The organism is Spirochaeta cellobiosiphila DSM 17781 (genome assembly GCF_000426705.1).
Lineage (GTDB): Bacteria > Spirochaetota > Spirochaetia > DSM-17781 > DSM-17781 > Spirochaeta_E > Spirochaeta_E cellobiosiphila.
This window is the reverse complement of sequence record NZ_KE384556.1, coordinates 1-56,775: the sequence shown is the minus strand read 5'-3', so window position 1 is coordinate 56,775 and position 56,775 is coordinate 1. Positions and strand designations below refer to the sequence as shown.

The following is a 56,775-nucleotide window of genomic DNA, read 5'->3' as shown; positions in this document are numbered from 1 at the left end:
CGAAGAGTTAGATGATACCGAAGAGTTAGATGATGTCAATAAAAATACTGAACTTCAATTATCTTTGGAGCCAGAGCTTTTGGAGAAGTTCGATGCCAATAGGAAGGGTGAAGAATTAGATACATATTATAACAGTAATGAGGATGCGTTTGGAATCCTTGAAGAAATTCCCCAAATAACACCTTATCCTGCTATTCCTAAAGAAGATCTTATGGAATTACCTATAGTAGAAATAGATGGCGAGGCCTATTTAGAGGGAATGACGGGCGTACATAACAGTATTATTGTAAATAATATCGAAGAACCAAATTATGATCTAATAAAAGGGTATGAAGATAGAAGTATCACTACTTATGATAGTGAATTAGATAATCCCATAGTTTTCGAAGGTCGTTACATTGAATTTACTATAGCAAATCAGAATACAGATAGAACTGCGAAAGATGCAGTTATTATGGTCGATGGTGTCTTTCAGTTAAGTGATAATCTATCAGAAAAGAAAAGCAGCAATCATCAATTGAAAGAATTAGTAGATACTGTTTTAGACACAAAACATAATACTAATGATGAGGATATCTGGCCTGACATTTTTGAAGATACTGAAAATATTGAAGATCTTCTCAATAATTATTGGAATGATCATTTTTTTGATGTCGATACATATATGCAGCAGGACCCAAAAGTTAATAATTTGAAACAGGGAATGGTTCAGCTCTCAAAGTATTTCAGAGGATTTTGTGGTGGGATTCTTGAATTTAACAAAGAACTGACTTGCGTTGCTTCTCTTGGCTTAAGTCAGACTACTGTTGAGCGATTACATGAGAATTCAAAAAGTGATATGTATCAGTACTTATTTAATCTTAAAAATAGTTTGCTTTTGCCTGACATAGAAGAGTTCCCCAATATTCAAAATAGTTATTTTGACAAAAATGATATTCACTATATGAATTCTCTTTTGGTTATGCCTATACGGGTTAATCAAAATAAGGGAATTTTTATCTTATTTTATAAAACAACCGTAGATAGCCCCTCTCAGATTGCTACAAATGCCGTCAATATTGAATCCTTGACTTTTTCTTATTAGGGTATATAATGCAAACTACTTAGAAATTAAACAAAGTAAGTAAGGGGAGAATATGCGCACTTGGATTTTGATAGCTATTTGCCTCCCCACGGGTATAGGATTAGGCTGGTTAGCTAGGTGGATATACGCTAAGTATCAGCTTTCCTCTTTAGAACAAAGAGCGAAACGACTGAAACAAGATGCAATAAAAGAGGCTGAGGCCAAGAAGAAAGAAATTCTTCTTGAAGGTAAAGATCAACTTTTAAGAGATAGACATGCTCAGGAAAGGGAATATCGAGAAAGAAGGAATGAACTGCAGAAGTTCGAGCGACGGCTTTTACAAAAGGAAGATAATCTTGATAACAAGCTTACCGCGATTGAACGGCAGCAAAAAGAGTTAGCTACCCGTGATAAGGCAATAGATGAGAAAAGACTAGAATTAGATAAGCAAGAAGATAATTGGCGAGTTAAACTCGAAGAGATTAGTAGTTTAACTCAAGATGAAGCTAAGAAACTTATTATTCAGAGCATGGAAAATGAAGCTCGTCATGATGCTCAAGGATTAATAAACAAAATTGAACAAGAGGCAAATCTCACCGCTGAAAAGAAAGCAAGGGATATATTAGTTACAACGATACAACGTATTGCGACTGATGTAAGCTCTGAGATAACCGTTACGAGTGTTAGTCTCCCTTCTGATGAAATGAAAGGTAGAATAATTGGTCGTGAGGGAAGAAACATTAGAACCCTTGAGACCCTTACAGGTGTAGACATTATTATTGATGATACTCCTGAAGCAGTCGTTATTTCCTGTTATGATCCGATTAGAAAGGTAATTGCAAAGACTTCATTAGAAAGATTGATTTCCGATGGTCGAATACACCCTGCCAGAATTGAAGAAGTTGTACAGAAAGTTACCAAGGAAATAAGTCAAATCATCTTTGAAGAAGGTGAGAAGATACTATTTGATTTAGGTATACATAATATTCATCAAGAAGGTATTAGAGCATTAGGCCGATTACACTTTAGAACCTCATATGGACAGAATGTATTGACTCACTCAAAAGAAGTAGCTGTCTTGGCTGGTATGATTGCTGCCGAAGTTGGTGCTGACCGGGAAATAGCTAAAAGAGGTGCTTTACTTCATGATATCGGTAAAGGTATGGAGACTGATGGTGTTGCGACTCATGTAGAAGTAGGAATTGATCTTGCTAAAAAGTGGGGTGAAGATGAGAGGGTAATTAATGCTATTGCATCTCATCATGGTGATGTAGATCCAACATGTGTGGAAGCTATTGTAGTTCAGTTAGCAGATGCTATAAGTGCATCTCGACCGGGTGCTAGAAGAGAGACTCTTGATAACTATATAAAGCGTTTAGAAAATCTAGAGAGAATTGCTGAAAGTTATCAAGGAGTTGAAAAAGCCTTTGCTATACAGGCAGGTCGTGAACTTAGAATCATGGTTAATCAAGATACAGTAGATGATACAGAATCAAAATCACTTGCCAAAAATATTGCAAAACAAATTGAGGATGAATTAAGATATCCAGGAAGAATTAAGGTAACTATTATTCGTGAGACTCGAATAATTGAATACGCAAGATAAGGATTATTGTTCAAATGAGTGAAATACGAGCCCTTATCCTTGGTGATGTCATTGGACAACCAGGGTGTAGGGCCCTTTTTATAGGATTACAAAATTTAAAAAAAGAACATGCACCTGACATAATTATTGTAAATGGTGAAAATGCTGCTGATGGATATGGAATAACACCGGAGATTGCAGATAAATTTATGGCACAAGGTGTTGATGTTATAACCACTGGTAACCATGTCTGGCAAAAAAGAGAGATCTTAGACTATATGGATAAACACCCCCAGGTTCTACGTCCGGAAAATTATCCAGGGAAACCTCAGGGCCACGGGTACTACATTACTGAAATAAAAGGTCATTCTTTGGCTGTTGTCAATCTACAGGGAAGAGAACAGATGGGAAATGTAGACTGCCCATTTAGAAAGGCAAGTGAATTGACCCGTAAACAACTCTCGGGAATAAAGAACATATTGATAGACTTTCATGGTGAAATACCAATGGAAAAAGAAGCCTTTGCAAAACACCTGGATGGTAAAGTAACTATGGTTTGGGGTACTCATACCCATATTCAAACCAATGATGAGAGAATATTACCTAATGGTACTGGATATATAACTGATATAGGATCAACAGGTGTCAAAGATTCTGTTATTGGATTTGACCCAAAGATAGCTATAGAAAGAAGTTTGTCTCAAATGCCTCTAAGGCAGGAAGTTTTAGATGGTAATGCGACAATACATGGTATATTAGTAAAAATAGATCCTGATAATGGGCGTACCTTAGAAATCACCAAAGTTCAAGAGACTTCTTCTTTATGAAGAAGTCGATCCTCTTGGATCTACTGGTAGAGCAATATCCCGAATACACCCGTGAAAAGTTATTGGCCTATGTCCTTTGTGGGAACGTATATTGGGAGGACGAAAGATGCCCCAATCCTAAAGTGAAGTTTCCAGTAGATGCTATTTTTCATATTAGAGTTAAAAAGTTCGTATCTAGAGGTGGATACAAATTAGATAAAGCCATAGACATATTAAATATTGATATCAAAGACAAAGTTATGTTAGATGCTGGTGCTTCAACCGGTGGTTTTACAGATTGTCTATTAAAGAGATCTGCTAAATATGTTCATGCAGTAGATGTGGGATACAATCAATTAGCGTTTACATTGAGAAACGACGATAGAGTTAATAACCTTGAAAAAACTAATGTGTTATCCCTGAGCCTTAATACCCTCGATCCTTCTCCCCAAGGTGCTGTTGCAGATTTAAGTTTTCGTTCTCTAACAAATATTGTTGAGCATATTTTATCCTTAACAACAGAAGGTTGGATGCTTGCACTTGTCAAACCTCAATTTGAGTACGAAGAAGAAGATGATAGTTTTACTGGTGTGTTAAAGGATCCCCACGCGATCAGAACCACCTTATTACAGGTAATAGATAAGATATTCCAACAAGGATTCGGAATCCAGGAGCTTGTCCCTTCTCCTATTAGAGGAAGGAAAGGTAACCAGGAATTCATATTTTATATCACTAAAGCACCATCTCAAGAAAACAAGGAATATTTAATTAATAAGGTAGACTTACTGCTCAAAGACTTCTCGGCCTAAGGGGTCCATAATATATAATCCTTCTGCACCCAAATAGGGAACTTTCCTTCCTTCAATCAAAAACTGAACCTTATTCACTGTACTGAATTCTGTAGCTGTGTATACTATTTGTTTTAACTGTGCGTCGTATCCTTCAATTCCAATCTGATTAAATTGAAAATCCTCACTAAAATTAACTACGGCGATCCCATCTGCAACACTTATTCCCAATAACTTACTATCATGCGGAATCAAGCTTATGAGACCATCGTTAGCTTCTTCTGGTGTTGTTCCTGCTAATAAAATATGAAGTGTAGATGTTAAAGGCGATTCACTGTAAGGAATCTGTCTCTCTGAACTCCTTAAAAGAATTTTACCATCATTATTAACCTTTAGGAAATATAAGGTACTAATTCTCGTTCGATCTTGTGAATCTTCCTTTTCTTCTCTTGAATCAGAATCCACAGGTAGAGATTGATTCGAGTCTTCTACTTGATTTTCAACGACAGTATTCGTAGCTTCATTAGCTATTTCCTTCTCTTCTTCAGATAGATCAGGATTATAAGTAGAGTCGTCGAGATAAGTGGGATGTAATTCTGGTTCTTTGATTTCCCAGTTTTCTTGAACAATATCAACAAAGCCAGTGACTTCCAGTACATGTTCAATTGTCTTTCGGTTAAGTAAAAACACTACTAGTACAAATAAAACTAAGGCTATCCAAACAAGAACACTGGTGGGAATTTGACGCTTTTTCATGTTGTAATATTAACCATGCAATATTAAATTGTCCAGTGAATAGGTCTAGTTTGACATAGTACAAAAAGTTTCGTATAGTTTTCTATGATGAAACGATATACCGGTATTTCTGCTTCTAAAGGCATTTCAATCGGTAAAGCTTTTCTATATCAGGATGATGAGGCTTCTATTCCTAAGTTTTCCATCAAACATGACGATATCACACAGGAGATGAATCGTTTTGAGGAAGCGGTAGGGAAAGCCGTTGCAGAGATTGAGGATATAAAAAAGAAGACCGACTTCTCAAGTTTCGAAGGGAGTTCACATATCTTGGACGCCCACATACTCATGTTGCGTGATCCGGACCTTTCTCTCCAAATTCAAAAGATGATGACCGAAATTCTACTAAATGTTGAATGGGTACTCCAAAAAGTCATGGATAATTTGATTCAGAAAATGAATTCCTTTCAGGACTCATATTTAAGAGAGAGAAGTTTAGATTTTAATGACATTAGTAGGAGAGTTCTGAATCATTTAATGGATCGGGACCTTTTGGATTTATCTAATCTTAAAGAAGACATAATTCTTGTAGCTCATAATTTAATGCCCTCAGATGCTGTTGCAATGAGGAAAGAACATGTCAAAGGGATGGCCCTTGATGTTGGGAGTAAAACCAGTCACACAGCTATACTTGCTCGTAGTTTTGAAATTCCGGCAGTCTTGGGGTTAGGAAGTATTTCAGAAGAAATTCAGAATAGAGATCTCCTCATAATTGACGGCAATAATGGGATTGTCATCGTAGATCCTGATCAAGCCACCTTAGATTTTTATCAGAGTCATCTTCAAGAATGGCAGAGGAAAGAAAGTCAGCTCCTCTATATGAATGAGTTATCTGCTGAAACCAAAGATGGCAAGTTAATTTATTTAAAGGGTAATATTGAAGTTCCGGAAGAAGTGGATTCCATTTTTGCACATGGTGCAGACGGTGTCGGGTTATATCGTTCTGAGTTTCTATTCCTGAGTAAACATACCATGCCATCAGAGGAAGAACAGTATAAAGCGTATACCTCTGTGTTAAAAGGCGTAGGAGGTAAAGCTGTTACCATAAGAACTTTGGATGTTGGTGGGGACAAAATACTAAAGAACATAAATATAAAAAATGAAAATAATCCTATATTAGGCTGGCGTGCTATACGCTTTTGTCTGAGTGAACCTGATATATTTAAAACTCAACTTAGAGCTCTTCTTAGGGCTAGTATTTCAGGTAATTTGCAAATCATGTTTCCCATGATCTCGGGGATTGAAGAGTTGGAGCGTGCTTTAGCTATCCTTGAAGAAGTAAAATATCAACTTAAAAGAGAAGGGATTCCTTATCGTGATAACATTCCTATTGGAAGTATGATAGAAGTCCCCTCAGCAGCTATGACCACTGAAATCATAGCAAAAAAGGTAGATTTTCTATCAATTGGAACAAATGACCTCATTCAATATACTTTAGCGGTTGACCGTGGCAATGAAAAAGTGGCATATCTCTATGAACCGTTTCATCCGGGAGTATTAAGATTATTAAAAATCATAATAGAAGGTGCTCATTCCCAAGGTATCACTGCGGGGATGTGTGGCGAGATGGCAGGAGATCCCTTAGCCACTGTTATTTTACTAGGTTTAGGCCTAGATGAATTCAGTATGAGTGCCTATATGATACCTAAAATAAAAGGCATCATTCGATCCACCAGTCTTCTAGAAGCTGAAGAGCTTGTTGGTAATGTAATGTTAATGCGATCCTCCCGTGAAATTGATAAGCATGTAAGAAGATGGATGGAGGAGCGTTTTGACATCACCTAGAGAAGCTGGTTTGCCAAGAATTGCTATTGCTGGAAGACCCAATGTAGGTAAATCTACATTATTTAATCGATTGATAAAAAAAAGAAAAGCTATTACTGATCCCACACCAGGAGTTACTCGAGATCCCATTGAAGGATCTTATAACATATCCGGTATCCCCATGAGACTAGTGGATACTGGAGGATATAAGCTGGAAAATGAAGGTTTTGACGAATTAGTATCCCAAAAAAGTCTCTTGACTGCATCGGAAGCTGATCTCATTCTTTTAGTATTGGATGTTACAGAAGTAACTCCTGAAGATGAAAGCTTTATGAAGATGTTGCGGCCGTACACAGAAAAGGTCATGTTAGTGATTAACAAGATTGATTCTGAAGAGCGGGAGAACTTAGTTTGGAATTATTATTCCTATGGTTTTGAAAAAGTTATTGGTATTTCTGCTACTCATGGAAGGGGAATAGCCCAGCTGGAAGAAGAAATACTGAACTATCTTGAGACAAAGAATTTTGATTATACTGAAGTGAGTGATCCTATTGATATAAGACTTGCCATATTAGGTAAGCCAAATGCTGGAAAGTCTACACTAACAAATGCTCTTGTAGGAGAGGATAGATCTATTGTCTCTGATATCCCGGGTACCACTCGTGATGTGATTGAAGGGTCTTTTCACTACAAAGGTAAAAATATTCAAGTATTGGATACAGCGGGAATAAGAAAAAAGAAGAAAGTTGCGGAAAATGTAGAATACTATTCTGTCAATAGAGCCATTAGCACTATTGATGATTCAGATGTTGTCCTGTTGATGATTGATTCCATTGAGGGCTTAACAGATCAAGACAAGAAGATCGCCGATCATGTTGTTAAACATGGAAAAGGTATCTTATTAGTCTTGAACAAATGGGATTTAAAACCTGATATCGAGAATTTGGAAGATGCTGAAAAGGATAAGATTAGATATTTTTTCCCAATCCTTGATTTTGCTCCCATTCTAACTATTTCTGCCAAAGAAAAGACAGGATTGAAAGAACTCCTGAACAAGGTAATTCAAGTACAGACACAACGCTTAAATCGGATTGATACAGGGCGATTAAATCAAGCATTGGCTGATTGGGTTGATCAAAATCCAGCACCGAATGTAAAAGGTAAGTCACGTAAGATCCGCTATATAACTCAAGTGAGTGCAAATCCTGTAAGTTTTGTCTACTTTGTTAATAGGAAAGTCGGTTTCCCTGCCGCATATATTGAATATATTACTAATAGGATCCGAAGAGATTTTGGATTCCATCATATTCCTATTCTTGTGGAAGTACGGGAGTCTAAATAATCATGAAGATTAGGGCATTAATAATAACTATGGTGCTGGTTAGCTGGCCTCAAATCATTAATGCCCAAAGTAGTTTTCCTGAGAACTTCGAGATCAGGCAAAAATACAATAAAATAATGACGGCTCCTATCGCCGATATACTAGATGAGACGGCCTTTGTTTATGAACAGATTGGAAGTCCACATAGGGTAAAGTTCGACTTAAAGCAACAGGCGGGGAGTGTTTATTTTTTATTTCTAAATGAAATGGATTATAAATTCCCTGTATACAGCAGAGGTTCCTATGTTGTTAAAAGAGATGAAAAAACTGGAGAATTTCTTCAAGTTAAGATTTTTCTCCAAAGCGATGAAGGGACTTTCCTAAGAATATATCCCAGTCATGAAAGGACTTTTATGGATATATATTTGAGAGGCAAAATGCTATATGAAGGAATTAATTTATCCCTATCCTTTCAAGATGTATTAAAATACCCTTTTTATAGTCTGCAATTAAATTCTGATTCCTTGATAGATTGGAATAATCTAGTTCCCCAGCCAGGTAGATTCCCAGAACGATTACAAAATGTCATTAGCTCTATTGCAAAAGCTTTGCCTTCCTTAGGAGATGCTGAGGATGGGGCTATGGATGAAAACGGCCAATTTGTATTTATTGAATCTTTATCAGATCAAGATGAAGGTCCTGGCTTTAATTGTTCTGGTTTTGCCAAATGGATTGCCGATGGTTTTTATAAGCCCATATGGGGGCGGCTAATGAATATAGAAGGTCTGAAAACAAAGCACTTGGAGTCCAGAGGGAATACCTGGAGCAGAACACGTGAAAACCGCGATCCCTATTTTGGTTTAGATTGGACTCGTAATATCGCTTTAACCTTAGGTTCCTTAACTGGCAAACCTGATTTTGAGAATCCAGAAAAATATGATGTTCGAGATATACCTTTTATTAACTATGTAGAAGATGTGGGATATTCCATTGATGATTTGGATTTTGCTCTATATATACAAGCTATTAAAGATCCAGGTAATATTTATTGGGGATCGGTTAATAAAGAATTTGGAACAGCTCCTGTATTAAGACAACATATTCATGTTGCTATCTTCATTCCCTGGTTTGATGAAGATGGTAATTATCATGTGGAAGTATTTGAACGAAATCACAAAACAAGTATTAAATCACTCAAAAGTCGATATGAAGGCGCCTTTGTCCATTTAACCTATAGTAAAGTTCCTGCAGACTTTTCTCTTCCTATCGTTGAATAATCCTCTAGGCTGATGTATTTTTTATCATATGAAACAAGTCATAATATTTCTGTTTATATCGTGCGTCCTAACAGTATCAGCTTTTAGTCAGGATGGAATTCTTTTCCGTCAGGCAGAAGAGCATTTTCAAGCAGGTCGAATCCAACTGGCGTTAAACCAGTATGAACAAATTATTAAGAAATACCCCCTGTCACGGTATCTAAAGGATTCCTATTATGGAGAAGCCTTGGCAACTATGAGATTGGGGCAAGATGAAGAAGCCAAGAATCTGTGGCTTAATTATTTAAATCAGTATCCAGAAGGCATGGATGATGCCTCCTTTTGGTTAGGAGCTTCTTATTTTAAACTGGGTCAATGGCAAGATGCTTTAGATTATCTATCTAAGACATCGAATGATTCTGCATATTCTGAAGAAGCAGATCGCTTATCAAGTATTTCATTAGCGAAGCTTAACAAAAATAAAGAGGCCGCTGAAGTATTTCAACAATTTTATCAGGAACAAAAGTCGTATAGCAAATATAAAGATGAATTAGTCATTTATTTTTCCGTTCTTCTCAAATTACAGGAATATGATAAATTGATTGAAATATATGAAAAACTAGCTTTACAAGATACCCATGTCTATCACCAATTAAGTTTATACGCTTCAGAAGCATACGACTCTAAAGGGGATGACACTAAATCAAGTGCTATTACCAGAAGTTTGTTAGGAGCCGAACAAGATATAGCAGCCGTTGCCTATCAACGTTATTTTCTCATAGCCCAGTCAAATGGGGATGATATGGAAGCTTTTGTTAGGCAGGCCGAAAGAGACTTAGCAGGAATGCCTGGTATCCTAAAAGAATTTTGGCTTCGTGTAGGCATTGATTATTATCAGAAAAATAACTACGACAAGGCTGAAATCTATTTGTGGAGAGTTTGGGATCTCAAAGATAGCCAAAATATATCAGGAACCGTTCCTTTGTATTTAAGCTCAATTATGGAGCAAAAAGGTGATATCCCGGGAGCGATCCAAGTGATTCAGAGTTTCACCGATATATCTCAAGATAAAAGATCCAATCTACTATTCAAATGGGGCTCCCTACTCATAAAGCAATCTCAATGGGAACAGTCTTTTATGACAATGGATACTCTCATAAAAGAGTATCCTCAATTTGAGTTTATAGGAGAAGCAAGGTATCTTGGTTCTTTTGCTCTCTATAAACAAAAAAAATATCAAAAGGCTTATGAATATATTACTCCCCTTGCCACAGTTGCATTGAATGATTCATTAAATGAGAAATACTTACGACTCAAGGGACAATTGGAAGTGAAGCTTAATAAGGATGGTATTACAACATATGAGCGTTATATCCTTGTTAATCCTAAGGATTCGATTGCCTTAATTGAACTTGCCAACCTTTATTATCAAAAAGGGGAATATTCCAAAGTTCTCAATTTAAAAGATCCAAATAATACTCCTCAATTGGCCTATCTAAAAGGTTTATGTTCCTTGAATAACAAAGACTATGATGGTGTTCTTCGCTATCTTATGCCTATCACAAGAACATTAAAGGGTGATAATAGTAACTATTCATTGAAAGCATATGCATTATTTTATGCCGGCTGGGCTAACTATCGCCTACCCAACTATCCAGAAGCTGTTCGCTTATTTACTCAATTGTATAAGGAATTCCCTGCTCATGAATTTGCTGAGGAGAGTCGGTATATGGCTGGTTGGTGTTCTTTTACTATGGAGGATTTTCCAACAGCAGAATCAGTGTTTAGATCTTTAAGTAATGACAGAAGTATAAGTACAGAGAGATCTCTTAAAAGCCTTCAGCTACTAGGTATCACCCTGGTTAACGAAGACAAAGATAACGATGCTTTACTAGTGTTTGAAGACTATCTGAATAAGGATAGTAAATCCACCAGAGCTCAGGAAGTGGCAATGAGTTCAGCACGAATACTTACTACTTTAAAAGGTGTCGATAGTGGGATTGCCATGTATAAAAAGGCACAGAATATCAATCCTTCAACTTCCATAGGCCAGGAAGCAGCGTATAGCATCGCAGAGACATACTCTCAGGCAGGTGAATATAGTAAAGCTAAAGAGTCTTTCTATCAGTATAGACAGGATTATCCTAAAGGAGAGTACTATGATGATGCTCTTTATTGGGGCGGTATCGCAGCTCAGAATATAGATGAAAAATTTGGAGCATTACTTCTTTGGGAAGAACTACTGGATATCGCTAACAGTCCTTACAGATCCGATGCCCTATATCGTTCTGCAGAAATCTATGCTAGCGAAGGGAACTATCGTAAAGCACTTAATTTATATGGTGAGTTAATATCTTCTTATCCTGCTGCTGCTAATTCTCTACAGGCAGAGACCAGGTCAGAGCAGTTACGATTGCAACTTTTGGGTTTAAGTGATCAAGAAGCAGAATTATCTGTAATCATTGGTAAAGAAGGTGGTTCTAAGTCAGCAAAAGGAAGGGAAGCCCTCGTCTCATTAAGTAGACTTTATATATATGAGAGTCGAGGAAAACAAGGGTTAGCTATTAAAATGTTGGAAGATGTTATAAGCAAATACGATGAAGATCCTTACTGGGCAGCTAGAGCTCAATTTCTATTAGGAGAATATTACGCGAGAGAGAATGATCCTCTTGAAGCAGGAAAAGAATATTTGAAAGCCGCCACTATGAATCCCTCAGATAGAGATCTGATGGCTATGAGTTTATATCGGGCTATGGATATGAGTCTTCAAGCCAATAAACATAAAGATGCTGAGGCTTTATTCCAAAGACTCAAGTCCTATTTCAGTGATACCCCCTGGGTGACAAAGGGCCAAGAATTACTGGAGGCTCACAAATGAGAAAGTTATTAATATTAGGTATATTCACAATTATTTCTACCTCCTTGGTCTTTGGGCAGGAAGCTCCAGAAGAACCGGGGATCGTCCTTCCCCGTTTAATGCTCGAAGTGCAGGATATAGATTTGGATGATATACAAACAATATTACCTTCTCAGGAGGAGTTAGGTTCTCCTGATATTGAGCTACCTCTACCTCAGCCAGAGGATTTACAAGTAGACATGAGCTCCATTGTCCTTAATGACTCTATAGAAATAACACCGGAGACCACAGGTAACAGAGTAATCCCTTATTATGCTTCAGGGGCTATAGGGGCAGGTTCTATGAATTACCTGATGGGGCAAATTGAGCTTTCTATGCCAAATAGCAATCCCGATTTTGATCTCAAGTTTTCTCATGAGGCTATGGATGGTTATTGGTCTGGTGATTCTTATCAGAGTGCCGGAAGCGGTAGTTACAATAGACAGGAAATCTTTCATGGCGACTTAAGTATTCAAAAAGATCTTTTGACCTTTGGTGGTAATTTAGACTTCAAAGAAAGAGAAGATGGTCTTCAAAACGGTGGTGGCCTGAATGAATATGAATCACAACGCACCAGGAATATTGATGCTAATGGTAATGTGACCTGGAATATAAAACCACACTGGAATGTTTTAGGTTATGGGGAGTATAGCGGCTTCTTTAGTGTGTTAACCGGAACGAATCCCTATGATACCAATGAGAATCGTGTGAAGGCTTCTGGTGGTATTCAGTGGTTCTCTGATGATGTTTCCATAAAGGCTGCCCCTTATGGACAGTATTGGTCAGTAGAAAAAGGATCAAAAAGTATGGCTGGTGTTGAGATGAATAGTGAAGGGGCAAAGGGAACCTTTAGATATTCTATAGACAGTCAGTTAGGATGGGGATTCAATGATGCCCTATGGTCACCTTTTCATTTAACATTATCCTATCGTCCTAACTACCAGTTGGGTTTTGAAGTCTATGGGGGAAGAATACAAGAGTATTACTCTACCTCCCTCATTAATGATTTATATCTTTTGCCCACTCTTGATTTAAAAGAGAATCTTGGTTGGACTGGGGGAATATCAGCATCCTATACATGGTCATCCTTTAATCTCTCATTCAATGTCCCCTATTCCTATTATGAGTCCCGACAGGTCATTACCAAGGATTTGGAAGCACAATCGGGTCTTTTTGTAACAGAAAAAGATGATGGCCCCCAATTAAGACCAAAATCTACTATTGGTTACGAAAATAATGGATTTTATACCAATGGGGGACTAGAGTTGACTCTATTCGAAGACTCTTGGTATGAGGATTATACCAAAGTAACCTGGGATTTCGGTTATGAATCTGTCTCTCAATGGGGTATTAGATGGACCAATTGGTATATTTTACGTAATTCTGGTTCAGATTCCATGCCACAATCCAATATTGAGGGCTATTATAAAGTGAATCAGGGCTTAGTTATTGCTTTGGAAGGACAAGACCTGTTAAGTCCCTTTATCTCAGAGGGACGGGAACTCTATGGTACTTATCTAGAACCAGGGTTCCTTGTTAATTTACAAGCTCGAATATCATTTTAATAATCTGTGAAGGAGAAGTTATGTTAGCAATATTAGAATACGGGGGAGTAGTAATGGCTTTGATTCTACTGCTCTCTTTAGTTGCCACAGTTATCATAGTGGAACGTCTATTATATTTTAGAAAAATTAAAGTCGATGAAGAACAGATACTAAATCGTTTAAAGAATGCTTTAGAAAAAGAGCATTATGATGAAGCCTTAAGTATATGTGAAAGCAATCCTTGTCCTGTATCAAACTTGATGAAAGTAGGCATAGAATATCGTAATTACAGTCCTCAAGTAATAAAGGACACCGTATTAGATGCGGCTAATTTGGAAATTCCTTCTATGGAAAGATTTTTATCCTCTTTAGGTACAATAGCCAACATCAGTCCTCTTTTAGGGTTATTAGGAACTGTTGTCGGTAATATTCAAGCTTTTGATGTCCTGAATGGTCTTGGCGGTGCTGGAGATCCCAGTGCGTTAGCTGGAGGTATCTCAAAAGCTCTTATCACGACTGCTGCAGGTATTATTGTATCCATACCTTCTACTATATTTTATAATTACTTGGTGACAAAGGTTAATCATACCATCATTAGACTTGAGAATAGAGTTAGTGAATTAGTAGCCCTATTGAAGAAGGAAAAGGTATGAGATTCAGAAGAAATCTGACACCCAATGCCAAAGTCGATCTTGTTCCTATGATTGATGTTGTGTTTCAGCTGGTTGTCTTCTTCATGGTATCCAGTACTTTTAATTTAACTCCGGCTATAAGCCTAATCTTACCAGGTTCTACTACTGCTGATGTGGTACAGGTGACACAGTTAACTGTAACAGTTATAGATAGTGATCAGATATATTTGAATAAAGAATCTTATTCAATGGATCAGCTTGGAGCGGCTTTAGCTAAGTATTCCCAGGAGGATAGAGCTCAATTTGATAGTATTATACTTCAGGGAGATGCTACAACTTCTTATGCTACTATCATAGAAGTGATGGATGTATTACGCCTCAATGGTTTTAAAGGTATACAACTTAAAACGAGGGAGGTCCAAGACTAGTGACCTATCAGGAAAAAGAACGTCTTAGCATTAGTATTATAGCCGCATTGATTCTTCACTTGCTGATATGGTTTGTTATGACCTTCTTTGACTGGCATTATGAACCAACCAAGGAAGTGCTTGGTCCTTTATATGTCGATATATCCCCATTACCAGGCTCTGCTGTAAAAACAGTACCCAACATTGAAGTAAAAGAGGATAGTACAAGGGAAAAGCCAAAGGCAGAGGAAACTAATCAAGATATAGAATCTCCCAGCACTTCTACACCTTCTCCGAATCCTCAAAATGATAAGCCCACACAAATAGCTCAAGGCTTGGCCACTGACCAAGCTCAAAAAACAGAAGTGTCAGAAGGAGAAGTTGTTCCCAACAATGATAATCCTTCTACTGTTGTTCAAGGTGAAAAAAATGAACCACAACAAGAGACGCAGACAGATGTTGATGTGACTTCAAAAACGAGTGAACCTGTTCAGGAAGCAGAAGAGCCTAGTCCATGGTTCCAGGATTTTAATCTTGATGATTCTCTGAAGGTCAGTGAAAACTCAAAAGGCACTGTTCAGGATAATGGTTCAGGGGAATCAAGTCCTACTGAAAATGTTTCTGGAATAGAGTGGGATGATCCCACGAAGGGAAGAGAACTTATCTATGGTCCTCCCATCAAATTACCTTCTGGTTTTAATGAACAAATTTCTTTTGAGATCGAGTTCGAGATAACAGAAGCAGGGAATTTAGTCCCCTTGAAAGTTATTCCCAAAATAGTTTATGGTGACGTCAGAAAAGATATATTTGATCAACTTCGTAAATGGCGATTCAAACCGGCACCAAGTCAGAATGGAAAAGACAATGTTGTTCGAGGACGAATCCCCATAGATACAGTAATTAAGAGGTAATAGTGAAGATTGAAGCGGTGGCCTTTGATATCGATGGTACTTTATATCCCAATAGTGAAATGTACCTGAAATCGATTCCCTTTGTAATGGGACATCTTAGAGAACTAAAAACTTTTTCAAAGGTTAGAAAAGATATCCGTGACCATAAACAGTTTGTTGATTTTCACCAACAGCAGGCCATCATGATGGGGGAGGCCTTGGGCATATCTCCCGAACGGGCTAAGGCGTTAATCAATAGAGTATTTTATACCAGATGGTTTAAGGTTTTTAATCATTTAAAACCATTTCCCCATGTAAAAGAAGTATTAGAATCTTTTAAAAGTAAAGGCCTTAAATTAGCAGCATTAAGCGACTTTCCTCTTCAAGACCGTTTAAATAAACTTGGTTTGGATGAGTATTTTCCTGTAAAATTAAGTTCAGAAGATGTGGGACGTTTGAAACCCAATGTAGAACCCTTTGTTGAGCTACAAAAGAGATTGGAAATCCCTGCAGAAAATATACTCTATGTAGGTAATTCTTATCAGTATGATGTGGAAGGATCCCATAAAGCCAATATGAAGGCTGCTCATCTTGTAAAACGACCCAAAAAACAAAGTGAAGCCGAGTTCTCCTTTTACAACTATCATGAGTTGGAAAAATGGGTGTTAGGCCAATTACAATAGCTATGGTAAAATAGCATCTAATAAATAAACTGGGAGCTATTTATATGGTATTCACAACAGGCAATATTATAACTCTGCTTATTGTAGTATTGATATTGTTTTTATATAGACAACTTGATAAAGGGAATCGCTCACTAGAGAAAGTAAAGAGATATTCTGATAAGATAAGAGATGACCTTGAGAAATTTGTGGATGAACGTACAACAGAAATAAAGGATATCGCTGTTGAACTAGAAGTTCATCAAAAATCTGGCCGTGAGGTCCTTAACCGTATTCAATCTATTGAAGATGAGATAGCCAGCCGGGCTGATGTATTGGATAAGGTCAATGATCGTATACTTGGATATGATGGATCCCTATCGGAACTGGAAGAATTAACAAAGGCTGTACAGGAAAATGTAAACCGGATTCGTAAAGAATCGGAATTTGTTGATACCATTGGTAAGCGGTTAAAGGATTCCAGTCAGCGAATTGCCCTAATTGAAAAGCAGATTCCTGAAATCAACCAGTACTTCACAGAAGAAAACCAGAATCGTTTTAATGAATTAAAAGACATTATCCTTGGTGAGTCCCGTGAAAGTTATCAAGCCTTAGAGCTTCTTGTAAAGGGTGAGTCAGATCGTATACAGGAACTGGCGGATTATGTTAACCAATTAGAGGACAGAAAAGAGCTTTTTGAAAAACGTCTTACTGAAAATGCCCAGAACCTAATGAATGAATCCCTTAAGACGGCAGAAGATAAAGGCAGCCAGATTAAAAATGAACTCATTCAAACATGGGAACAAGCGGTATCCTCCTATAGAACACAATTCAATCAGGCACAGGATGAGGCTAGTAAAAACTACACTGCCTTGATTAAGGATTATCAACAGAAAATTGATAATGCGAGAGAAAAGGGCATCAATCTCGAATCTGAAGTATTTGAACAGTTAAAGGCCAATATTTCCTCCCATGTAAATTCTTTAAATGACAATTGGGCCCATGAAATAGAACAAATTAATAATCAGTTACAGCAACAAATCCAGGAACTTGATCAAACATCACAGGATGATCTTGGGAATATACAAAGAAGTGTGACTGATAGAATTGAATCACAACAGCAGGTTTTGGATGACCGTATACAGGAAATAGATGATTCCTACAGATCCAGAATGACAACATTACAGGATCAGCTGGATCAAAATCTAAGCGATATGAATGATCAATTAAGCCGTTTTGATAGGGATCTGCAACAGACTTTATCAGAACAGGATGACAGGCTTCAAGATTTTAGTCCCAAAATCGATCAGCTTGCCCAGGATTTTGATTCTAGATTCAATAACTTAACAAATGAAGTCGTGGAAAGGCAAAACAACATAAGTAATGATCTTAAAGTAAGCCAGGATTCTTTGAGTCAGGATCTTGAGAATAGATTAGCTATCCTTTCCCAGGATCAACAATCTCTTTTAGCCAATTCGATAAGTGATATGGAACAGCGTAATGCGGCCCGTATAAAAGAAGCGGAATCTCAACTTCTCAGTCAGGGAGAAGAGCTGTCAAAGGATATTATTGCCCAGGAACAATCCTTATCAAAGGTAATTGAGGATTTAGAATCAGACATTCAACGTCGATATACAGATGCCCTTCAAAAATTGGATCTCAATCAACAGGATTTCACTGAATCAACAGAGGCCGCTAAAAGTAAAATTGACAATTTCCAGCAACAATATCAATCACTTGCTGATAATCTGAATCAAAAGATTATTCATCATAAAGAAAGTCAGGATCGTGCTTTTGAAGATATGAATCAAGAATTAAAGGATCAGATTCAGAATCTGGAAGATCAGATGATAAGGGTGCAGACTCTAAGTGATGAGATCGAAAGTCTGGCTGGAGAAACAAGGGCCTTAGCTCATAAACAAAAAGAAGAATTCTATCAAGAACTGGAAGACTCCCAAACAACTCTAATTGCTACTTTAAAGGATAGTCACAAAGGTGTGGAAAATACAGTCTTCCAGAGTCTGGATAATAGACTTACCAGCTATGAAGAAGGTATCTCAGGACGTTTGGATAAGCTGGAAGCTCTATCAAATGATATAGAAAATCTAGATGAAAATTTAAGACAGCTTATGAAAACTTTTATGGTCAAGGCAGAAGATAACTTACATAAGTTTGAAGAACGGCTGGAAGATGATAAAAACAATGCTGCTGTACGTCTCAATCAGGATATCCTAAGTCTTGATGATGAAATGAAGCGCTTAGAAACAGAGTTGAATGGTCTAAAGGAAAGGGCCTATGATAATGTTAGTTCTAAACTAAAGATCTTCGAAGATGATTTCTTTGAGGACTTAAAAACTCGTTCTGGACAAATGGAAGCCGCCCTGGATGAATGGTCTGCTAACTTCAACAACAACTTGTCTGAGACAAAAGAAACCCAACGAATACAACAGGAAGACCTCAGTAATCGTTTGTCTCAAATGCTTCGTAATGAACTAAATGAACTGGAAAAGAATTCCATGAATCAGATTACGAATTTGGAAGATCAGTTAAAGAATTTCCAAAACGAATTAACTACCCAATTGGCTAAGGGAAGTGACGATATTCAGTCCCAAGAACAGGAGTTAAATAAACAACTAAAACAAATGGAGCTAGCCAGTCAGGAACGTTTTGATCAGGAAATCCGTAATCAGGAAAGCCTCTTTGGGGATAAGTTAGTCAGATATGAGAATGAACTACAGGGAAGGCTGAATCTTACTACCGATGCTATTGAAACAAGTCGTTTAGAGAATCAACAATTATTAGAAGCTGCCAGAGATGATGTAACACGTTGGCAAAGTAAAATACTACAGGATATTAAAACTACCGAAGGAGACTTCAGTCTTAAGCTAGATGACTGGAGACGGGGCCTGGAATCCCAAATGGGGCAAATCAAAGACGAGTTCCTTGCTCAGCGTGAAGATATAATACTTTCTTCTCAAGAAGAACGTATTAAATTGAAGAAAGAATTACAAGAAATGTCAGATCAAATGTCAGATCTTCAAGGTGATTTAAAAGAAAGAACCATCAAGGCTATCGAAGGTTTGGAAAGGGAAAAAGAAGTCTTTATCCTTGATTTTCAAAAGAAGACCAGAGAGATTGTCAGTGAGTCTGACGACAAACAAAGGGAGATCTTCCAAAGCTTACAAGATGCTCGAAATACCATCGAAACTCATCAACAGAACTTCACTGATAAGATTGATCAGAGTTATCAATTGATAACTACTAATTTGGAAGCCTTAGAAAGGCGTCAGCAAGAGTTTGTAGCCCAGACGAAGATCTTTGATCGCGCTGATAGTCTTAAGTTAGAATTAGAATCTAAAATTGGAGATCTTAAGAGTGATATTACTCGTGTTGAAAAAGACCGGGAAGAACTGGTCACTCTATCACAGGAAATTCTTAAGATCCGTGATTTGACCAATGATGTCTCTGATAAATTATCAGATTTCTATGATCAAAGAAACAAAATCGAAGCTATGGAAAATGACTTTCAGAAGGTTGTCTCCATATCTAATTCTATTGATACAAAGCTGGTTTCTGTCACCGAAAGTCATGATAGACTTCAGGATATACAAGTAAAACTAAGACGACTTGAAGAAAATGAAAAGGGCATCGCCCAAATCTACCAGCGACTGGAGCAAAAGCAGGACTTACTCAGTGAAACGATAGATGGTGTAGATAAAAGTTTTGATCAACTTAAATCCATCGAAGAACGTATATTTACTATAAGAACACAATTAGATAATTTACCAGAACAGGTTGATTCTATTCGTGAATTACTTGATCAAGTTCAAACAGATAAATCTCAGGTAGATCATGCGATACAGCAATTAACTAACCTGGATGAAAGCGTAGAATATCTAGAAACTCGTATCAATGAAATGAATAAAGCTAGAGAGTGGCTCGCTAAAACAGAAACTCGTTTAGAAGAAATCTCCAAGCAGGCTCAAGAACAAGTTCGGTTATTGGGTACTTTAGCTAAGGATGAACCTGCCAGTAGACGGACTAAGGGAGCTCCTAATATGGATATTAGGGAATCTGTTATCAAATTAGCACGACAGAATTGGAAGATCGAGGAGATCGCACGGGCAACAAAGCTTAGTCGCGGTGAGGTTGAGTTGATCTTGGAGATGGGTGTTAAGGGATAATAGAGATTATAAAACAAGATTTGTAAGAAATATAGATATTTTATTTAAACAGAGGCTATTTTAAAATAGCCTCTTCTCTTAATAAGCAAACTTCTTATCCAACCAATCATAAGCGGCATCTTGTTGTTCTTTATAGAAAACATGACCATAAGGCCAGAATCGCGTTTCCAGATTATTCCCAGCCCCTGAAGCATTCCATATCTTATGCATTTTATCAAAAGCTTCCTTTGCACTAGATGGGGGAAAAAGGCCATCCTCTTCTCCTGCATAGAATAACATAGGTTTAGGTGCTGCAAGACCAGCAACATCTGGATAATCCAGATATTTGCCAATGAAAGGATGAAGCATGGTATAAGCGGATGATCCTTTGAGCTGATTACTACCTGGGACCATTAAGCCTTTCATTGTGGCCATCCAGTTCTCTACAATACCTGCTTTAATATCTGGTGATAAGGAAGCCACTTGCCAAGCTCTAAAAGCTCCCATGGAAAAACCAACAGCAGCTACTTTCTCTTTGTTAACTTGTTTTAAACTTGCTAGAAATTGGGCAGCGCGACAATCCTCTAAAGCTATCCATCCAGCATAGGACACACCCATATTGAACATATTAGAGGCTAAGGATTGCTGGGCCTCGGTGTTCCAACCTTCAACGCTACGATCTCCCCAGCCAAGAGCATCACAGCTTAAAACAACATAACCACGTTTGGCCAACTCATCACCTGGGAATGTTCCTGTAAAGTATTTTTGACTCCAAGCTTTAGAGGAGGCTTGTTTGACTGGATCCTTCCAGGTCTCTACCATCTTTTCTTTGCCAATATCGTATTTGGCACCATGATCATGGAGCATAAGGGCTGCTGGGAAAGGTGCACTTCCTTTAGGAATGAGTAAAAGAGCCATAACCCGACTTTCTTCTGTTAGATTGAATACCACCTTTTGAGCCATATAGGCTCCTCTATCGATTTGATCGATCACTTCCATTTCAAAAGGCGTATTGTCATCCCAGGGAAGAATTAACTCTTCTGCTTTTTGTAATCCCTCTGTTTTCCACTGATTAAATTCTTGTCCCTCACCAGTCCATGTCATCGTAAAGGGTATTTTTGCTTTTAGCGATTCATAAAACACCGGTAAGGTATTATCCGATCCTGTGAGAGCTTCCTTTTCATAATCCTGTGTATACATGGAAGGGATTATAACAAGGAGGCATAAAAAAGTCATTATTTTGCTGTAGATTGGATTTTCTCCTAAGCAAAATGAAATCAGATCACAAGAGCTTGATGATAGTCTTTTCCAGCTTATGAAGCAGCTGTGAACAACCTAACCACTTATCTTTAGATATTCCTATTCTAAGTCTCATAGGAGGTAGGAGAACTTGACTGTAGCCTCCGCCATAGGGATTCACTTCCAGAATAAGTTTGTCCTTGTTTTGGGTAATGACAAAGTCCTCCAGATCACATAGTTTCAAAGCTTTACCAAAAGAAGGGGTCTGTATTAGTTTTGTTCTTATTTTCATCAATAGAGGTGATATCCCTTTATGCTTTAATTTACCCAATCTATTAAGTTGAATCCTTTCTTCTTTCTCATTAGCTTGTTCTATCGGTAACTCTGTTCGGAGAGATAGGATGTAATTGGAACTAATGAGGCTTTTCTTCTGTACTAATGTTAGGTAGGTAGGATGAGAACAGGAGGGAAAAAAGATTTTCCCTTCCTGTATATCGGTACAACTTCCTAACCGTGAACTCAGTTCAGCAGCTCGTTCCCTTAGAAGCATATCTCCCTGTACCTTTATCATTTACACAGCTCCCACTTCAGCAGTTTCTGATTGTTCGCCCCATTCTTTGAGGGCGTCCTCTAAGGTTATGGTCTTAAATAGCTTTTCTTTCATCTTTAGTTTGATCCACAGGACAGAATAGATGACAGAGGCTACCAGAAATACACCTGAATATAGAAATATAGTTTTAGCCATTTCCGGATCGGGGAATATATTCAGAAAAGCAAATACCATTCCCACAATACCCAGAACTTGTGGAATAGGGTAAAAGGGTGCTTTATAAGGTCTTTTCGCATTAGGGTATCGATACCGGAGTACGATAACATCAATATGAGCCACGATATAAGCTAGTAGCCAGGAAGATACGGCCGCCATAAGGTAGATAGTAATATTAGAGGCATTCGCGATACCAGCAAAAAAGAATGCTCCGATTAAAGCTGACATTCCAAAGATTCCAGCCCATGGTGTTCGGAATCTGGGGTGAAGCTTACCAAAAATAGCGGGTAATTCCCGATCCGCGGCCATTCCGTAGAGCATGCGAGGGACAACAGCGACGATTGTATTTACCGTACTTGCTGATGCGAAGACAGCCACAATGGACATAATAAAGAGTCCTGGTTTTCCTAGAATAGCTTCAGCCACAAGAATATGAGGACTAATGGATTCCGCCAGGATACCAGGGGATACATATTTAAGAGAAGCAAATCCATATAGGAGATTCACAATAAAGATAATCAACAGCCCTACAGTCATAGCTTTGGGAATGTGTTTCTCTGGGTTTTTAACTTCCTGAGCCATAGGAGTGACAAATTCAATTCCAATGTATAACCAAATGGCTAGTGCCGTTAAACCAAAGACTCCCCATCCCATGGGGTTGAAGCTTTCCAGACCACTAAGCGTCTGGATGGGGTCATTGGCAATTCCTGTTAAACCAATGAGCCCTAATACGGTGATAGACACCATCATGATTGTTGTAAAGAGGATCTGTGTCTTGGCAAAAACATCGACACCTAAAAGGTTAAACACAATGAATAAACCAAAGAGCAAACCACCAAACACCAGCGGATTTACGCTTGGGGCAAATGTTGCTGATAGAACAGAACCTGCAATAGTTAACTCTGCAGGAGCTGCAAATATATTTGGTATAACATACCCTGCTATTGTGGCCACCATAGCCACTAATGTACCTAAAGCTACTTTTGTATAAGACCCTAGCCCTCCCGCATAGGGCATCATACAAGAGAGCTCTCCAAATGATTGAGCAGAAAAATGTTGAAGCAACCAGGCCGCAATCATAGCAAAGATAAATCCTGCTCCGGCTATTCCCATTCCCTGTCCTAAGGTGACTAATGTACTAGAGGCCACAACCAATCCCATACTTACAGATAGGCATGACCAAAATCCCAAGGTCCTTTTTAGATTCGGCATTACTAACTCCTTTAATGATCTTACTCTCTTGATAGCATGGGTTATTTCTAGTGGTATTGGAAAAAACGGAACTATTAATAATAGATGTCTTAATTACGTAACTATTTGTATAATAAAAATTTATTAAATTTTATTTTCCAGATTGATATGATCAAAGAGGTTTTTAACATATTCCGATTTGGGTTGGTGTGCATAAGGAAAATTCTTTGAATTCTTTAATAAAATGAGCTTGATCGTAGTAGCCTGCTTCCTGTGCCATCTCCGTATAATCAAAGGAAAGTTGGTTGCGTATAAGGCTAAAACATTTTTGAAAACGAACAATCCTTATGAAGAGTTTAGGGGCGATTCCGACATGAGTTTTGAAGACATTATTAATATGTCTTGCAGAAAAACCTGTGTCATCAGCTAATTCCTGTATACGGATTTCCCCTCGGGTGTTGTTAATACGTTCAAGCATGTAATTTACAAGCCACATTTGTTTTTGTGGTGATTGGTGAACAGTGTTATATGACTCAAACAAGTTTATACGTTCTTCAAAACTTTTTGCCATATTGATGGAATCAATCAAAGAACTTGTCTTTTTATGAACATCTTCTAAAAGAACTTCCTGATCTGTAAAATGGGACAAAGGACAATCAAGTAGTTCTTCAGCTCCTCCTGGAAGGAAACGTACACCAAAATACTCTATTCCATTCTTAAAACATATTTCCTTCCCTTTTTTAACAGAGCCACAAATATAAGCTTTAGGTTTGGAGGGAGAACAATGGAATATTATGTCTACTGTTCCATCAGGAACAGCCACTATTGGTTTTGCTGCTTTTTGGGGCAATGAAAAGCTATAGTACTGGGTTAAGTGCCCGGACTGTGTTCTAAATGTAGATTTGAACTCTTTGGTAGATAGCTCAAAAAAAGGCTGTGATGGAATGTAGTCTATCGCCATGATACCAACCTCCTTGTATTAGGTCTGCTAACATGTTGCAATTACCATGCCAAATACCTGTTGATACTGTAAAAGCCCCTTTCCTGCCTCTATATATATAAAGAAAGTAATTACTCCCTTAGACAAGTAAGATATTTGTGACCTATTGGATGGTAATTAGTCTTTATAGCTACATAAATGTATCTTGATGTTTTGTTTAATACTTATGTGTTTTGGTTTTAAGGGGCCGTATAATTCCGATTTTTCCAATTTTTTCTTCTAGGGTTCCTGTACCTTAGCCTCAAGGAGGTTAGTTATGGAAAGGGTTAATTATTCATCGGGAGCTCCTTTAGAGGAATCTGCTGGATATTCAAGAATGGTCAAAGTAGGAGATCATGTGTACATAGGGGGAACAACAGCAGTTCAGCCTGATGGAAGTGTTTATGGCAGATCTCCTTATGAACAAGCCAGATACATTTTTAGTAAATTTATGGAATACCTTCCCAAGGCAAACGCTGAACCTAAGGATGTTATCAAAATCAAAGCCTATGTCACTGATATGGGTTTCGCCCCAGAAGTAGGGAAAGCCTATTCAGAGTATTTCAAGGCTATACGACCTCTTTTTACCATGGTTGAAACACCTAAACTTAATCGGCCTTCCCAATATGTAGAAATAGAATTAGAAGCCATCATCGGCTGTGAAAATATCACTATCTAAGGAGTAGTAAATGTCAAAATTAGATTTTATTTACCTGAATGAACAGGAAATGATTGAAGCAGGTGTAACAGATATGGCTGGTTGTGTTGATGCCATGGAAAAGATGTTTGTTCTGTTAAAACAAGGTGATTACCGTATGGGAGGCGCTAATAATAACTCCCATGGGGTAATGATGGTTTTTCCAGAAGAATCACCTTTTCCCAATATGCCTGTGGACGGACCAGACAGACGTTTCATGGCCATGCCCGCTTATCTTGGTGGTGAATTCGATATGGTTGGCATGAAATGGTATGGTTCCAATGTTGATAACCGGGAGAAGGGGTTACCCAGGTCCATATTGATGTTGACATTGAACGATAAAGAGACAGGGGCTCCCTTGGCTTATATGTCCGCTAATATCCTAAGTGCTTTTAGAACAGGAGCTGTTCCTGGTGTGGGTGTTAAATACTTCGCTCCTGAAGATGCCAAAGTGGTAGGAATTGTCGGTCCGGGGGTCATGAGTAAAACCGCTTTTGATGCCTTCATGGCTGTACGTCCAGGAATCGACACCGTGAAGATTAAAGGTCGAAGTCAAGCTTCCATTGATAAATTCATAGCCTATGTGAAGGAGAAATATCCCAGTGTATCTCATTTTAAAATAGTTGAAGATATTCAGAGTGCTATTGAAGGTGTGGATATTGCAAGTATTGCCCCTTCAACTCCTACTGGAGATCCCTCTCTTTATCCATATATTAAAGAAGAATGGATAAAACCAGGTGCTGTGATGTGTTGTCCTGCAGCCGCTCGTTTTGACGAAGATTTTATCCTTAATCGCGCTAGAACTGTTACAGACAACATACAATTGTACGAAGCCTGGGCAGAAGAATGTCCTTATCCTGCTTTTCATACCATCCCTATTCCAGCTGTACATTGTATGGACTTGATTGAAGAAGGGAAGATGGATAGAAATCAAATCGATGATCTGGGTGATATCATAACTGGTGCGGTTCCCGCTATTAAGAATAAAAACGACAAAATTATATATTCCATTGGTGGAATGCCCATTGAAGATGTGGCCTGGGGAACTATTATCTATCGCAACGCCCTGGATAAAGGTATTGGTAAAAAACTAAATCTATGGGATAGCCCTTATCTGGCTTAAGTTAGGAGTATCATATGCGAATCAAATCCCATCCTATATTAGGGGACGTACCTTCCCGTAAGGAAGTAACTTTCTATTATGATGATCAGGAGTTAAGGGGATATCAAGGAGAACCAATATCTGTTGCTCTCCTGGCAGCAGGAGTTAAAACATTTCGCTATACAGGCAAAGGCCATAAACCCAGGGGAGTCTTTTGTTCCATCGGTCGCTGTACAGACTGTGTCATGACCGTGGATGGGGTTCCCAATACGAGAACCTGTGTCACTCCTTTAGTAGAGGGAATGCGTGTACAAACTCAGTTTGGAATTCTACCTAAAAATAAAGCAAAGGGAGCCCCGTCATGAAACGATACGATCTCATTATTGTTGGGGCAGGCCCCGCCGGTTTATCTGCAGCTATTGAAGCAGCGAAGGCAGGACTGGAAGTGGTTGTGTTTGATGAAAACCAACGTCCAGGGGGACAGCTTTTCAAACAAATCCATAAATTCTTTGGATCTAAAGAACATAAGGCTAAGATTCGGGGATACAAGATAGGAGAAGACCTCCTTCAAGAAGCTCAGGATCTTGGAGTAAAGGTTTTGCTCAACTCTGTGGTGACAGGGTTGTTCCAGGACAGGGAAGTAACTGTAAAAACGGAAGATGAGATTCGCCATTATAAAGGAGACACTATCATAATCGCGACAGGTGCTTCTGAGAATATGGTCTATTTTGAGGGCTGGACATTACCTGGTGTCATAGGAGCTGGTGCTGCTCAGACTATGATGAACCTTCACAATCTCAGACCGGGAAAAAAAATCATCATGCTCGGCTCCGGTAATGTAGGACTAGTTGTCAGTTATCAACTTCTCCAAGCCGGGTGTGAAGTCATCGCTGTCGTTGATGCCGCTCCTCGTATTGGAGGTTATGGAGTTCATGCTTCCAAGTTAACCAGGAGTGGAGTTCCTTTTTATCTTTCTCACACCATCATCAAGGCAGAAGGGGAGGATAGTGTAAACTCCGTCACTATAGGCGAAGTTGGTCCTGACTGGAAAATTATGGAAGGTAGTGAGAAGACTTTTGAAGTGGACACTGTTTGTCTGGCTGTCGGTTTATCTCCTATGTCTCAAATACTGGACATGGCAGGATGTACCATGGTTGATGGCCCTGGAGGTAAGGTCCCTCTTATAGATGAGTTTGGATCTACTTCATTACCTGGCGTCTTTGTTGCTGGTGATGTCTCTGGTATTGAAGAAGCTAGTGCTGCTATGATTGAAGGTCGAATCGCTGGAACAGCGGCTGCTGAGTACCTAGGATATATCGATAACAACAATAAAGAAGAACGGATCAAACAATTTGAATCAGCTTTAACAAGTTTACGTCAGGGAATGTTTGCCCCTGGTACAAAGGGGAAGTTTATTCCTGATACAGAGGAGGGCATCCCTGTATCGGAGAATCTATTAAGATATGGCTATTTATTAGAAGAAGAACTCCATCGTTTTCCTGGTGTAACTAAGGGGGCAGGAGGAGTTCATCCTGTTATTGAATGTACACAGAACATTCCCTGTAACCCTTGTCAGGATGCTTGTAATAAACAATGTATCACCATAGGACATCAGATTACCTCTTTACCTGTTGTTGATGATAAAAATCCCTGTGTGGCTTGTGGTATGTGTGTCGCCGCTTGTTCTGGGCAGGCCATTTTCCTAATAGATGAAGACTATCAGGAAGGGTATGCCTCCATTGCTTTACCCTATGAATTTAGTCCTGTTCCTCAGGTTGGACAAGTTGGTAAGGCCCTGGACCGTCAGGGACAGGAAGTCTGTGAAGCGACAGTGGTGAAGGTTAAATCTCTCAAAGCTTATGATCATACCCATGTTTTAACAATGAAAGTTCCCAAAGAAATGGCCATGTCTGCCCGTTTCTTTCGGCCTTAGGAGCCTATATGAAAGATTACAATGATAGATTATTAGAACCGGAACCTTTCCTCCCGGAAGAAGACGATCAAACCATAATATGCCGCTGTGAAGAGATCACAAAAGGGGAAATCCGACAGGCCGTTCATGAAGGAATGTATACCTTAACAGAGGTAAAGCGATTCCTTCGGACAGGGATGGGATTATGCCAAGGGTCAAGATGTGGGAATTTAGTACGCCGGATAGTTGCAAAAGAACTGGGAGTCGATCCTTTATCTTTAGCTCCTCCTACAAATCGTGCGCCTATGCGCCCAACAGCGATGCATATCCTGGCAAAGGAAGTCGAAACCAAGGGAGAGGATAAATGAAAACAAAAGCAGATATCCTGATCATCGGTAGTGGTGTTATAGGCAACTCAGCTGCCTACTATCTAGCGAAAAAAGGTCATTCCGTCATTGTTTTAGAAAAGAATAAAGTCATAGGTGATGGCGGTTCCAGCCGTAATGGTGGAGGTGTCCGTCAATCCGGTCGTGACAAAAGGGAACTCCCTTTAGCCATGTATGGAGCGCAAAACTTATGGCCCCATCTATCAGAAGAACTTGATATGGATGTAGAGTACTACCAGGAAGGGAATTTACGTCTGGGCAAAACAGAAGCCCATTTGGAAACCCTGGGTAAACTCACATCCAATGCCCAGTCCCTGGGCCTAGATGTAAATATGATTAGTGGAGAGGAAGCTCGAAGCATTAATCCCTATCTGTCAGAAGAGGTCATCGGAGCCAGTTGGTGTCCTACTGACGGACATGCCAATCCTCTATTAACGACCTTAGGATATTATAGAAGAGCCCGTCAGTTGGGGGTTCAATTTGTGACAGACCATGCTGTTCAATCCATTCGAAAGATAAAAGGAAGAGCAAAGCAAGTTATTACGGATAAAGGAAACTTTGAAGGAGACAGGGTGATCCTGGCTGCAGGATATGAGAGCCGCTTTATTGCAGAGACTGTAGGTCTCGATATTCCTATGAATAAACTATTACTGGAAACCTTAGTGACAGAAGCACAACCTCCCATGTTTTATCAAATGCTGGGAACAGCGGCTGCTGATTTTTACGGCCACCAAACAACACATGGGTCTTTTGTTTTTGGAGGAACGACAGGCTTTGAGCACTTAACAAGAAGTAAAGGCCTGGAGGACACTAGTACTAGTAGCTATGCTACCTCCAGTACTTGTCGGGGTATTTTGAGCTACCTTCCGGCTTTAACTAAAACAAAGGTTATAAGAGCCTGGGCGGGGTGGATTGACTATAGTGGTGACGGGGTTCCTGTCATTAGCCCTGTTGACGAGGTACCCGGTTTAATTCTAGCCTGTGGTTTCACGGGACACGGTTTTGGAATTTCTCCAACTGTTGGATTATTATTAAGTCAAATAACAGTGGATGAAGATCCTGTTCTGGATCTGAGTGCCCTTAAATATGATCGTTTTAAAGCCAAAAGCTAATATCGCAGGAAGGAATTGGACTATGGGAAGTTTTAAAGCCAAACTGATTATGATTTTTGTAATGTTATCAGTATTTGTTGGACTATTGGTCGGAACAATAATTTATCTTCAATACACAAAGTATATCGATAACACAATCACAAAAGCCCTGACCGACGCCTCACATTTTGTGGAGCATACAATCCCTTACAAAAGTTTTGATGGATTTGTAAAAGCGGCTCAGGAAAAAGAAGAGTCTCTACAATCTTATAGAGCTCTCATGGGCCAATATGCACGGGATTCTGGTTTTGCCTTTGTGTATTTAATTTCCACAGGAGAGTCTTCTAAATTTCCTACTATTGAGATTTCTGACTTTATGGACGAGAGGGGGCTTATCTATTGGGAGAATCCTGCTCCTGAATCCCTCCAGGCTATCAGCACGGGGAAGTCTCTCATGTCCAAACCTTATAAAGATGAGTTTGGTACTTTCATATCCTTTTTCCATCCTATTACCTCCCGCGATGGAAAGGCTTTTGTCATTGGGGTTGATTATGATTTATCTTATGTAGTATCTGTTCGAAAGCTGGCTTTATGGTCTTTTCTTATATCTTTTTTGATAGGTATCCTTCTTACATTGGTAGTTAGCTTCTTTATTGCCCGTTGGTACAGCCGGCCTTTATCTCTCCTTGATAAGGAATTGAAACAATTAGCTACAAAGGAAGCAGATCTAACAATTCGTTTGAAAAAGACTTCTAAGGATGAGATTGGTCAATTAGCCGATTCTTTTAATCAATTCATACTACGATTACAAGGCCTAATGATAGATTTAAAGGAAATCGTAGAACAGACAGATTTTGTTAAACTCAACATTACCACTTCTACCGAAGAAACATCTGCTTCTATTAATGATATTAATAGACATATTCAGTCCATTAAGAATGAAATTAACTTATTGGATCAGAATATTCTCAATAGTGATAATGTCATTAATAGATTAACAGGACATATGGCTTCCTTTGATAGAATTGTTCTGGATCAATCATCCATGGTAGAAGAATCCAGTGCCGCCATAACAGAGATGAATGCCGCATTACAAAGTGTTAACAAAGTCGCTGGCACTAAAAAGGTAAGCACTCAAAAATTATCAGATATTGCTCAAAAGGGGTGGGATCAAATAGGTGAAACCAAGGAAGCCTTTCGAAAAGTGGTCGATAATATTACCCAGATACAGGACATGGTAGCTTCTATCAATAGCATTGCTGCTCAAACTAATCTCCTGTCAATGAATGCCGCCATTGAAGCCGCCCATGCCGGGGATGCGGGTAAAGGTTTTGCTGTTGTTGCAGAAGAGATACGGAAACTGGCTGATTCAGCTGGAGAGTCTTCTCATCTTATAACCAACCTTATCCAGGATGTCACCCATTCTGTTGGTGAAACAGAAGAAAAAGTCAGTCAATCTGCAGAAGCTTTTGAAGCCGTGAATAAGGAAGTAGAAGATACGGTAAAAGCTTTCTATGAGATCGAGAATGCTGTTATTGAATTGTCAGCGGGAGGACAAGAAATCCTGGAAGCCTCTTCAAGCATTAAGGATATGGCTATAGCTGTTAAAGAAGGATCCGGGAAGATAAAAGAGGACATAAATAATCTCAAAGGTTCATCGGGAATGATTAGGGGATCTTCTACCAATGTTTCTTTGCGTATGGAAGAATCAGCCGCTGGATCACAGAATATCGTTAGCGCTATGGATCATGTTCTTGTATTGTCCCATGATCTTAATAATATTATTAATCGTCTGACCATGAATTTAACGCAGTTTAGGACTGAAGAATAAGATCTCCTTTGTTGAATCCCCTAATACGAAATGACTTTTCGTAACTCATAAGGATCATGTTTAACAAGGAGAAAGAGTATCACCATTCTTCACTATTTGTTATTCTGATAATATTTTTGGTCTAATGCGATAGCTGACATTATAACCAATTCTTTGGGAAGGTCATCAATAGCTTCCACATTGAATGTATCTGTGAGGTTCAGAACTTTGGTTATGGATAGGATTTCCTTTTCTTCAGAATCATAGCAAGTTATTTGGGGATCAATAAATTTTCTTTTTGATCTAAAGCTTCCTAAGGATGTATTAAGGGTAAAGCTCTTTCCAAATTCAAAAAAAGGGAAAGTAATCCCTCCCAAGTTTTTACCAGTCTCATCATGGACTGTAAAAGAGAAACGAAATAGATCTCCTTCCATAGTGGCTATGATTTCTTTACTATTCTCTCCCTTGTACCCGATAATTTTGGGAGAAAGGCTTAGAATTTTTTGTTTAGCTAGCATAATAACTTCATCTTCATTATTTTGTGTTACAGCATAAGTAACACCCCAACTAAAAAATCGCTGTGTGATTGTATATCGTTGCATATTTTTATTATAACACATGGTAAATAGATTTACTAATGACTGTGAGGACAGAAGGATTAGAATTATGAATAAAATCATAGAGAGGGGCGATCTCTACTGGTATAGCCGGGAAGGATCAGTACCACATCCTTGTGTGGTCATTCAAGATACCATTATTAACCAGACTCGAATAGAATCTCTTGTCATCTGTGGCATTACCAGTAATATGAGAAAAGCCGCCTGGCCCGGATATGTTCTATTAGAGGAGAATGAAGGCGGTCTTCCTCACAAAAGTCTTGTCGATGTATCTCAAGTGACAGATATTAAAAAGGATGATTTAGGCGAATATATGGGACAACTTTCAGAAGAGCGAGTGAACCAAATCTTCCAGGGCATTCAATTGCTTCAGAGATCTTATGAAGCATAAGGAAATCATAGCTGTAAAGAGTCATTACGGTTATCCCTATCATAATCTAATCTATACTAATAGCGACTAATAACGCAATTTCTACTGGAAGGCTCTCATGGAAGTAAATGGACTGGTTAGAGTCAGAATCCTCAAAGATGTTATAAGACAAGAATTCTTGATCATTATCATCACGGAGAACAATTCTACTCTCAAAGAAGCTTTTCTTCGTCTTATAAATCTTATCACCTATTGTAAAGACAACTCTTTGAAAAGACCTGTAAAAGGGATAATGAATAGACGCCTTTAAGCTACCATCAGGAGAATATATCTTGTAATGTTTTCTGATAAGATTGCCCTTCATATAGGCAATAAGTTCCTTCTGAGTACTACCTTTGTAGGCTTTTATTTGTGGAAATGGATTAAAAAGACTTGCTTTAAAATTATACAGAATATCCTCTTTGTTATCTGTATAAGCTAGATATTTTGGTGAAATAGTTAGTGTTACTTTATCAACATTATAATTAATTAACATAATAATAGGTAATATATCACTGAATTTGGGGACATATCCACTTTTTCCTTGCAAAAAAAGGGTATACATATTTGTAGAATACATATTTCATTGTGTCATTTGGCCACATGAGTACTTAAATAATTATAAGTTCAATTAAAAATATGTTAATTAATCTGTATTAAAAGCTATTTTTTTCTAAAAATAGGTTAGTTTTGAATAAAAGTCAGAAAAAAAATTGAAAATATACAGATCCCATAAGCCCCTCCTATTCTAAATTATCATAAATTAGAAACGGAGAGACGAGTATGATTAAGAAACTGTTAATGATTTTATTTCTATCCACTCTATCCTTTGGCCTGTTTGCAGAAGGACAAAGTGAAAGTGAATCTTCTTTACTAGTGTGGTTACCACCATTCGCAACAGGTGATACTACAGATCAGATGTTTTGGCAAGAGACAATTGCTCCCTGGGCTGAAGCTCACAATGTAAAAGTAGATGTTGAGATCACTCCCTGGGGTGGTTATGAAGAAAAATACCTAACAGGTATAGCTTCAGGACAAGGTCCAGACATTGGATATATGTATTTGGAAATGTTTAACGACTTTATAGAAATGGGAACATTGGAAGATCTTTCCGGCTATTTCACTGAAGCTGAAAAAGCAAAATATCTCTATTGGGATCAAGGTAATATGAAGGGTGGTCAATATGCTCTTCCTTTTATCGTTGGTAATGCCCGTCTACCTTACTTTAACAAAGAGATTTTTAGAAAAGCCGGTATCACTGAGTTACCCCAGACTTGGGATGATTTAAGAGCTGCAGCTGTTAAAATAAAGAACGCCGGCTTAGATGATGTTATCCCCTTTGGTCAAGCTTGGGCTGACCCTGCCATTGGAGCCCTTAATACGCTGTACTATCCCTACTTATGGCAAGCTGGTGGTGACATCTATAACAAGGCTGGAGACCGTGTAGCTTTGATGGACAATGACGCCGCAGTAAGAGCGGCCAGATTCTTGTATGATATGCGTTACAAGTACGGAGTGATTCCTGAAGAAAGTTTTTCTATGGATGAATCCACATTATATCAAGAGTTTAGTAAAGGTCGTGTAGGTATTGCATACATGGATGCCAAAGCAGGAAGTCGATTAACCAAAGCTGGTGTTGAATGGGACTTTATCCCAAGCTTTACTGACAAAACAAAAGCTATATGGGTAGCCTCTGATTCCCTTATTATGAACAGCCAGTCCAAAAACAAGGAATTAGCTGCTGAATTGATGAAGTTCATAACCAGTAGTGAAGTTATGGCTAAGTACCATACTGTTATTGCTCAATTCCCACCTATCACTGTTGATGAAGCGTACAATGATAATCCTATTTTTGAGGACATGTATTCTAATGACACAGAGTATTTCAAGACATTACCTGTAGCAGAGGGATCCTTTAAAATTATGGATAACCTTTACAAGAATTTACAGCTTATGATGTTGGATGCTCTTACACCTGAAGAAGCTATTAAAAACACAGTAGATTATTCTAAAAGTATCATTGACTCAGAATAATAATGAAAGGCAATGGATTTATTCCATTGCCTTCCCTAAAGGATCTTCATATGACACGTAATAGGAAAGAAGCTCTTGGAGCATTTGTCTATATTTTGCCAAGTTTATTATTAATTACGATCTTCGCAATACTCCCTATTGTGATGAACATTTTTTATAGTTTTCATGATTATAATATCATTCAACCACCTTCTTGGAGTGGTTTGTCCAACTATAAACGACTTATTAATGATCCCTATATTGTGGCCTCAATAAAAAATACAGTTATATTTACCTTTATAACCGTTCCACTACAAACACTCTTTGCATTGGTATTAGCCGCATTGTTAGTAAGACGGTTTCACGATAAGTTTACCAATTTCATTAAAGGCGCATTGTTCATTCCTGTTATCGCTTCTGCTGTATTAGTAGGAACCTTGTGGTCTATTATTCTTAGTTCTCATGGGGTTGTGAATCAGGCTATAGAATTAATAGGACTAGAGCCTATCAATTGGCTGGGAAGACAATCAACTTCTTTGTTAAGTATTTGTATCGCTACTATCTGGAAAAATGTCGGATACTTTTTAGTCATATTCTATGCAGGAATATTAGAGATCCCCACTAGTTTATATGAAGCCGCTTCTGTGGATGGGGCCAGCAAATGGCAGCAATTCATTCACATTACTATTCCTGGTTTGTCCTCTGTTACTTATCTAGTTGTTACTTTAGGAACCATTTGGTCTTTCCAAATATTTGATATGGTCTATACCATGACCGGAGGCGGTCCTGGTTTATCTACAGTTACCTTAGTGTTAACCATATATAATACGGCTTTCAAAGAATATAGTATGGGTTATGCAAGCGCTATTGCTCTGTTAATGTTTGTGTTTGTCATTCTCCTTTCTCAATTGCAACGACTGATTATGAGAAAAGACGGGTAGGGGGAGAATATGAGAAACAGAATTATTAATATTACTATTGGAATTTGTTTGGTGATATTTGCCGTGGCGGCTTTTATACCTTTTGTCTATATGGCTCTTGTATCATTAACTCAAAAACAAGTTCTTGATTTTCAATTTGCTATCAATGAGTTGAGCTTAGTTAATTATTTTAGGGTCTTTAAGAACCTGAATATCCTTGTGAACTTCCGTAATAGTCTGATCGTTACCGTATCAGCTTGTATCTTTAATAACTTCATCAGTGCTATGGCTGCTTATGCTTTTGCCAAGAAGAAATTTCCCTTGAGGGATAAGCTCTTCTATCTGTATATCGCTACTTTGATGATTCCCGGCCAAGTTACATTGATACCTGTGTTTGTTATCATTAAGAACTTAGGATTGATGAATACCTATCCCGCTTTGTTTTTACCTATTATTAATGCCTTTGGGGTATTCCTTGTGCGTCAGTTTATGGTTGGTATCCCTGATGATCTGTTAGAAGCTGCCAAGATTGATGGCTGTAGTGATCCGAGAATCTTTTTTACTATCGTTCTCCCTTTAGTAAAAACCGTATTGATTTCTCTCACCATATTCACCTTTATTACCAGCTGGAATGACTTCCTCTGGCCTTTGGTTATCGCAAGCAAACCTTCTATGAAAACATTAACTCTAGCCATATCCGCTTTGAAAGGAACCTATTCCACTAACTATGGACTGGTAATGGCTGGTTCAACTTTGGCTTTTCTCCCCCCCTTTCTCTTGTACTTATCACTCCAAAGAATGTTCATACAGGGAATTGCCCTGAGCGGAATTAAAGGATAGTTTATGGCTTATTTTGATTTTTATCTTGCTGACTCTATGACCAAAGTTTTTCCTGACAGAAAACCTTCTCCCCTAAAGGAGAAGGCTTTCACTGTCCTGAAAGGACAAGTTGTGAATCTGCAATTGGTGTATTCCTTAACAGATCCTGACCCTACAAGCCGAATGCAGGCCTTCTCTCTTAATGTGACAGGAGACCAATCCTTACTGGAGATCCGTAAGGTTGAACTTGTTCCTTCCCAGTATCCCAGTACTCCTAATGATGATACTGATTACCTGTCAAAGACTCCTGGTCTCTATCCAGATTTGTTAGATGCTTTTGAAGGAAAGTTGAAACCTGTCTTTAATCAGTACAGAAGTTTGTGGCTTCAAATAGATAGTTCCCGTTTGGATGCAGGAACACATAATATAGGAATCAACATTGTTCCTGATAAAAAGATAGTCCTAGGGAATGGTGAAGAGGTAATCCTTAAAAACACTACAGAGACAACTCTTGAATTTCAAATTGATGTGTTAGCTCAGACCTTACCAGAACAAAGCTTAATACATACTGAATGGTTTCATACAGATTGTCTGGCTGATTACTATGGTGTCGATGCCTATAGTGAAGCCCATTGGGAACGAATAGAACAATTCATTGATTATGCTGTTAATCGCTGTGGTATTAACACCATCCTTACTCCTGTCTTTACCCCGCCCTTAGATACAGAAGTAGGAGGAAGTCGAACTAACGTCCAGTTACTGCAAATATCCTATGAGGGAACGACTTATCAATTTGATTTTTCCTTGCTTGATCGCTGGTGTCAGATCTGTTCAAAGCTGGGCGTCCAATATCTGGAGATCAGTCATTTCTTTACACAATGGGGAGCTGAATTCACTCCTAACATATATGTCAATGGTGAATTACGTTTCGGGTGGCACACAAAAGCTGATTCTCCTGAGTATAAAGATTTTCTGAATCAATTGATTCCAGCCTTACTAAAATCATTAGAAGAAAACTCTTATACCAAGGATCGTCTGTTTTTCCACATCTCTGATGAACCAGAAGATCAGCATCTGGAAAGTTATCTTAAATCAAAGTCTCAAGTAGAGGATCTATTATCGGGATATACGATTATAGATGCCCTAAGTAGTTATGATTTCTATCAAAAAGATATTGTCTCCCATCCCGTTCCCGCAAATAGTGCGATACAGACCTTTATTGATCACAATGTTGAACATTTATGGACATATTATTGTGTAGCACAGGGAAAACTAGTTCCAAATCGTTTCCTTTCCATGCCTAATAGAAGGAATCGGATTATGGGCGTACTCATGTATTTATATAAAATAGAAGGCTTTCTCCATTGGGGATATAATTTCTATAGTTCCCAATTCTCTAAAAGTAAAATAAATCCCTTCTTAACCACTGATTGCGATATGGCTTTCCCTTCAGGTGATGCCTACCTGGTTTATCCTGGTAAAGAGGGTCCCCTCGGCTCTATAAGGAATGAAATTCAGGTCCTCGCTTTAGATGATTTAAGATTATTGACCTATACAGAATCTGTATTGGGAAGGGATAAAACAATCGAATTGGTTCTGGGAGAAGGAAAAAATCTGTTTACTTTTACTAGCTATCCAAGATACGATGAGTACTTCTCAGAGCTTCATGGGAGAATCTTTCAAGCTCTTGGGAGTTAGTTGACTTAGAGGGAGAGTATTTCTTGCATTACCAGAATAGTTTAATGCACTCATGGATTAGGTCCAGTACCATGATTGTCCTTGTGGTACTAGGGCTAAGTTCCTTATTGATGGTGTATAATCTACATTTGTTAAGAAATACTCTGTATTCCTCTATGGCCAGTATGTCCCAGTTTATGAATCATTCTATGGATAACCAATTACTGGAGATTCAGAAAATAGCCCTCACTATTGAATTAAATGAGGATAATCGGAAAATAAAGAAGAACATCGGCCCTGACCATATAGTGTCCTCCGATGATTATGATTTATCACAAGTCCTTTCTACCTTTACCTTAACTAATAAAACCATTGCTGATCTGTTTATCTATTATCCCTCTAATCAATACGTCATAGGCAGTCTGGGAGTCTTTCCTTCACAATCCTTTTACATGCTGAACAATCAACTTGATTCAACAGGATATCAGGACTGGTTGGTTAATATTGACAAAACAATTGATGGTTTTCGACTCATCGAATTATGGGGACAGACCCGCATCGTTTATATAAGAAGAATGAACTCTCAGGGTAATGTTGCAGGGATTATGGTCGTCATGTTAAATCCTGGGGTGTTGTTTCAGGATAGTGAAAGAGTCGTCGACAGGAGAGCAGAAAAAGTCTCTTTTGGGATGATCGTTGATGGACAGCCGCTCCCTGATAACCAAGGTGAGGAGGATTCTGTCCTAAGTGACCCAGAACCTTCTAAAGCTGATAAACCGAAGGACAATAACAAGTTTAAGTATGTCCTGCGAACGGAATCTCGTTTATTCCCGGGCATTGAATACGTAAATTCCTATAATCTTCCCCATAATCTGCAAGCCTTTATCTATCCCCTGCTAATATGTGTCACTGGTATATTAGCTATTGGAATTCTTGGATGGTATATGTCCGTAAGGATTGGTAAACGTAATGCTGCTCCTATAGAATCACTTCTTCATAAATTACATCATTCTAATAGGGTCCGTGGTAATGAATATGATATTATCAATAAAAGTATTGATAATCTTGTCTTTGAACATGGAACACAATTACAAAAATTACAGATACAACAGAATATGATTACAGGTTTATTCATTAACACCTTAATCAATACAGATAATATGTCCGAGAAAGATATTTTTAACTTTGCCCAGTTGTATGATATCAGTTTTGAAAATGACTTCTTTGTTGTGGTCCTTATTAAAACATTTAATACCAGTAATAATGGAGTCATAAAAAAACTTCACACCTGGCTCGAAGAAAATACGATGGAATCTGTTGTATCGGTCTTCAATCATCAATATGTCTTACTTCTAAATGTGGAATCTTCTATTGCGGTATCAACCTTGATTCCTCTCATGACAGAACTAACAGAGCAGGACCTATGGGGCAAAACACCACTAGTCGGAATAGGCTCCTGTGTTGATAATTTGAGTTCAATAAAGGATAGTTATCACAATGCCATAGTGGCCCTGAAAGAGAGCTCCCAAGTGAATTCTTCACCGGTCAAGGCCTATCAGAAAGGAATGACCGAACGATCAGATCAGAACCTCAATAACTACTTTGATTCCCTATATAACAGTATTGTCCAGAATAACTTTCCCGATATTAGGCTTTTCTTTGATCTTTTCTTCTCTCAATGTATATCCGTGAGTGAGACCATGGAAGATTTAAAATATCATCTAACACCTCTCGTCGATTTAATAAAGGATATCAGCCAGCATCAGAACATTGATTTACAGCAATTAGGAGATCCCTTTTTTGATTTTTCAAACCAAAGAGAGATGCGTTTAAATCTCTTACAGTTCTGGGATACTTTGGAAATACGCTTATCGAAGACTCTCAATGGGGAAAGAAACTCCTTAGCAGAGAAGGCCAAGACCATAATTCATAGGGATTATACTAACTCCTTATTAGGTTTATATAGCATTGCTGAAGAATTGAATGTTAGTAACTCCTATTTATCTTCTACTTTCAAACAGGTTTGCGGAGTGGGAATTGTTCAATACATTAACCAATTGCGAATTAATTTGGCAAAGGAATTTATCTTAAAAACAGATATGAATATAAAAGAGATTGCCACTGCAGTTGGTTTTTCCAGTGACATCTCCTTTATTCGTGTCTTCAAGAAATACGAATCGAGAACACCTAATACTTTACGCAAGAAAAACTAGTTCTTTGCTATTAGTTTGTTGTATCGGTGCTCCACATAAGCTTCCATTTCTTTTTGACATTTTTCAATAGCTTTGACTAAGGTCATCTGAGTTCTTGTGCGAACTAGATTATGTTCCTCATAGGACGTTTTAAAATACTTATCCCCCTCCAAAAAGTCTGTGAGGAATCTAAGACCTACTTCATAAGTCATTATCTTGCCACCGAAAACAAGATTCTCTCTCTCTGTTTCATTAAGGAAGGACAAGGTGGATATCAGATAGCCATCAATGAGGGATCTGAACATTTCCATGTCTATCACTATTTGTGTCAGATCCTTTTCATCTTCCGGAGCACGAACCACGGATGTCCTTACCAAATCTCCAAAGTCATAGAGACTTAATCCGGGCATGGTTGTATCTAAATCAATAACGCAAATAGCTTTATAGTTATGAACATCTAAGAGCACATTATTGAGTTTACAATCGTTATGGGTAATCCTTTCAGGAATCTTACCTGATTTATAGAGATTCATAAGGTGAGAGGTCTCTTCTTCTCTGGATAGGTAGAAGTCTATCTCTTCTTTGGCCTGGTCTTTTTTAAGAGAGCTGGCCTTTGCTAATACGGACTTAAAGTATTCAAAACGTTTAGGAGTATTGTGAAAGTCTTTAATAGTCTCAACCAGACGTTCTCCTTTCATATCGTTTAGAAGCTTCTGGTATTCTCCAAAGCTTTTCGCCGCTTCAAAGGCCTGGGTTGTGTTCTCAATAAAATCATAACCTAAAGCCTTTTCAATGAATAAGTACATTCTCCAATAATTACCAGTCTGATCAACCAGATAAGGTTTTCCTTCTCTGGAAGGAATGACCGTTAATGTTCTTCTCGAACTATCTATGACATCATTGTCCTGATAGCCCTTCTGAAGGGTCTCAGTAATACGCTTGATATTCGACATAAGACCTTCTGGATCGGTAAATACCTTAGTGTTTATGCGCTGAATGATATAGCGTATGTCTGTTCCTGCCTGGTTGGTATTCACCACATAGGTATCATTTATATGACCGCTACCATAGGGAGCGAAGGATATAATATCTCCATAGATAACAAATTGATTTATTATTTCTTTCATTTCTTGATCAGTCATTGTCAGCCTCCTGTTCTTAATCCCATAGCTTATAGGGGTAGATATTCTGGTCTATCAGTTTCTTGATATGTGATTTGACGATAGGTTTGTCTTCACGGTACGTCACTCCAAACCATTGATCAGGACTATGCAATACAGGTAAGACGAGGCCCTGCTCATCGATCAGTCGCTTAACCAATGTAGGGAGGTAGAATTCCTTTTTCTTGAGATTCTCTTCCTCACCTAGAAAGTCTTCAAAATAAGAGGAGCCTAATTTAAGGCAGGGAGGGGTTAGTAACCACATATTCATGGACACCATTCCTTGTTCATCAAGGATCTTTCCTTCCTGTGATACTACAGAACCAGTTTCATTACGGTGGATCCCCAGAGTTTCCTCTATGTCTTCCAATATTCCCTCAGAATTTATAGAGCAGATGCCCCGAGCCACGCTTCCATATTCACTCAGAGTATTAGCGAGGGTATAACCTATCATGCTAGCTTCCATTTGGCTTGCCTTCATATTTTCCATATAATCAGAAGCGGCTTTGAAGGCGTTGGTTCCATAATAGTCATCTGCATTGATGATCAAGAAGGGGTCTTCCAGTACATGACGTGCGGCTAATAAGGCATGTCCCGTTCCCCATGGTTTTGTTCGAATATTGGCGATGTCTTTGATGATGATCGGAGTATCAGCAAGGGATTGATTGGCATAATTAACTTGCATGAGATTTTCATATTTAGATCCAATCTTTTCGATAAACTCCTGCTTAAAGTCCTCTCGAATAATAAATACTACTTTTGTAAAACCAGCTTTATAAGCGTCATACATAGAATAATCGATAATGGTTTCATTCGTAGGGCCTACAATGTCTAATTGCTTTAACCCTCCATATCTTGTTCCCAGGCCTGCAGCCATCACTACAACAGTTTTATTCATGATAAACTCCTCATTCTATGGGTAATCTATGTCTAATGAGGGATAAAGAACATGGGCTAAGCTGTTAATATATGGACAAATCAATTAAAACAATTGATACTATATCCATGAATTATCCCTTAGATGTGGTTTTATCCAAAGAAGGTTTAGAGATTCTCAATAACATTTCCAAGGTTCTTGGTTTTAGAATGTCCTTCTTTGATGTTAATTATGAAGAAAAAGCCCCCTTGGACACCCAAGCTTCCTGTCAGTATTGCAAGCTCATTCAAAGCAATCTGGGTTTGTATCAAGAGTGTGTGAAGAACGATCAATTCTACTGCAGTCAGGCAAAAGCTTCTGGAGAGACCATACATTACCAATGTCATGCCGGTTTGCATGAAGCTGTCTTTCCTATCATCTTTGATGAAGAATGTGTTGGATTCTTTTTGGTGGGACAATTCCGAACAGAAGAAGAACTCCCTCTTAAAATCACCTCTCATAATATGTCCTTCTTAAAGACTCAATTAGAGAAAGAGTATAATAAGCTTCCCCATTATAACGGGGAAAAGCTAGAGAGTGCCTTACAGTTAATCAGAATGACAACCTCTTATATTTTAGATAATAATATGCTGGCCTTAAAGCAAAACCAATTAGGTGATGAATTACTGGCATACATAAAAAATAATTACCTATACAATGTGGAGATGTCTGATCTGGTGGATAAATTCCATAAATCACCCTCTACTATTAATCTGGCCCTTAAGAACAAGACAGGACACAGCTTTAAGCAACTTATTGTACAATTACGAATCAAGGAAGCTTCCAAATTGCTCAGGGACTTTACGGATATGACCATATCAGAGGTGGCAGAGAAAACAGGTTTCTCTGATCCTCTTTATTTTTCCAGATTATTTAAAAAGCACTTCAAACAATCTCCCCGTGAGTATCGAAATGATCAAATATAGAAAAGCCACTCCCGCTGATGCTTCCTTATTAACTGCCATACAGATAGAAGCCTTTGCTTTTGATGAACAAATGGTGGGGGCCGGACCACCGGGCTATGATAGTGATGACAGTCAGCTTCTCGCCATATCCCAGTATCATTACTATGTTATTGAGTGGGAAGATATCCCCATTGGTGGCTTTATTTACAGCATTATAGACAGGGTTTGTGAACTAAAAAGGGTCTTTATTCTCCCGGAATATCAAAATCAGGGGATAGGGTCTCAAGTCCTCTCTTCTATAGAATCGATGGCTGATATTCAGTCCGTTCAATTAGAAGCTTCTTACTTTCATTCTATAAACCAATCTTACTATGAGAATAGAGGTTATATCTCTATAGGACGACAGTATTATACAGAAGAAGCTTACTCTATTGTCTACAAAAAAGTCCTAAAATAATCCATCAAATCATACGATATAAAATGTATGAATCACTATAAGTATCTGCTTGGTTGTGCCCTTTTCCTGTTTATCATTTCTATCGCCTATAGTGAGGAATATGTTGTCCAGCAAGGAGATACTCTCTCAGAGATCGCCTATCGCTATTCCATCTCCCAAGACCGTATTATGGCCATCAATCATTTTGATGAAGATATACTGAGGGATGGTATACGAATCCTTATACCTAATAGTCAGAAAGATACTAAGTACATTATCCAGGAAGGGGATACCTTAAGCTCTATCTCCTATGCCTTTGATATCTCCCAAGAAGAGCTACGAAGGGGGAATCCAAATGCCCTTTATGACGATATCCTTCAAGTGGGCAAGGAGATCCGTTTATCTTCCCAGGACGATGAATATGAAGTTCGTGCTGGTGATACCCTATCGGGATTAGCCTATAAATGGGACATCTCTATGGATAAGATTCAAAGGGCAAATCATCTTGATTCTCCCTTCCTGAGAGTAGGAATGAAGCTCAAGATTCCCCAGGTGGCAAAGGACATATATGTAGTACAAGCTGGTGATTCCCTCTGGAGTATTGCCCATCGTCATAATGTCAGTATGGCTACCCTTCGATTATGGAATGACCTTAGTTCTGACACTCTTTATGTAGGACAAAAACTAAAACTCACTTATTCCTCTCCTCGTGATTCTATCAAACCCCTGGGGGAATATTATTATTCCAAACCTCATAGTGACCATCAACTGTCTATCTCTTACCAGGAAAGCCCCAGCCAATCTCTTCAGGATGACTATGAACAGGCTAGCTCCCTGATTAGAAAATTCCAAAAGTCTATAGCTGCGGAGAGAAGCCTGGGAAGAGAGTTGGAAGGGTGGCATATCATATTAGATCCAGGGCATGGGGGGTATGATTCCGGGGCCATCGTAGAAGGTTCTAACGGGATGGGTCAGCCTATTTATATCGTGGAAGATGAGTATGCCTATGATACGTCATTACGTTTGTACAGGCTATTGGCTTTACATGGTGCTCAGGTTGATATGACAATCATTAGCCCTAACCATATCATTCGGGATGGCTCTGCGCATAAACCCTTTACCCATGAGAAAAATGAAGTCTACAACTGGTTAGGAGGACCTAACAATACGTCTTTCAGGCCCCGGGGAGGGACGAAGGGATTAGAAGAACGGAAAATCCTTGCTAAGAAATACCTCTCACAAAGTCATTCCCGGCATACTTTATATATCAGTATGCATGCGGATAATTCTCCTAATTTGCCTGAAGCAACAGCGATAATCTATTATGGAGATAATAGTAAGGAATTAAAGACTTCCTTATCTTTTGCCCAGACACTGACAGAGTATCTGGGACAAGGGGCCTTTACCCACAAAGAGGAAGTACGGGTTCTCAGGAATAATCCTGCTGACGCAGCTGTATTGATTGAAACCCGGAATCTATATTTTGACAGGAATGGATGGGCCATCAGAGATTGGCACTTGAGAGAGGAACAGGCTAGTATGATTCTCAATGGTGTTTTAGCTTACGCGGCCCGTTCTTCTTCATAGGCAAATGGTTCAGAAGGTCTTTTGGGAGAACCCCTATCAAACAGAATTATTAACAACCATAAAAACCAGAGAAGGGCGAACCGTCTCATTAGACTCTACTATCTTCTATGCTTTTTCCGGAGGACAGGAAAGTGACACGGGAACGATAGGTGGGGTGAATGTGTTGTCCGCTCGCAAAGAGGGATGGGATATCTACTATGAATTAGCAGAAGTCCCAAGCTTTAAGCCTGGTGATGAGGTCCTTGTTAAGATCGATTGGGAGAGGAGATATCTTCTTATGCGTCTCCATTTCGCCGCAGAAATCATCCTTGAGTTATGTTATTCCACCTGGCCAGGTATAGAAAAGATAGGGGCTCATATCAGTCAGGATAAGGCACGAATTGATTTCCTCTGGGAGGAGAGTTTAGCTCCCTTTTATCCTAAGTTATTAGAAGCCTATCAAAATCTTGTGGATCAAAATCTTCCTATTATTAGTGCCTTTAGTGATGAAGAACAACAAAGACGCTATTGGAAGATCGACGGTTTTGGACAAGTCCCCTGTGGAGGAACCCATCTTCGATCGACGGGAGAACTGGGACCGATTAAGTTAAAGCGTAAAAACATCGGGAAAGGCAAAGAACGGATCGAAATTAGATTTGACAGATGACCTCTCTTTTATAGACTTTATTTTATCTTGGATAGAAAGAGGGGATTATGACAGAATTTGTCGTTTGGAACAAAGATTATGATTTAGGAATTGGGGTTATTGATTCACAACATAAAAAGTTAGCTACCATTTTAAATAAGCTCTTTGAAGATATGAAGGACGGGAAGGCTACAGAGCATATAGGGGAAACAATTAATGGCTTATTAGAATATACAGAAGTCCATTTCAGCACAGAGGAAAAGCTGTTTGATTCCACGGCTTATCCCTTAAGTACAGAGCATAAAAAGGAACACCAGGAGTTTGTTAAAAAAGTGACTGAGTTTAAAGAGAAATTTGATAAAGGCAATATGTTATTAAGTGTGTCGGTCATGAATTTTCTAAAAGAGTGGCTCCTTAATCATATTGCCGTGAGTGATAAAAAATATGAAGAACATCTCAAAAGCCATGGAGTCCAATAAAAAGACATTGTAATATAGGTTCTATGGTAATGAGTGAACTCGATTATAATCTGGCAACCGCCGATGACATGGATGAGGTCTTGTCCCTGTACCAAAGGGCGGTTAATAAAATGCTTAGTTTAGGTATCGACCAATGGGATGATATCTATCCTGATGAGAAGCAGCTCCGCTATGATAGGGAACAATCCCAATTATATAAAGTAAGCATTGATGGACGTATTGCCTCCACTTATGTTCTCAATCAGGAATTCGACGAGGAATATCACAAAGGGCAATGGCAATATCCTCATAGTGACTTCACTGTGATTCACCGTCTATGTGTCAATCCTCTATTCCAGAACCAGAAAGTGGGATACCGAACCATGATGCATATTCATGAAGAACTAAGGGCTAAGGGAACAGAGACGGTTCGTTTGGATTGCTTTACCCTCAACCCCTACGCCATCAGACTATACACTAAGTTAGGATATCATATGGTGGGGATTGCCCGATTTAGAAAAGGTGATTTTCACTTGATGGAATATAAACTATGACCTATAGAGATGCCCTGATAGCTGACCTTCCAACTATAGTCCTTATCTACAACACGACAATCGCCTCTCGAATGGTAACTGCTGATCTTGAACCGGTTAGTGTGGCCAGTCGGGAAGACTGGTTTTATCAGCATAATCCCCGGACACGCCCCTTATGGGTCGTGGAAAATGATCAGAAAGATATTGTAGGCTGGGTCAGTTTCCAATCCTTCTATGGACGTCCTGCCTATAAACATACTGTTGAAATCAGTATCTATCTGGATGAGGATCAAAGGGGAAAAGGCTTAGGTTCTGCCATCCTCCAGCATAGCCTGGAAAAGGCGCCCCAATATGATATTAAGACTATCTTAGGTTTTATCTTCCTTCATAATGAACCAAGCCTAAGGCTGTTTAAAAAATCAGGCTTTGAAGAGTGGGGCCATTATCCTAATATCGCCGAATTAGATCATAAGGAACGAAGCCTGATTGTCTTAGGCAGGCGTGTGTAATTTGGTTGCCTCTCCCTGATAATACCTCCATAATTAAAGTAGGAGGCTAGTGTGGAAAATACAAAAGGCAAGGTGGCCTTAATAACAGGAGCTTCTTCCGGTATTGGGCGGGAGCTGGCGATTCTTCATGCAAGTTATGGTGGTGATTTAGTTCTCGTCGCCCGTAATGGTGAAGCTTTGAATAAAGTCAAAGAAGAGATAGAGTCAAAATACCAGGTAAAAGTCGAGATTATCCTTCAGGATCTGAACTTACCAGAGGGTCCTGAAAACATATACACAAGTGTTAAAGAAAAGGGTATTACCATTGACTATTTAATCAATAATGCAGGATTTGGAGGCCTAGGCTCCTTCCATAAAAGGGACTGGGAAGCGGATAGGTCCATGATCCAGGTCAATGTGATGAGCTTAGCTGCTTTAACCCGATTATTCCTACCGGATTTTGTGCAAAGAAAATCTGGACGGGTTTTAAACGTATCCTCTATGGCGGCCCTCACTCCGGGACCTTTTCAAGCCGTCTATTATGCAACGAAGGCCTTTGTGACTTCCTTCAGTAACGGCATCGCAGAGGAATTACGGGGCACAGGGGTTAGTGTAACGGCCTTGATGCCCGGAGCTACAAAAAGCCAATTTGGTCAGAAATCAGGAATGGATAAAACCATAGCCTTTAAGAAGCCTTTGCAAACCATAAAAGTGGCCCAGGCGGGATACCGAGGTATGGTCAAGGGCAAACTCAATGTAAAGGTCATGCCCTTCGGACTTAGACTAGGCCTGCTTTTCTTACCTCTCTTACCCAAGTCGGTAGTTCTTAAGGCCATAAGTAAAATTCAGGATGTATAAGGAGACATAAGGATGGATAGATGTAAAAAAGCCCTGGAGCATTTCGATACAAGCACAAACTGTGCCCAATCTGTCGCTATAGCCTTTGAGGACCTAATCCCCTTAAGTTCCAGGGATATCCTCCATATGGCCTCTTCCTTCGGGGCTGGAATGGGAGGATTACAATCGGTGTGCGGAGCTCTTACAGGGGCTTTTATGGTAACAGGCTTTGTTTCTCCCTTACCCGAGACTCCTGAAGACAAGGTTCAACAGAAGCTCATCATTCATGATTTAGCTTCCCGATTTGAAAAGAGAACAGGAACAATGCTCTGTAAAGAACTGGTTCAGTGTGATCTCAATACAGAGGAAGGACAGGCCTACTTTAAAGAAAAGGGCATAAAGCAGAAAGTCTGTCATAGCTGTGTTAGAACAGCCATTGAGACCTTTGAACAAATGCATTCAGAAGGGATATTCGCCTACAAATAATAATTATTAAATAAGCAGTAGTAGCCCCTAAGTTGAAAAAAGGCTACTACTGAATATTGTTTTATTTCTTAAGGGCTGTTTGAGCCGCTAATCTTCCCGAATTAAAGGCAAATCCCAGGGATATTCCTTCGACAGTTGGGTAGGTATTATTATAGATTGATGCCACATCATTACCAGCTAAAAATAAGCCTTGAATGACTTTACCTTGGTTGTTCAAGGCATGTAATCCACTATCTACCGCTAGACCACCGATTTGTCCAAGGGATACAGGAACGGTAACCACTGCATAATAAGGACCTTCATTCATTGGTTCCAGATAGGGGGATTTCTTACCGAACATACTGTCTTCCCCTTTTTTAACAAAGTCATTGTATTGATCAAAAGTTCCTTGAAGGATAGCTGGATCAACACCAATCGCTTTGGCTAGATCTTCTAGAGTATTACCTTTGATAACAGTTCCTTCTTCCACTCCCTTATTTAATGATGCTGTTAATCCAGTCCAGGCTTCCTTAACTGGATAGAGGGGCATCCCTACTTGGTAATTCACATCAGGATAATTTCCATAAGCGGTTGGTCCTTTGGATTCCAAAGTATCAATCATATCTGTAGACATGACAGAATAATAGGATCCTCCCTGTTCATAAGCCGCATTGGCTGTCAGGGCTGTGTCAAAAACAATGTCCTCTTCCACAAAGCGGTAGCCTGAATGATTGATAAAGACAGAAGTGGGGAAGTACGCTAAATAAGTTAAGGGTTCACGTTCTGGAGTATTAGGAACATATCCTGGTACGGTTACCCCGTGTAATTCGGCAATAGATTTTCCCTCTCCCACGCCAAGGGCTTTTCCCATCTTAATAGCATCCCCTGTTTGAGTTCCTGTACTGATGTTCATTAAGTCAAAGCCGTTGTACTTCTTAATCAGTTCTTTGTTGGCTCCTGCTCCCCCTGTTGCCATGATGACATGAGGGCTTGTTATATTAAGGATGGTTCCGTTAGCTTCTTTGGCTTTAACGCCAGTTACTTTTGTAGAATCTCCCACAAGTTCGGTGGCGGTTGTTTCGTAGAATATTTGTCCTCCCCGTTCTTCAACAATCTTCAAAGCGGCTTGGAAGTAATCTAATTTCTTACTTTGATCAGCATAGGCATGATAGGTAGGGTAGTCGTCTTCATGAGCTGCTTGTTCATTTCCTACAAAGGTAAAATTAAAACCATTCTGTTCTAGCCAATCAGCGGTATCACCAGAATTGTGGAATACAGAATAGAACATATTCGCATCGGACAGATAGGCATTGTAGTTCTGCCATTTTGCAATAATGTCTTGAAGGGTATAGGTTCCTGCTACTCCAGCCTTCTTTTGATCAGTAGAATCTATAGCAAAGATCCCCCCCGCCAGTTTTGATAGTCCTCCTGGAACGGGCGCTTTTTCCAGAACAATGACGGTAGCCCCTTCTTCTGTCGCTGTTAGGGCGGCGGCAGTTCCTGCGGCTCCTGATCCAATGATGACCATATCAGCCTTTAAGGATTTGACCTGAGTTTTCTCATCCTTCTTCTTTTCTATCTGAAGTTTGGTAACATCCACTCCAGATTTTTTTAGGGCGTCTGTTACGGCATTCACAATAGCTTCTGAAGCTAAGGTCGCTCCTGTTACGGTATCAACGGCTAAGCTTTGTTCTTTGATGATGGAATCGGGAATTTTCGTCATAGCCGTTTGAGCTATAGATTCGGTTTCGGTGTTTTTTACAATCTTGATGTTTTCAATTTTGTTTTCACTAAGGGTAACTTCCACCTCAATGTCCCCGTTGTGACCTTGACCGGTTCCTTCATAGGTTCCTGGTGTGTAATGTATCTGAGCTTCTTTATGATTACCACAGGCCATAAGTGATAGTAATAATAAGGAAACCCATAGGATACTGAATCGTTTTTTCATATTAACCTCACAAGTTTTGTTTTATTTTATCTCTCCCTCTCCTTGACGTCTTCGGACATAATCTATAGATATTTATTTATTGATTTGTCCTTTTAAGACAAGGAGAAGGTATGGAATGGTTAGATTTGCTCTACTCAAATCAGTCTCTTGATGAGATTTTAGGAGTAATAGAGGAGGAATATAAAGGGGGAATCTGGGTTATGGACAATGCCTATAACCTGATCGCGGCCTCACCTTTGGCTACGGAAATTTATAATAGTATTCAGGATGTCGACCAGTTCTATGATGTTATTGTTGGGTTACAGCCTGAAGACATTATTCATAGGGAAATCAAGAAATACGGATCTATTCTCCACCATTCTCCTGTGTTGAAGCGTGACTGTTTGATTGGGGATTGTGTATCTGAAGGTAAGCACATCGCCAAGGTTACCTGTTTCTTAACCGATAACTATGACTTGGATTCGCCTTATTTTGAAGAATCCCTTAAGGCCATTACCATTATCCTCCAACGGAATCAACTATTCCACCATTACCGGGTTAAGGATAATCTCTTCCTCCATTATCTTCTGACCACACAAAATCCTTCGGATAGAATGATTGAACACAACATGCGTATCCAGAATTTTTGTATGGATGATTCTTTTGTCCTTTTGCTATTAACTTCCCAAAGGGAAGGATCTGATCTGGAACAAAGTCAGGACTATTACCTTAGGCTTTTTAAAGAAATCCATCCTACTAGTTTAGTGGATATAGATGCAAAGGGCGGGATCTGCTGTGTCCCTTATAATGATTATCTTAAGAAAGAGTCCCAATGGACCTCCATTTGTCAGGAGAATCATACTAAGCTCATTGTGGGACTTCCTTATGTGGAACTAAGGCGAACTTATTATATGTATGAGCAATTGAAGAAGCTCTATCCCCTTTCCTCCCAGGGGCCCCTTCTCATTAAACTCGATGAGCATATGTCCCCCTTTCTATTAAGTGTCTTAGAAAAACAAATGGATTTAATGAGTCTGGTTCACCACAAGGTTATCCATTTATATGAGTATGATATTAGTAATAACAGCCAATATTTTAAAACAGCAGAGCTACTTATTTGCCATCAATATGGGCAAAAAGAAATAGCCCATACTCTCAATATTCATATCAATACTTTGAAATACCGGATTAATCAGTTAGAAGAACAATTTGATATAAATATAAAGGAATGTAGCAATAATAGCTGGCTTGTTCTGTCTTTTCCCATTTTAGAATATTTAAACAGCAGAATCTCAGATACTCCTCTACAATAATATAGTAGGAGTTAATAAATATGAAAAAAGCCTGGTGGAAAGAACGTGTGGTGTATCAGATCTATCCCCGGAGTTTCTATGACAGCAATGGAGACGGGATCGGGGACTTACAAGGAATCATTCAAAAGCTTGATTACCTAAAGGATCTTGGGGTAGGTGTCATATGGCTATCCCCTATATACAAATCCCCTAATGATGACAATGGTTATGATATTAGTGATTATCAGGATATTATGGCTGAGTTCGGGACCCTTGAGGATTGGGATGAGCTATTAAGGGAAATGCACCAACGTGACATCAAAATGGTTATGGACTTAGTGGTCAACCATTCCTCAGATGAACACCAATGGTTTATAGAATCAAAGAAATCCAGGGACAACCCTTATCGTGACTATTATATATGGCAAGAAGGCAGGGATGGGATGCCTCCTAATAACTGGAAATCCTGGTTTAGCGGTTCCGCCTGGGAATTCCATGAGCCGACTCAGGAATATTACCTCCATCTTTTTTCCAAAAAACAACCGGACCTTAATTGGGATAATCCCGATCTTCGAACGGAAATATTCAACATGATGACCTGGTGGCTGGAAAAAGGGATCGATGGTTTTCGCATGGATGTTATTAATATGATATCCAAAGTTCCGGGATATCCTGATGCGGAAGTCGTAGATGACCATCCTTATCAGTTCGGAGGACAGCATTTTCTCCACGGTCCTAAGATGATGCCTTATCTGCAGGAAATGAAGGACAAGGTTCTTCAGCATTATGACATCATAACCGTAGGAGAGACCCCTTCCATATCCACAACAGAAGCGTCTGAATTAACGGATGAAAACTCTGGTGTGCTTAATATGGTCTTCCAGTTCGAGTTGATGGACATGGATGGGGGGCGGGATCGTCTACAATCCTGGTCCTTATCAGATTTGAAACGCATCACCAATCGTTGGCAGAATGATTTAAACGGGAAAGGATGGAATAGTAATTATCTCTGTAATCATGATCAACCTCGACCTGTCTCCCGTTTTGGGAATGATCAGGAATACCGTGTTGAGTCGGCTAAGCTCTTAGCTACCTTTAATCACCTCATTCAGGGAACCCCCTACATTTATCAAGGTGAAGAAATAGGAATGACCAATGTGGATTTCCAGAGCATTGAGGCTTATAGGGATATTGAAACTCTGAATTGGTATAAAGAAGAGGTGAACCTAAAGGGGGGAGATCCCAGTGAGATACTCACTCTAATAAAGCAAAAGAGCCGTGACAACGCCCGTACTCCTGTCCAATGGGATGGGAGCTCCCAGGGAGGCTTTACCACCGGTACCCCCTGGATTCAGGTGAATCCTAACTATGTTGATATCAATGTGGAACAAGCCCTGGCCGATAAAAATTCCATTTACTACTATTATCAAAAGCTTATTGCCCTTCGGCGAGAATACGATATCATCGTGTACGGTCAGTATGATATTATCCTTCCAGAGCATAAAGAAATTTATGCCTTCACAAGAACTTTAGAGGATCAAGTTCTCCTTGTGATTCTTAACTTTAGTGAAGAAATCCCTCTCTTCTACTTACCTGAAGAGATTGCGTTTAACTCTTTAAAGTTATTGATCAGCAATTATTCAGTGAATCCCAAGGAAGATATTGACCAATTTGTTCTTAGACCATACGAAGCAAGGGTGTATCAGTTAGTAAAATGAAATGGAAATCAGAATTATATGACTCAAAACATAACTTTGTATCCCAATACGGAGCAGAGCTTATTGAGATGTTGAACCCCGGGAAGGGGGAACGCATCCTGGATTTAGGTTGTGGGACTGGCGATCTGGCTAATCAGATTAGCCAAGAAGGTGCCCATGTGGTGGGGATAGATAGTTCGAAGGATATGCTTAAATCTGCCAAAGAGAAGTACCCCCATCTTACTTTTGAAAATCAGAGGGCAGAAGACTTTCACTTTGACCAAAGCTTTGATGGGGTCTTCTCCAATGCAGCCCTTCACTGGGTCTTGGAAAAAGAAAAGGCCGCCCAAAGCATCTATCATTGTCTAAAACCAGGGGGGCGTTTCGTAGCCGAGTTCGGAGGGCAGGGCAATGTGAGTCATGTCCTGAAGGCCCTATGTCAATCACTTAAGAAGGAAGGTTATGAAGACCATATGAAACGTCAGAAATGGTATTTCCCTTCCCTTGGAGAATATTCCACCCTTCTTGAGGGTATAGGCTTCCGCGTCGTCTATGCTAAACACTTTGATCGTCCCACCGTCCTATCTGATCAAGATGGATTGCGGAATTGGATCGCCATGTTTTGTTCGTCCTTTCTCGAAGGGATAGGGGCTGACAAAGTGGAGGTTATCTTAAAGGACGTTGAGGAAAAAATGGTGCTCACCAACTACAGAGAAGGCCAATGGTATGCGGACTATGTACGCCTGCGAATAGTAGCCACAAAAGAACCTGTTAATCTTGGATGAATTGATAAGCACAAAGGCTCGTTATAAAGATAATAATAATTCTTTGTATTCTGTCACAAATATTACTAGAATCATTGTAGAAAAGAGCTTGTTTTGTTAAAAAAAGGATCATAACATGGAATTTCACTTAAAATGGTGAAATAATCATGTAAAAAAGTGGGATTACTGTAAGTGCTTTTTGTTACAGGTAGTATAAATTTATAGGAGCAGAAATGAGAAAATATCATATTATTTTTTTATCAATGGCTATCATTATTGGCCTTATATCAAGCTGTCAGGTAACTGTCACAGAAACAGCTAATTATGATGTTAGTGGTAATGTTGTTAATGCTGAAGTTGCTACAACTAGTAGTTATTATTATGGAATGTCTAGCACTCGAGTCAAATTAACTCGATATGAGGATGGTGTTTTAAGGAGTTATTCTACTTATACCACTTATTTGAGTTCAGGAGGTTCCTATACTTTTAATGGTGTTGAAAATGGAACATACAAATTAACTGGAGAGTTAAGTGGTTATACTTTTGTTCCTATGTATGTTGATATAACAGGAAGTAATACCATTCTACCTGATTTAATTGGATATCAGACACCTAGTAATAGTACGGATATCTTGATATTTCTTCAGTGGGATAACACAGACTATGATCTTGACTTAAAATTGAGTGCTCCTTCAGGTGCCTCTTCGAGAACTGTTGTCGAATCAAGTTCCCCATCCCAAACCTCTGGTAGTGCCAATCTGAGTTTGAAAAGAGACGTTAAAGCCCCTTATGACTTAACTGGATCTAAAGAAGGTTATAATGGAACATCTTCTTCAGAACCAAGGGTTGAAACCATTAGAATTAGTGGGACTCCTTACTATAATTCTAGTGCTGGTGATGTTAATGGTGTTCCTCAAGATGAAGTTAGAATTTATATTGATTCTTATGGGCGCTTAAAAAGTGATGGTACTTTTGATACTAATAACCAGTATATTACTGGTTTGACTGATAATAGTATACCCGCAGCTGATGCTCGATTGTTTATCATGCAAGGGTCTACACTATATGGTACATGGGAAGTCCCTTTTGATACGGCAGAGACCACTTTACATGTTGCTTCCATAAAATATGCGGCTGGTCAGGTTTTGATATATAGCGCAGGGAATATTAGCTCTGTTAACGCAGATGAAAACAAGAATGCTGTTTATGGTATAAATAAAGGTGTTCGAATAGAAGATGAATCTTCTATAGTGATCATCCAAAGATAAGGAGAATACATGAAAAGGTTTATATTATTATTATTAATTGGATTGATTCCTTTTACTGTGTTTGCACAACGTAGTGCCGCTCCTGCTTCGTCTTCCTCTTCCAATAGTTCTGTTAGTGAGCACAAATTCAATGTTACCTTCGTCGGAACTGCTGATAAAGCTATGATATACATCAATGGTCAAAGATGGGGGAAAGGATATTTAAATCTTCCAACCAGAATCCCTTTGATTAGAGGTACGTATAACATTGAGGCCCAGAGCCCTAATCAGGGTACTATAAAACAAACTGTCGTTGTTAATGGTGATAGGGAGGTTAACTTAAGTTTTCAGCCGCTATCCGCTAGGGTTAGCATCAACAGTTCCGTTACGCCTCTGCGTTTGTATATTGATGGACAATGGGTTGGAGCTCAAGGGGCCAGTCTTAACTTCCCCTATGTTACGGAGTTATCCATAGGAAGACACAGTATCAAAGCTACTAGTCCTGGGTATAGGGATTTTGAACAGACTTTTGATGTAAGAAGTCCGTTAACGATTAATATCAATATGCAACCAGCCAATGCTCAAGTAAATATACAATATTCCAATCAAAGCCTCAAAGTGTATCTTGACGGTCAACGCATGGGATATCGCTTTGAAGTATTACCTGGAAATCACAGACTTCGTATCGAATTTGGTGATATGAGTACTGAGCAGAGTTATAATTTTGCTGCTGGGCAAACCTATACTATCGTTCCCAATCTTAGCTTTTCTATTCAATAATCTTATAAAAGCTTCTCTTAATGAGAAGCTTTATTTAACCCTTCTTTTCTTTAATGAATCCTAGTCAAAGCTAAAGAACTCTCAATTCTTATTGTCTGTTAAGTATTTTTGTTAAGTAAAAATAGAAAAAAAGACGAAAAAACATCCAATTCTCGAAAAAAACTTTCAAAAAACTTCTCGATATTCCGGAAACAGCTGAGAAGAAGCCTATGTAAGGGGAAGAACCAAAGCCCACAAGCCAAGGACCCAAGCATACCGGCTTTCAC

Annotated in this window: 51 protein-coding genes; 41 read left to right on the top strand and 10 right to left on the bottom strand. The window is 38.9% G+C overall.

Going from position 1 to position 56,775, the window contains the following annotated elements:
* From K345_RS21020 to K345_RS0112840, 4 genes are all read left to right on the top strand, one after another.
* Nucleotides 1-1,084: hypothetical protein (locus K345_RS21020; RefSeq protein ID WP_037572415.1), on the top strand; the 1,084-nt coding region annotated here is incomplete at its 5' end.
* A gap of 52 nt (nt 1,085-1,136) precedes the next feature.
* On the top strand, nt 1,137-2,669 hold the full coding sequence (rny, locus tag K345_RS0112850) for a ribonuclease Y (protein ID WP_028974507.1): 1,533 nt from the start codon (nt 1,137-1,139) through the stop codon (nt 2,667-2,669).
* A gap of 14 nt (nt 2,670-2,683) precedes the next feature.
* Nucleotides 2,684-3,475, top strand: coding sequence for a TIGR00282 family metallophosphoesterase (locus K345_RS0112845; protein ID WP_037572413.1), 792 nt, complete (start codon nt 2,684-2,686; stop codon nt 3,473-3,475).
* Nucleotides 3,472-4,263 carry a TlyA family RNA methyltransferase gene (locus K345_RS0112840; protein WP_028974505.1) on the top strand — a complete coding sequence of 264 codons (792 nt, stop codon included), beginning with the start codon at nt 3,472-3,474 and terminating at the stop codon, nt 4,261-4,263. The genes K345_RS0112845 and K345_RS0112840 overlap by 4 nt, the downstream gene beginning before the upstream one ends.
* Here the strand turns inward: K345_RS0112840 and K345_RS23590 are convergent.
* Entirely contained in the window at nt 4,237-4,998 is a 762-nt protein-coding gene (locus tag K345_RS23590; RefSeq protein ID WP_028974504.1) for a GerMN domain-containing protein, read from the bottom strand. The two genes, K345_RS0112840 and K345_RS23590, sit on opposite strands and share 27 nt — an antisense overlap.
* An 87-nt stretch (nt 4,999-5,085) precedes the next feature.
* On the opposite strand from K345_RS23590, the gene ptsP reads away from it, so the two are divergent.
* Genes ptsP through K345_RS0112785 form a run of 10 tightly spaced genes read left to right on the top strand, consistent with a single transcriptional unit; the run spans nt 5,086 to nt 20,593 of the window.
* Nucleotides 5,086-6,822, top strand: coding sequence for a phosphoenolpyruvate--protein phosphotransferase (ptsP, locus tag K345_RS0112830; protein WP_028974503.1), 1,737 nt, complete (start codon nt 5,086-5,088; stop codon nt 6,820-6,822).
* A complete protein-coding gene (gene der / locus K345_RS0112825) occupies nt 6,809-8,143 on the top strand; it encodes a ribosome biogenesis GTPase Der (protein ID WP_028974502.1) in 1,335 nt (444 codons plus the stop codon). Before ptsP ends, der begins: the two co-directional genes overlap by 14 nt.
* Nucleotides 8,144-8,145: 2 nt before the next feature.
* Nucleotides 8,146-9,399: a hypothetical protein gene (locus K345_RS0112820; RefSeq protein ID WP_028974501.1), complete on the top strand. Its 1,254-nt coding sequence runs from the start codon at nt 8,146-8,148 to the stop codon at nt 9,397-9,399.
* Nucleotides 9,400-9,427: 28 nt separating this feature from the next.
* Nucleotides 9,428-12,256, top strand: a complete 2,829-nt coding sequence (locus K345_RS0112815) for a tetratricopeptide repeat protein (RefSeq protein ID WP_028974500.1) — start codon at nt 9,428-9,430, stop codon at nt 12,254-12,256.
* Nucleotides 12,253-13,839 (top strand): TonB-dependent receptor, encoded by a 1,587-nt coding sequence (locus K345_RS0112810; protein ID WP_028974499.1) that lies wholly within the window; start codon nt 12,253-12,255, stop codon nt 13,837-13,839. The genes K345_RS0112815 and K345_RS0112810 overlap by 4 nt, the downstream gene beginning before the upstream one ends.
* Nucleotides 13,840-13,859: 20 nt before the next feature.
* Nucleotides 13,860-14,471, top strand: coding sequence for a MotA/TolQ/ExbB proton channel family protein (locus K345_RS0112805; protein WP_028974498.1), 612 nt, complete (start codon nt 13,860-13,862; stop codon nt 14,469-14,471).
* Nucleotides 14,468-14,878, top strand: a complete 411-nt coding sequence (locus K345_RS0112800) for an ExbD/TolR family protein (protein WP_028974497.1) — start codon at nt 14,468-14,470, stop codon at nt 14,876-14,878. Before K345_RS0112805 ends, K345_RS0112800 begins: the two co-directional genes overlap by 4 nt.
* Nucleotides 14,878-15,768, top strand: a complete 891-nt coding sequence (locus K345_RS0112795; protein ID WP_028974496.1) for a hypothetical protein — start codon at nt 14,878-14,880, stop codon at nt 15,766-15,768. Before K345_RS0112800 ends, K345_RS0112795 begins: the two co-directional genes overlap by 1 nt.
* A 2-nt stretch (nt 15,769-15,770) precedes the next feature.
* Nucleotides 15,771-16,430: an HAD family hydrolase gene (locus tag K345_RS0112790; RefSeq protein WP_028974495.1), complete on the top strand. Its 660-nt coding sequence runs from the start codon at nt 15,771-15,773 to the stop codon at nt 16,428-16,430.
* A gap of 44 nt (nt 16,431-16,474) precedes the next feature.
* Nucleotides 16,475-20,593 (top strand): SpiroCoCo family coiled-coil protein, encoded by a 4,119-nt coding sequence (locus tag K345_RS0112785; RefSeq protein WP_028974494.1) that lies wholly within the window; start codon nt 16,475-16,477, stop codon nt 20,591-20,593.
* A 78-nt stretch (nt 20,594-20,671) separates the two neighbouring features.
* Here K345_RS0112785 and K345_RS0112780 read toward each other — a convergent pair whose 3' ends face one another.
* The 4 genes from K345_RS0112780 to K345_RS0112765 form a co-directional block, all read right to left on the bottom strand.
* Nucleotides 20,672-21,772, bottom strand: a complete 1,101-nt coding sequence (locus tag K345_RS0112780; protein WP_053228352.1) for a dienelactone hydrolase family protein — start codon at nt 21,770-21,772, stop codon at nt 20,672-20,674.
* Nucleotides 21,773-21,854: 82 nt separating this feature from the next.
* Nucleotides 21,855-22,382 (bottom strand): DUF3156 family protein, encoded by a 528-nt coding sequence (locus tag K345_RS0112775; protein WP_028974492.1) that lies wholly within the window; start codon nt 22,380-22,382, stop codon nt 21,855-21,857.
* Complete coding sequence (locus K345_RS21015; protein ID WP_037572410.1) at nt 22,383-23,789, bottom strand: APC family permease; 1,407 nt, start codon at nt 23,787-23,789, stop codon at nt 22,383-22,385.
* A 163-nt stretch (nt 23,790-23,952) separates the two neighbouring features.
* Nucleotides 23,953-24,729, bottom strand: a complete 777-nt coding sequence (locus K345_RS0112765) for a helix-turn-helix domain-containing protein (protein ID WP_028974491.1) — start codon at nt 24,727-24,729, stop codon at nt 23,953-23,955.
* 295 nt (nt 24,730-25,024) lie between these two features.
* On the opposite strand from K345_RS0112765, the gene K345_RS0112760 reads away from it, so the two are divergent.
* Genes K345_RS0112760 through K345_RS0112730 form a run of 7 tightly spaced genes read left to right on the top strand, consistent with a single transcriptional unit; the run spans nt 25,025 to nt 31,766 of the window.
* Entirely contained in the window at nt 25,025-25,426 is a 402-nt protein-coding gene (locus K345_RS0112760) for a Rid family hydrolase (RefSeq protein WP_028974490.1), read from the top strand.
* 10 nt (nt 25,427-25,436) lie between these two features.
* Nucleotides 25,437-26,567 carry an ornithine cyclodeaminase family protein gene (locus K345_RS0112755; protein WP_028974489.1) on the top strand — a complete coding sequence of 377 codons (1,131 nt, stop codon included), beginning with the start codon at nt 25,437-25,439 and terminating at the stop codon, nt 26,565-26,567.
* A gap of 14 nt (nt 26,568-26,581) precedes the next feature.
* Nucleotides 26,582-26,911 (top strand): (2Fe-2S)-binding protein, encoded by a 330-nt coding sequence (locus K345_RS0112750; protein ID WP_028974488.1) that lies wholly within the window; start codon nt 26,582-26,584, stop codon nt 26,909-26,911.
* Nucleotides 26,908-28,479 (top strand): FAD-dependent oxidoreductase, encoded by a 1,572-nt coding sequence (locus tag K345_RS0112745; RefSeq protein WP_028974487.1) that lies wholly within the window; start codon nt 26,908-26,910, stop codon nt 28,477-28,479. Before K345_RS0112750 ends, K345_RS0112745 begins: the two co-directional genes overlap by 4 nt.
* A gap of 8 nt (nt 28,480-28,487) precedes the next feature.
* Nucleotides 28,488-28,826 (top strand): (2Fe-2S)-binding protein, encoded by a 339-nt coding sequence (locus K345_RS0112740; RefSeq protein ID WP_028974486.1) that lies wholly within the window; start codon nt 28,488-28,490, stop codon nt 28,824-28,826.
* A complete protein-coding gene (locus K345_RS0112735) occupies nt 28,823-29,956 on the top strand; it encodes an NAD(P)/FAD-dependent oxidoreductase (protein WP_028974485.1) in 1,134 nt (377 codons plus the stop codon). The genes K345_RS0112740 and K345_RS0112735 overlap by 4 nt, the downstream gene beginning before the upstream one ends.
* 22 nt (nt 29,957-29,978) lie before the next feature.
* Complete coding sequence (locus K345_RS0112730) at nt 29,979-31,766, top strand: methyl-accepting chemotaxis protein (protein WP_028974484.1); 1,788 nt, start codon at nt 29,979-29,981, stop codon at nt 31,764-31,766.
* A gap of 92 nt (nt 31,767-31,858) precedes the next feature.
* On the opposite strand, the gene K345_RS0112725 is transcribed toward K345_RS0112730, so the two are convergent.
* Nucleotides 31,859-32,347: an LURP-one-related/scramblase family protein gene (locus tag K345_RS0112725; RefSeq protein WP_156888401.1), complete on the bottom strand. Its 489-nt coding sequence runs from the start codon at nt 32,345-32,347 to the stop codon at nt 31,859-31,861.
* 64 nt (nt 32,348-32,411) lie between these two features.
* On the opposite strand from K345_RS0112725, the gene K345_RS0112720 reads away from it, so the two are divergent.
* Nucleotides 32,412-32,753 carry a type II toxin-antitoxin system PemK/MazF family toxin gene (locus K345_RS0112720; RefSeq protein WP_037572405.1) on the top strand — a complete coding sequence of 114 codons (342 nt, stop codon included), beginning with the start codon at nt 32,412-32,414 and terminating at the stop codon, nt 32,751-32,753.
* Between the two features lie 46 nt (nt 32,754-32,799).
* On the opposite strand, the gene K345_RS0112715 is transcribed toward K345_RS0112720, so the two are convergent.
* Nucleotides 32,800-33,336 carry a hypothetical protein gene (locus tag K345_RS0112715; RefSeq protein WP_169714815.1) on the bottom strand — a complete coding sequence of 179 codons (537 nt, stop codon included), beginning with the start codon at nt 33,334-33,336 and terminating at the stop codon, nt 32,800-32,802.
* A 218-nt stretch (nt 33,337-33,554) separates the two neighbouring features.
* Between K345_RS0112715 and K345_RS21010 the strand changes: the two genes are divergently transcribed.
* The 5 genes from K345_RS21010 to K345_RS0112690 all read left to right on the top strand — a co-directional run bounded on the left by K345_RS21010 (nt 33,555) and on the right by K345_RS0112690 (nt 40,413).
* On the top strand, nt 33,555-34,805 hold the full coding sequence (locus K345_RS21010) for an ABC transporter substrate-binding protein (RefSeq protein WP_037572403.1): 1,251 nt from the start codon (nt 33,555-33,557) through the stop codon (nt 34,803-34,805).
* A gap of 50 nt (nt 34,806-34,855) precedes the next feature.
* Nucleotides 34,856-35,725, top strand: coding sequence for a carbohydrate ABC transporter permease (locus K345_RS0112705; protein WP_028974480.1), 870 nt, complete (start codon nt 34,856-34,858; stop codon nt 35,723-35,725).
* A 9-nt stretch (nt 35,726-35,734) separates the two neighbouring features.
* Nucleotides 35,735-36,544, top strand: coding sequence for a carbohydrate ABC transporter permease (locus K345_RS0112700; protein ID WP_028974479.1), 810 nt, complete (start codon nt 35,735-35,737; stop codon nt 36,542-36,544).
* A 3-nt stretch (nt 36,545-36,547) separates the two neighbouring features.
* Nucleotides 36,548-38,221, top strand: a complete 1,674-nt coding sequence (locus K345_RS0112695; RefSeq protein WP_028974478.1) for a DUF4091 domain-containing protein — start codon at nt 36,548-36,550, stop codon at nt 38,219-38,221.
* Between the two features lie 110 nt (nt 38,222-38,331).
* The gene (locus K345_RS0112690; RefSeq protein WP_211227889.1) at nt 38,332-40,413 is read left to right on the top strand and encodes a helix-turn-helix domain-containing protein; all 2,082 of its coding nucleotides are present in this window, start codon (nt 38,332-38,334) and stop codon (nt 40,411-40,413) included.
* On the opposite strand, the gene K345_RS0112685 is transcribed toward K345_RS0112690, so the two are convergent.
* Both K345_RS0112685 and K345_RS0112680 read right to left on the bottom strand, forming a co-directional pair.
* A complete protein-coding gene (locus K345_RS0112685; RefSeq protein WP_028974476.1) occupies nt 40,410-41,534 on the bottom strand; it encodes a phosphotransferase enzyme family protein in 1,125 nt (374 codons plus the stop codon). The two genes, K345_RS0112690 and K345_RS0112685, sit on opposite strands and share 4 nt — an antisense overlap.
* Before the next feature lie 16 nt (nt 41,535-41,550).
* A complete protein-coding gene (locus K345_RS0112680; protein ID WP_028974475.1) occupies nt 41,551-42,450 on the bottom strand; it encodes a nucleotidyltransferase family protein in 900 nt (299 codons plus the stop codon).
* A 107-nt stretch (nt 42,451-42,557) separates the two neighbouring features.
* Between K345_RS0112680 and K345_RS0112675 the strand changes: the two genes are divergently transcribed.
* The 9 genes from K345_RS0112675 to K345_RS0112635 are packed head-to-tail and all read left to right on the top strand — an operon-like array spanning nt 42,558 to nt 48,823.
* A complete protein-coding gene (locus K345_RS0112675; RefSeq protein WP_211227888.1) occupies nt 42,558-43,394 on the top strand; it encodes a PocR ligand-binding domain-containing protein in 837 nt (278 codons plus the stop codon).
* Nucleotides 43,381-43,830 carry a GNAT family N-acetyltransferase gene (locus tag K345_RS21005; RefSeq protein WP_053228292.1) on the top strand — a complete coding sequence of 150 codons (450 nt, stop codon included), beginning with the start codon at nt 43,381-43,383 and terminating at the stop codon, nt 43,828-43,830. The genes K345_RS0112675 and K345_RS21005 overlap by 14 nt, the downstream gene beginning before the upstream one ends.
* Nucleotides 43,831-43,857: 27 nt before the next feature.
* Nucleotides 43,858-45,396 (top strand): LysM peptidoglycan-binding domain-containing protein, encoded by a 1,539-nt coding sequence (locus tag K345_RS0112665; protein WP_028974473.1) that lies wholly within the window; start codon nt 43,858-43,860, stop codon nt 45,394-45,396.
* Between the two features lie 4 nt (nt 45,397-45,400).
* Complete coding sequence (locus K345_RS0112660) at nt 45,401-46,042, top strand: alanyl-tRNA editing protein (RefSeq protein WP_028974472.1); 642 nt, start codon at nt 45,401-45,403, stop codon at nt 46,040-46,042.
* Nucleotides 46,043-46,089: 47 nt separating this feature from the next.
* Nucleotides 46,090-46,500 (top strand): bacteriohemerythrin, encoded by a 411-nt coding sequence (locus K345_RS0112655; RefSeq protein WP_037572400.1) that lies wholly within the window; start codon nt 46,090-46,092, stop codon nt 46,498-46,500.
* A gap of 29 nt (nt 46,501-46,529) precedes the next feature.
* The gene (locus K345_RS0112650; RefSeq protein ID WP_028974470.1) at nt 46,530-47,033 is read left to right on the top strand and encodes a GNAT family N-acetyltransferase; all 504 of its coding nucleotides are present in this window, start codon (nt 46,530-46,532) and stop codon (nt 47,031-47,033) included.
* Nucleotides 47,030-47,521 (top strand): GNAT family N-acetyltransferase, encoded by a 492-nt coding sequence (locus K345_RS0112645; protein WP_028974469.1) that lies wholly within the window; start codon nt 47,030-47,032, stop codon nt 47,519-47,521. Before K345_RS0112650 ends, K345_RS0112645 begins: the two co-directional genes overlap by 4 nt.
* A gap of 51 nt (nt 47,522-47,572) precedes the next feature.
* Nucleotides 47,573-48,358 carry an SDR family NAD(P)-dependent oxidoreductase gene (locus tag K345_RS0112640; protein ID WP_028974468.1) on the top strand — a complete coding sequence of 262 codons (786 nt, stop codon included), beginning with the start codon at nt 47,573-47,575 and terminating at the stop codon, nt 48,356-48,358.
* Between the two features lie 12 nt (nt 48,359-48,370).
* Nucleotides 48,371-48,823, top strand: a complete 453-nt coding sequence (locus K345_RS0112635) for a C-GCAxxG-C-C family protein (protein ID WP_028974467.1) — start codon at nt 48,371-48,373, stop codon at nt 48,821-48,823.
* 61 nt (nt 48,824-48,884) lie between these two features.
* On the opposite strand, the gene K345_RS0112630 is transcribed toward K345_RS0112635, so the two are convergent.
* Nucleotides 48,885-50,750 carry an FAD-dependent oxidoreductase gene (locus K345_RS0112630; protein ID WP_028974466.1) on the bottom strand — a complete coding sequence of 622 codons (1,866 nt, stop codon included), beginning with the start codon at nt 50,748-50,750 and terminating at the stop codon, nt 48,885-48,887.
* Nucleotides 50,751-50,860: 110 nt separating this feature from the next.
* Between K345_RS0112630 and K345_RS0112625 the strand changes: the two genes are divergently transcribed.
* The 5 genes from K345_RS0112625 to K345_RS0112605 all read left to right on the top strand — a co-directional run bounded on the left by K345_RS0112625 (nt 50,861) and on the right by K345_RS0112605 (nt 56,509).
* The gene (locus tag K345_RS0112625; RefSeq protein WP_028974465.1) at nt 50,861-52,042 is read left to right on the top strand and encodes a CdaR family protein; all 1,182 of its coding nucleotides are present in this window, start codon (nt 50,861-50,863) and stop codon (nt 52,040-52,042) included.
* Nucleotides 52,043-52,062: 20 nt separating this feature from the next.
* Complete coding sequence (locus tag K345_RS0112620) at nt 52,063-53,739, top strand: glycoside hydrolase family 13 protein (RefSeq protein WP_028974464.1); 1,677 nt, start codon at nt 52,063-52,065, stop codon at nt 53,737-53,739.
* Nucleotides 53,736-54,503 (top strand): class I SAM-dependent methyltransferase, encoded by a 768-nt coding sequence (locus tag K345_RS0112615; RefSeq protein ID WP_028974463.1) that lies wholly within the window; start codon nt 53,736-53,738, stop codon nt 54,501-54,503. Before K345_RS0112620 ends, K345_RS0112615 begins: the two co-directional genes overlap by 4 nt.
* A 212-nt stretch (nt 54,504-54,715) precedes the next feature.
* A complete protein-coding gene (locus K345_RS0112610) occupies nt 54,716-55,750 on the top strand; it encodes a beta-sandwich domain-containing protein (protein ID WP_028974462.1) in 1,035 nt (344 codons plus the stop codon).
* A gap of 9 nt (nt 55,751-55,759) precedes the next feature.
* Entirely contained in the window at nt 55,760-56,509 is a 750-nt protein-coding gene (locus tag K345_RS0112605; protein ID WP_028974461.1) for a PEGA domain-containing protein, read from the top strand.
* Nucleotides 56,510-56,775: the final 266 nt, after the last annotated feature.

Bases quoted from the DNA above. Each gene is read 5' to 3' on its own strand.
- rny (WP_028974507.1), top strand. From the start codon at position 1,137: ATGCGCACTTGGATTTTGATAGCTATTTGCCTCCCCACGGGTATAGGA.
- K345_RS0112845 (WP_037572413.1), top strand. From the start codon at position 2,684: ATGAGTGAAATACGAGCCCTTATCCTTGGTGATGTCATTGGACAACCA.
- K345_RS0112840 (WP_028974505.1), top strand. From the start codon at position 3,472: ATGAAGAAGTCGATCCTCTTGGATCTACTGGTAGAGCAATATCCCGAA.
- K345_RS23590 (WP_028974504.1), bottom strand. From the start codon at position 4,998: ATGAAAAAGCGTCAAATTCCCACCAGTGTTCTTGTTTGGATAGCCTTA.
- ptsP (WP_028974503.1), top strand. From the start codon at position 5,086: ATGAAACGATATACCGGTATTTCTGCTTCTAAAGGCATTTCAATCGGT.
- K345_RS0112820 (WP_028974501.1), top strand. From the start codon at position 8,146: ATGAAGATTAGGGCATTAATAATAACTATGGTGCTGGTTAGCTGGCCT.
- K345_RS0112815 (WP_028974500.1), top strand. From the start codon at position 9,428: ATGAAACAAGTCATAATATTTCTGTTTATATCGTGCGTCCTAACAGTA.
- K345_RS0112810 (WP_028974499.1), top strand. From the start codon at position 12,253: ATGAGAAAGTTATTAATATTAGGTATATTCACAATTATTTCTACCTCC.
- K345_RS0112805 (WP_028974498.1), top strand. From the start codon at position 13,860: ATGTTAGCAATATTAGAATACGGGGGAGTAGTAATGGCTTTGATTCTA.
- K345_RS0112800 (WP_028974497.1), top strand. From the start codon at position 14,468: ATGAGATTCAGAAGAAATCTGACACCCAATGCCAAAGTCGATCTTGTT.
- K345_RS0112785 (WP_028974494.1), top strand. From the start codon at position 16,475: ATGGTATTCACAACAGGCAATATTATAACTCTGCTTATTGTAGTATTG.
- K345_RS0112780 (WP_053228352.1), bottom strand. From the start codon at position 21,772: ATGTATACACAGGATTATGAAAAGGAAGCTCTCACAGGATCGGATAAT.
- K345_RS0112775 (WP_028974492.1), bottom strand. From the start codon at position 22,382: ATGATAAAGGTACAGGGAGATATGCTTCTAAGGGAACGAGCTGCTGAA.
- K345_RS21015 (WP_037572410.1), bottom strand. From the start codon at position 23,789: ATGCCGAATCTAAAAAGGACCTTGGGATTTTGGTCATGCCTATCTGTA.
- K345_RS0112765 (WP_028974491.1), bottom strand. From the start codon at position 24,729: ATGGCGATAGACTACATTCCATCACAGCCTTTTTTTGAGCTATCTACC.
- K345_RS0112760 (WP_028974490.1), top strand. From the start codon at position 25,025: ATGGAAAGGGTTAATTATTCATCGGGAGCTCCTTTAGAGGAATCTGCT.
- K345_RS0112755 (WP_028974489.1), top strand. From the start codon at position 25,437: ATGTCAAAATTAGATTTTATTTACCTGAATGAACAGGAAATGATTGAA.
- K345_RS0112750 (WP_028974488.1), top strand. From the start codon at position 26,582: ATGCGAATCAAATCCCATCCTATATTAGGGGACGTACCTTCCCGTAAG.
- K345_RS0112745 (WP_028974487.1), top strand. From the start codon at position 26,908: ATGAAACGATACGATCTCATTATTGTTGGGGCAGGCCCCGCCGGTTTA.
- K345_RS0112740 (WP_028974486.1), top strand. From the start codon at position 28,488: ATGAAAGATTACAATGATAGATTATTAGAACCGGAACCTTTCCTCCCG.
- K345_RS0112735 (WP_028974485.1), top strand. From the start codon at position 28,823: ATGAAAACAAAAGCAGATATCCTGATCATCGGTAGTGGTGTTATAGGC.
- K345_RS0112730 (WP_028974484.1), top strand. From the start codon at position 29,979: ATGGGAAGTTTTAAAGCCAAACTGATTATGATTTTTGTAATGTTATCA.
- K345_RS0112725 (WP_156888401.1), bottom strand. From the start codon at position 32,347: ATGCAACGATATACAATCACACAGCGATTTTTTAGTTGGGGTGTTACT.
- K345_RS0112720 (WP_037572405.1), top strand. From the start codon at position 32,412: ATGAATAAAATCATAGAGAGGGGCGATCTCTACTGGTATAGCCGGGAA.
- K345_RS0112715 (WP_169714815.1), bottom strand. From the start codon at position 33,336: ATGTATACCCTTTTTTTGCAAGGAAAAAGTGGATATGTCCCCAAATTC.
- K345_RS21010 (WP_037572403.1), top strand. From the start codon at position 33,555: ATGATTAAGAAACTGTTAATGATTTTATTTCTATCCACTCTATCCTTT.
- K345_RS0112705 (WP_028974480.1), top strand. From the start codon at position 34,856: ATGACACGTAATAGGAAAGAAGCTCTTGGAGCATTTGTCTATATTTTG.
- K345_RS0112700 (WP_028974479.1), top strand. From the start codon at position 35,735: ATGAGAAACAGAATTATTAATATTACTATTGGAATTTGTTTGGTGATA.
- K345_RS0112695 (WP_028974478.1), top strand. From the start codon at position 36,548: ATGGCTTATTTTGATTTTTATCTTGCTGACTCTATGACCAAAGTTTTT.
- K345_RS0112690 (WP_211227889.1), top strand. From the start codon at position 38,332: ATGGTGTATAATCTACATTTGTTAAGAAATACTCTGTATTCCTCTATG.
- K345_RS0112685 (WP_028974476.1), bottom strand. From the start codon at position 41,534: ATGACTGATCAAGAAATGAAAGAAATAATAAATCAATTTGTTATCTAT.
- K345_RS0112680 (WP_028974475.1), bottom strand. From the start codon at position 42,450: ATGAATAAAACTGTTGTAGTGATGGCTGCAGGCCTGGGAACAAGATAT.
- K345_RS0112675 (WP_211227888.1), top strand. From the start codon at position 42,558: ATGAATTATCCCTTAGATGTGGTTTTATCCAAAGAAGGTTTAGAGATT.
- K345_RS21005 (WP_053228292.1), top strand. From the start codon at position 43,381: ATGATCAAATATAGAAAAGCCACTCCCGCTGATGCTTCCTTATTAACT.
- K345_RS0112665 (WP_028974473.1), top strand. From the start codon at position 43,858: ATGAATCACTATAAGTATCTGCTTGGTTGTGCCCTTTTCCTGTTTATC.
- K345_RS0112660 (WP_028974472.1), top strand. From the start codon at position 45,401: ATGGTTCAGAAGGTCTTTTGGGAGAACCCCTATCAAACAGAATTATTA.
- K345_RS0112655 (WP_037572400.1), top strand. From the start codon at position 46,090: ATGACAGAATTTGTCGTTTGGAACAAAGATTATGATTTAGGAATTGGG.
- K345_RS0112650 (WP_028974470.1), top strand. From the start codon at position 46,530: ATGAGTGAACTCGATTATAATCTGGCAACCGCCGATGACATGGATGAG.
- K345_RS0112645 (WP_028974469.1), top strand. From the start codon at position 47,030: ATGACCTATAGAGATGCCCTGATAGCTGACCTTCCAACTATAGTCCTT.
- K345_RS0112635 (WP_028974467.1), top strand. From the start codon at position 48,371: ATGGATAGATGTAAAAAAGCCCTGGAGCATTTCGATACAAGCACAAAC.
- K345_RS0112630 (WP_028974466.1), bottom strand. From the start codon at position 50,750: ATGAAAAAACGATTCAGTATCCTATGGGTTTCCTTATTATTACTATCA.
- K345_RS0112625 (WP_028974465.1), top strand. From the start codon at position 50,861: ATGGAATGGTTAGATTTGCTCTACTCAAATCAGTCTCTTGATGAGATT.
- K345_RS0112620 (WP_028974464.1), top strand. From the start codon at position 52,063: ATGAAAAAAGCCTGGTGGAAAGAACGTGTGGTGTATCAGATCTATCCC.
- K345_RS0112615 (WP_028974463.1), top strand. From the start codon at position 53,736: ATGAAATGGAAATCAGAATTATATGACTCAAAACATAACTTTGTATCC.
- K345_RS0112610 (WP_028974462.1), top strand. From the start codon at position 54,716: ATGAGAAAATATCATATTATTTTTTTATCAATGGCTATCATTATTGGC.
- K345_RS0112605 (WP_028974461.1), top strand. From the start codon at position 55,760: ATGAAAAGGTTTATATTATTATTATTAATTGGATTGATTCCTTTTACT.